Source organism: Streptomyces sp. NPDC003042, from assembly GCF_053591315.1.
Window position 1 is genome coordinate 1 of the sequence record NZ_JBSFTP010000054.1, and the last position, 53,477, is coordinate 53,477.

46 protein-coding genes and 4 tRNA genes are annotated in these 53,477 nt (G+C 70.8%); 7 read left to right on the forward strand and 43 right to left on the reverse strand.

Annotated elements, in window-relative coordinates:
• Positions 1-71 precede the first annotated feature (71 nt).
• From ACWDYJ_RS24240 to ACWDYJ_RS24275, 8 genes are all read right to left on the reverse strand, one after another.
• Positions 72-144 (reverse strand) — tRNA-Ala (locus ACWDYJ_RS24240).
• A 141-nt stretch (positions 145-285) separates the two neighbouring features.
• On the reverse strand, positions 286-519 hold the full coding sequence (locus ACWDYJ_RS24245; protein WP_399355663.1) for a hypothetical protein: 234 nt from the start codon (positions 517-519) through the stop codon (positions 286-288).
• A 143-nt stretch (positions 520-662) separates the two neighbouring features.
• Positions 663-735: transfer RNA gene (locus tag ACWDYJ_RS24250), tRNA-Ala, on the reverse strand.
• A gap of 132 nt (positions 736-867) precedes the next feature.
• Entirely contained in the window at positions 868-1,524 is a 657-nt protein-coding gene (locus tag ACWDYJ_RS24255) for a histidine phosphatase family protein (protein ID WP_451567732.1), read from the reverse strand.
• Positions 1,521-1,967 (reverse strand): ribosome silencing factor, encoded by a 447-nt coding sequence (gene rsfS, locus ACWDYJ_RS24260; protein WP_362396666.1) that lies wholly within the window; start codon positions 1,965-1,967, stop codon positions 1,521-1,523. The genes ACWDYJ_RS24255 and rsfS overlap by 4 nt, the downstream gene beginning before the upstream one ends.
• A gap of 129 nt (positions 1,968-2,096) precedes the next feature.
• Positions 2,097-3,746 (reverse strand): LCP family protein, encoded by a 1,650-nt coding sequence (locus ACWDYJ_RS24265; RefSeq protein ID WP_451567693.1) that lies wholly within the window; start codon positions 3,744-3,746, stop codon positions 2,097-2,099.
• Between the two features lie 26 nt (positions 3,747-3,772).
• A complete protein-coding gene (gene nadD / locus ACWDYJ_RS24270) occupies positions 3,773-4,390 on the reverse strand; it encodes a nicotinate-nucleotide adenylyltransferase (RefSeq protein ID WP_451567694.1) in 618 nt (205 codons plus the stop codon).
• Between the two features lie 56 nt (positions 4,391-4,446).
• Complete coding sequence (locus ACWDYJ_RS24275; RefSeq protein WP_451567695.1) at positions 4,447-4,614, reverse strand: hypothetical protein; 168 nt, start codon at positions 4,612-4,614, stop codon at positions 4,447-4,449.
• 140 nt (positions 4,615-4,754) lie between these two features.
• Here ACWDYJ_RS24275 and ACWDYJ_RS24280 point away from each other — a divergent pair, with 140 nt between their 5' ends.
• Positions 4,755-5,858, forward strand: coding sequence for a M48 family metallopeptidase (locus ACWDYJ_RS24280; RefSeq protein ID WP_451567696.1), 1,104 nt, complete (start codon positions 4,755-4,757; stop codon positions 5,856-5,858).
• Here ACWDYJ_RS24280 and ACWDYJ_RS24285 read toward each other — a convergent pair.
• The 7 genes from ACWDYJ_RS24285 to ACWDYJ_RS24315 form a co-directional block, all read right to left on the reverse strand.
• Positions 5,842-6,984 (reverse strand): SCO2583 family membrane protein, encoded by a 1,143-nt coding sequence (locus ACWDYJ_RS24285; RefSeq protein ID WP_451567697.1) that lies wholly within the window; start codon positions 6,982-6,984, stop codon positions 5,842-5,844. The two genes, ACWDYJ_RS24280 and ACWDYJ_RS24285, sit on opposite strands and share 17 nt — an antisense overlap.
• A gap of 67 nt (positions 6,985-7,051) precedes the next feature.
• Positions 7,052-7,606 carry an SCO2584 family spore wall biosynthesis protein gene (locus tag ACWDYJ_RS24290; protein WP_451567698.1) on the reverse strand — a complete coding sequence of 185 codons (555 nt, stop codon included), beginning with the start codon at positions 7,604-7,606 and terminating at the stop codon, positions 7,052-7,054.
• A gap of 77 nt (positions 7,607-7,683) precedes the next feature.
• On the reverse strand, positions 7,684-8,967 hold the full coding sequence (locus ACWDYJ_RS24295; protein ID WP_451567699.1) for a glutamate-5-semialdehyde dehydrogenase: 1,284 nt from the start codon (positions 8,965-8,967) through the stop codon (positions 7,684-7,686).
• A gap of 196 nt (positions 8,968-9,163) precedes the next feature.
• Entirely contained in the window at positions 9,164-9,574 is a 411-nt protein-coding gene (locus ACWDYJ_RS24300) for a hypothetical protein (RefSeq protein ID WP_451567733.1), read from the reverse strand.
• 99 nt (positions 9,575-9,673) lie between these two features.
• The gene (proB, locus tag ACWDYJ_RS24305; protein WP_451567700.1) at positions 9,674-10,801 is read right to left on the reverse strand and encodes a glutamate 5-kinase; all 1,128 of its coding nucleotides are present in this window, start codon (positions 10,799-10,801) and stop codon (positions 9,674-9,676) included.
• A 110-nt stretch (positions 10,802-10,911) separates the two neighbouring features.
• Positions 10,912-11,337, reverse strand: a complete 426-nt coding sequence (locus ACWDYJ_RS24310; RefSeq protein WP_451567701.1) for a GtrA family protein — start codon at positions 11,335-11,337, stop codon at positions 10,912-10,914.
• Complete coding sequence (locus ACWDYJ_RS24315) at positions 11,334-12,329, reverse strand: glycosyltransferase family 2 protein (RefSeq protein ID WP_451567702.1); 996 nt, start codon at positions 12,327-12,329, stop codon at positions 11,334-11,336. Before ACWDYJ_RS24315 ends, ACWDYJ_RS24310 begins: the two co-directional genes overlap by 4 nt.
• A gap of 182 nt (positions 12,330-12,511) precedes the next feature.
• On the opposite strand from ACWDYJ_RS24315, the gene ACWDYJ_RS24320 reads away from it, so the two are divergent.
• Together ACWDYJ_RS24320 and ACWDYJ_RS24325 are read left to right on the forward strand one after the other, a co-directional pair.
• Positions 12,512-15,382, forward strand: a complete 2,871-nt coding sequence (locus ACWDYJ_RS24320; RefSeq protein ID WP_451567703.1) for a bifunctional glycosyltransferase/CDP-glycerol:glycerophosphate glycerophosphotransferase — start codon at positions 12,512-12,514, stop codon at positions 15,380-15,382.
• On the forward strand, positions 15,379-16,551 hold the full coding sequence (locus tag ACWDYJ_RS24325; RefSeq protein WP_451567704.1) for a glycosyltransferase: 1,173 nt from the start codon (positions 15,379-15,381) through the stop codon (positions 16,549-16,551). The genes ACWDYJ_RS24320 and ACWDYJ_RS24325 overlap by 4 nt, the downstream gene beginning before the upstream one ends.
• Before the next feature lie 80 nt (positions 16,552-16,631).
• Here the strand turns inward: ACWDYJ_RS24325 and galE are convergent, their stop codons facing one another.
• The 8 genes from galE to ACWDYJ_RS24365 form a co-directional block, all read right to left on the reverse strand.
• Positions 16,632-17,612, reverse strand: a complete 981-nt coding sequence (galE, locus tag ACWDYJ_RS24330; RefSeq protein WP_451567705.1) for a UDP-glucose 4-epimerase GalE — start codon at positions 17,610-17,612, stop codon at positions 16,632-16,634.
• A gap of 17 nt (positions 17,613-17,629) precedes the next feature.
• Entirely contained in the window at positions 17,630-19,258 is a 1,629-nt protein-coding gene (locus tag ACWDYJ_RS24335; protein WP_451567706.1) for a glycosyltransferase family 2 protein, read from the reverse strand.
• Between the two features lie 47 nt (positions 19,259-19,305).
• Positions 19,306-20,748, reverse strand: coding sequence for a GTPase ObgE (gene obgE / locus ACWDYJ_RS24340; protein WP_451567707.1), 1,443 nt, complete (start codon positions 20,746-20,748; stop codon positions 19,306-19,308).
• 167 nt (positions 20,749-20,915) lie between these two features.
• Positions 20,916-21,170, reverse strand: coding sequence for a 50S ribosomal protein L27 (rpmA, locus tag ACWDYJ_RS24345; RefSeq protein ID WP_048480572.1), 255 nt, complete (start codon positions 21,168-21,170; stop codon positions 20,916-20,918).
• 13 nt (positions 21,171-21,183) lie between these two features.
• Positions 21,184-21,504 (reverse strand): 50S ribosomal protein L21, encoded by a 321-nt coding sequence (gene rplU / locus ACWDYJ_RS24350; RefSeq protein ID WP_451567708.1) that lies wholly within the window; start codon positions 21,502-21,504, stop codon positions 21,184-21,186.
• 285 nt (positions 21,505-21,789) lie between these two features.
• On the reverse strand, positions 21,790-25,806 hold the full coding sequence (locus tag ACWDYJ_RS24355; RefSeq protein ID WP_451567709.1) for an Rne/Rng family ribonuclease: 4,017 nt from the start codon (positions 25,804-25,806) through the stop codon (positions 21,790-21,792).
• Between the two features lie 234 nt (positions 25,807-26,040).
• The gene (locus tag ACWDYJ_RS24360; RefSeq protein WP_451567710.1) at positions 26,041-26,823 is read right to left on the reverse strand and encodes a TIGR03936 family radical SAM-associated protein; all 783 of its coding nucleotides are present in this window, start codon (positions 26,821-26,823) and stop codon (positions 26,041-26,043) included.
• Positions 26,824-26,949: 126 nt separating this feature from the next.
• Positions 26,950-27,930, reverse strand: a complete 981-nt coding sequence (locus ACWDYJ_RS24365; RefSeq protein WP_451567711.1) for a hypothetical protein — start codon at positions 27,928-27,930, stop codon at positions 26,950-26,952.
• A 200-nt stretch (positions 27,931-28,130) separates the two neighbouring features.
• Between ACWDYJ_RS24365 and ACWDYJ_RS24370 the strand changes: the two genes are divergently transcribed.
• Positions 28,131-28,571 carry a hypothetical protein gene (locus ACWDYJ_RS24370; RefSeq protein ID WP_451567712.1) on the forward strand — a complete coding sequence of 147 codons (441 nt, stop codon included), beginning with the start codon at positions 28,131-28,133 and terminating at the stop codon, positions 28,569-28,571.
• 74 nt (positions 28,572-28,645) lie between these two features.
• On the opposite strand, the gene ACWDYJ_RS24375 is transcribed toward ACWDYJ_RS24370, so the two are convergent.
• The 12 genes from ACWDYJ_RS24375 to ACWDYJ_RS24430 form a co-directional block, all read right to left on the reverse strand.
• Complete coding sequence (locus tag ACWDYJ_RS24375; RefSeq protein ID WP_451567713.1) at positions 28,646-30,568, reverse strand: TIGR03960 family B12-binding radical SAM protein; 1,923 nt, start codon at positions 30,566-30,568, stop codon at positions 28,646-28,648.
• Between the two features lie 100 nt (positions 30,569-30,668).
• The gene (locus ACWDYJ_RS24380; RefSeq protein ID WP_451567714.1) at positions 30,669-32,264 is read right to left on the reverse strand and encodes a CYTH and CHAD domain-containing protein; all 1,596 of its coding nucleotides are present in this window, start codon (positions 32,262-32,264) and stop codon (positions 30,669-30,671) included.
• 91 nt (positions 32,265-32,355) lie between these two features.
• The gene (rodA, locus tag ACWDYJ_RS24385) at positions 32,356-33,555 is read right to left on the reverse strand and encodes a rod shape-determining protein RodA (RefSeq protein WP_451567734.1); all 1,200 of its coding nucleotides are present in this window, start codon (positions 33,553-33,555) and stop codon (positions 32,356-32,358) included.
• 8 nt (positions 33,556-33,563) lie between these two features.
• Entirely contained in the window at positions 33,564-35,732 is a 2,169-nt protein-coding gene (mrdA, locus tag ACWDYJ_RS24390; protein ID WP_451567715.1) for a penicillin-binding protein 2, read from the reverse strand.
• Between the two features lie 13 nt (positions 35,733-35,745).
• Positions 35,746-36,441, reverse strand: a complete 696-nt coding sequence (gene mreD, locus ACWDYJ_RS24395; protein ID WP_451567716.1) for a rod shape-determining protein MreD — start codon at positions 36,439-36,441, stop codon at positions 35,746-35,748.
• A 3-nt stretch (positions 36,442-36,444) separates the two neighbouring features.
• On the reverse strand, positions 36,445-37,395 hold the full coding sequence (mreC, locus tag ACWDYJ_RS24400) for a rod shape-determining protein MreC (RefSeq protein WP_451567717.1): 951 nt from the start codon (positions 37,393-37,395) through the stop codon (positions 36,445-36,447).
• A gap of 167 nt (positions 37,396-37,562) precedes the next feature.
• Positions 37,563-38,582: a rod shape-determining protein gene (locus ACWDYJ_RS24405; protein WP_112453164.1), complete on the reverse strand. Its 1,020-nt coding sequence runs from the start codon at positions 38,580-38,582 to the stop codon at positions 37,563-37,565.
• Between the two features lie 296 nt (positions 38,583-38,878).
• Entirely contained in the window at positions 38,879-39,289 is a 411-nt protein-coding gene (gene ndk / locus ACWDYJ_RS24410) for a nucleoside-diphosphate kinase (RefSeq protein ID WP_451567718.1), read from the reverse strand.
• A gap of 99 nt (positions 39,290-39,388) precedes the next feature.
• Positions 39,389-39,733, reverse strand: a complete 345-nt coding sequence (locus ACWDYJ_RS24415; protein ID WP_451567719.1) for a DUF4233 domain-containing protein — start codon at positions 39,731-39,733, stop codon at positions 39,389-39,391.
• Between the two features lie 7 nt (positions 39,734-39,740).
• Entirely contained in the window at positions 39,741-41,279 is a 1,539-nt protein-coding gene (gene folC / locus ACWDYJ_RS24420; protein ID WP_451567720.1) for a bifunctional tetrahydrofolate synthase/dihydrofolate synthase, read from the reverse strand.
• 226 nt (positions 41,280-41,505) lie between these two features.
• Positions 41,506-42,654, reverse strand: a complete 1,149-nt coding sequence (locus ACWDYJ_RS24425; RefSeq protein WP_451567721.1) for a sensor histidine kinase — start codon at positions 42,652-42,654, stop codon at positions 41,506-41,508.
• Between the two features lie 150 nt (positions 42,655-42,804).
• Positions 42,805-45,426: a valine--tRNA ligase gene (locus ACWDYJ_RS24430; RefSeq protein WP_451567722.1), complete on the reverse strand. Its 2,622-nt coding sequence runs from the start codon at positions 45,424-45,426 to the stop codon at positions 42,805-42,807.
• Between the two features lie 99 nt (positions 45,427-45,525).
• Here ACWDYJ_RS24430 and ACWDYJ_RS24435 point away from each other — a divergent pair, with 99 nt between their 5' ends.
• Entirely contained in the window at positions 45,526-46,149 is a 624-nt protein-coding gene (locus ACWDYJ_RS24435; RefSeq protein WP_451567723.1) for a hypothetical protein, read from the forward strand.
• A gap of 93 nt (positions 46,150-46,242) precedes the next feature.
• Positions 46,243-47,178, forward strand: a complete 936-nt coding sequence (locus tag ACWDYJ_RS24440; RefSeq protein WP_451567724.1) for a hypothetical protein — start codon at positions 46,243-46,245, stop codon at positions 47,176-47,178.
• A gap of 77 nt (positions 47,179-47,255) precedes the next feature.
• Here ACWDYJ_RS24440 and clpX read toward each other — a convergent pair whose 3' ends face one another.
• From clpX to ACWDYJ_RS24465, 5 genes are all read right to left on the reverse strand, one after another.
• Entirely contained in the window at positions 47,256-48,542 is a 1,287-nt protein-coding gene (clpX, locus tag ACWDYJ_RS24445) for an ATP-dependent Clp protease ATP-binding subunit ClpX (RefSeq protein WP_451567725.1), read from the reverse strand.
• Positions 48,543-48,695: 153 nt separating this feature from the next.
• Positions 48,696-49,346 carry an ATP-dependent Clp protease proteolytic subunit gene (locus tag ACWDYJ_RS24450; protein WP_451567726.1) on the reverse strand — a complete coding sequence of 217 codons (651 nt, stop codon included), beginning with the start codon at positions 49,344-49,346 and terminating at the stop codon, positions 48,696-48,698.
• Positions 49,347-49,446: 100 nt separating this feature from the next.
• On the reverse strand, positions 49,447-50,064 hold the full coding sequence (locus tag ACWDYJ_RS24455) for an ATP-dependent Clp protease proteolytic subunit (RefSeq protein WP_451567727.1): 618 nt from the start codon (positions 50,062-50,064) through the stop codon (positions 49,447-49,449).
• Positions 50,065-50,338: 274 nt separating this feature from the next.
• Complete coding sequence (gene tig, locus ACWDYJ_RS24460; protein WP_451567728.1) at positions 50,339-51,742, reverse strand: trigger factor; 1,404 nt, start codon at positions 51,740-51,742, stop codon at positions 50,339-50,341.
• A gap of 164 nt (positions 51,743-51,906) precedes the next feature.
• A tRNA-Pro gene (locus tag ACWDYJ_RS24465) sits at positions 51,907-51,983 on the reverse strand.
• A gap of 179 nt (positions 51,984-52,162) precedes the next feature.
• On the opposite strand from ACWDYJ_RS24465, the gene ACWDYJ_RS24470 reads away from it, so the two are divergent.
• Positions 52,163-52,236 (forward strand) — tRNA-Gly (locus tag ACWDYJ_RS24470).
• Positions 52,237-52,318: 82 nt separating this feature from the next.
• Here the strand turns inward: ACWDYJ_RS24470 and ACWDYJ_RS24475 are convergent.
• From ACWDYJ_RS24475 to ACWDYJ_RS24485, 3 genes are all read right to left on the reverse strand, one after another.
• Complete coding sequence (locus tag ACWDYJ_RS24475; RefSeq protein WP_451567729.1) at positions 52,319-52,513, reverse strand: hypothetical protein; 195 nt, start codon at positions 52,511-52,513, stop codon at positions 52,319-52,321.
• Between the two features lie 93 nt (positions 52,514-52,606).
• A complete protein-coding gene (locus ACWDYJ_RS24480; protein WP_451567730.1) occupies positions 52,607-53,092 on the reverse strand; it encodes an HD domain-containing protein in 486 nt (161 codons plus the stop codon).
• Entirely contained in the window at positions 53,089-53,298 is a 210-nt protein-coding gene (locus tag ACWDYJ_RS24485; RefSeq protein WP_451567731.1) for a hypothetical protein, read from the reverse strand. Before ACWDYJ_RS24485 ends, ACWDYJ_RS24480 begins: the two co-directional genes overlap by 4 nt.
• Positions 53,299-53,477 lie beyond the last annotated feature (179 nt).

Below are 53,477 nucleotides of genomic sequence, written 5' to 3' on the forward strand. Positions count from 1 at the left end.
TTGGGGTAAATGGGGTGTGGGAAAAAAACTAGAGGGGCCCCACCTGTTGGGGGGCCCCCGCTTCTTCACTGTGGAGCTAAGGAGAATTGAACTCCTGACCTCCTGCATGCCATGCAGGCGCTCTACCAACTGAGCTATAGCCCCTCGCCCTGCCCGCCGCCTGGTTTCCCTTGTCCGGTTCCCCTTGGCGACGTCCCAAACATTACACGGTCATGGCCCTGGTCCAAAAATCGGTTTCCGCCGACCACGGGCCATGTCCGGTTTGCCTCTGTTGCTACCGTCTCGTCACGCTCGCGCGAACTGATAGAACCGCTTCAGCGTGCAGTGCTCGTCGAGCAACCGGCCGTAGATCGGCTCCCCCTCCAGCTCGCGGTACGTCTCGATCGGGTCGCCTTTTATGATCAGCGCCCGCGCACATTCCTCGCACCAGTACTGGTAGTCGAGGTTGACGGGGTCCATGTCCCGCACGATCGGCGTGCCGTTGTCGCACCAGTCGCACCGCCGCCGGTGTGCACCCATCCGTCAGCGACTCCCTCCCGCGTCAGGCCGTCGTGTCCCCCTCCGGCCGTCCGATTCTGCCATGCCGGTACCGGCCGGGTCAGCAAGCGCCAAAGGAACAAACGCAAGGATCCCGCCCCCTATTGGGGACGGGATCCTGATTGTGGAGCTAAGGAGAATTGAACTCCTGACCTCCTGCATGCCATGCAGGCGCTCTACCAACTGAGCTATAGCCCCGCTCTCCGCCGCGCTCCCCCCGTTTCCGGTGTTCCGCGCTGCGAACAAGAAGAACTCTAGCCTGCGACCAGCCGGAAAGTGAAATCCGGGTGCGAGCCCCCGTGAGGCGGGGCTCGTCGGGGCCGGTCGGGCTCAGTCGTCGTCGCCGAGCACCGGTTCCGGCAGCGTGCCGGCGTTGTGCTCCATCAGACGCCAGCCGCGCGCGCCCTCGCCGAGGACGGACCAGCAGCAGTTGGAGAGCCCGCCGAGACCCTCCCAGTTGTACGCGTCCAGACCCAGCAGGCGGCCTATCGTCGTACGGATGGTGCCGCCGTGGCTGACCACCACGAGCGTGCCGCCCGGCGGCAGCCCGTCGGCGTGGCGCAGGACCACCGGAGCGGCGCGGTCGGCGACCTCGGTCTCCAGTTCACCGCCGCCGCGTCGGACGGGCTCGCCGCGCTTCCACGCCGCGTACTGCTCGCCGTACTTCTCGAGGATCTCCTCGTGGGTGAGGCCCTGCCACTCGCCGGCGTACGTCTCGCGCAGCGCCTCGTCGTGCTCCACGGGCAGTCCGGTGACGGCGGCCAGCTCGGCGGCCGTGGCGGAGGCCCGCTGGAGGTCGGAGGCCACGATGACGTCCGGCTTCAGCGAGGCGAGGAGCCGGGCGGCGCGGCGCGCCTGCGCCACACCCGTCTCGGTCAGCGCGATGTCCGTGGAGCCCTGGAAGCGGCGCTCCAGGTTCCACGCGGTCTGGCCGTGCCGCCAGAGGACGATCTTCCTACTGGTCGTGCCCGTGCGGGTCGTGCTCAGAACAGATCACCGTCCAGTTCGTCGTCGCCCGCCGCCTCCCGCAGCTTGGCGTGCTCCTCGGCCTTGCCGATGGTGAGCTTGGCGTCCTCGGGGAGCTCGATCTCGGGGCAGTCCTTCCACAGGCGCTCCAGCGCGTAGAAGACCCGCTCCTCGCTGTGCTGGACGTGGACGACGATGTCGATGTAGTCGAGCAGGATCCAGCGGGCGTCGCGGTCGCCCTCGCGGCGGACCGGCTTGGCGCCCAGCTCCTTGAGCAGCCGCTCCTCGATCTCGTCGACGATCGACTTGACCTGGCGGTCGTTGGGCGCGGAGGCGAGCAGGAAGGCGTCGGTGATCGACAGCACATCGCTGACGTCGTACGCGATGATGTCGTGCGCGAGCCGGTCGGCCGCGGCCTGGGCGGCGGCGGTGATGAGCTCGATGGAGCGGTCCGTGGCGGTCACTGGCCATGCTTTCGGGTTGGCGGGCAGATCCTTACAAGGGTCTCATGTACCGCCGTCACCGCCCGCGCGGAACGTTCCGCGCGGGCGAAGGCCCTGTTCACAGCAGCCGCCGGAAGGCGTCAGGAGCCCTCAGGACGCCTTGTAGTCCCTGCCCAGGGTCACCACGACGTCCGCGTTCACCGCGTTCTCGGCCTTCTTCACGGCCGTCTCCGGCAGTCCCAACGTCTTGGCGACCTCGATCGCCCGGTCCCGCTGCGTGTCGTCCTGGTACGTGATCTGCGAGGTGGCGGCCGTTCTGTCGGCCTTGCCGCCGTCCACGAAGCCGTAGCCGCCGTTGAGCAGCGCCGCCTTCGCCGCGATCTGCGTCTTCTCGTCCCCCGTGGCGTCCCTGAGGCCGACCCGGGGTGCGACGCCGGGCAGCGCCGCCGTGAAGGAACCGCCGAGGATCTCCTTGACGATCTTCTTGTTGGCCTCGTCCGTGAGGCTGCCGTCCGCCTTCACCGCGAGGATCTCGGTGCGGTGCGCGCCGACCTTGGCGTGCTCGCCGATCCGCGACAGCAGCGCGCCGAGGTTCTTCGCGTCCAGGCCCGGGTCCAGGATCTGGCCCATGCTGTCCACGGTCGAGGCCGCCGCCTTCGGGTCGCCCGGGATCTTGCGCAGGACGGCGTGGAGCACCCGGCCCGTGCGCTCCAGCTGCTTGGTCTCCGGCTCGCCCTGGCCCCGGTGGGTGGCGTACGCGACGGCCATCGCGCCGTTGAGGCTCTGCTTGGGTCCCTGCCCCACGGCCGGGGTCCTGGCCTGGTCGTCGGCCGGTACCGCGGTGTCGGTGTCGGTCTCGATGCCGCCGAGGAGTTCGACGAGGCGCTCCAGGAAGGGCGTGTCCAGGCGCCAGGTGCCGCCGATGTGGGTACCGAGCACCGTGTCGAGGGAATCGCGGGTACCGATGCCGCCTTCCTCGACCGCCTTGCCGAGGGCCGCTCCGGTGCCGTCCGCCTTGGTGACGGCGAGGGTGTTCGGCAGCAGGACGGTGGCGCCCTGCTCGGTGGTGACGTTGTCCACGAGGAGGGCGGTGGTGGTGCCGCCCCGCTTGGTGTTGTGCAGATGGACGACGATCATGTCGCGCTTCTGGGCGCCGGAGGCGGCCGCGGCGTCCTTCTTCCGCTCCGGGCCGTCGAGGAAGGGCAGCTTGCCCGCGTACCAGAGGTAGCCCAGGCCGCCGACGACGAGCAGGGCCAGTACGACGATCAGCGCGACCACACGGTTGCGGCCGCGGCGGCGGGCCTCCTCGCGGCGCTCGGTGCGGCTCTCGGTGAAGGCGAGCCAGTCGATGACGTCCTCGGAGTCCTCGTCCGGCTGGTCGATGAACGCGAACTGCTCGGTGCGGTAGTCGGGAGCGGCCGGCCGGCGTGGTTCGGGGATCTGGGCCGTCTGCCGCGGTTCCGGCTGCGGTTGCGGTTGTGGTTCCGCTTCGGGGGCGGTCTGCTGCGGGATCCACTGCTGGGCCTGCTGGGTGCCGTACGCGTAGGCCGCGCCCTGGGTGTACTCCTGCTGCCCGTACTCCGGGACGGCCGGCTGCGGCGGGTAGTACTGCTGCTGCGGCTGGTACCCGTAGTCGTACTGCTGCTCGTACGGCTGCTCGTACTGCGGCGGGGCGGGCTGGGCGGGCTGGGCGGGCGCCTGGCCGTACACCGGCCTGCCGTACGGGTCATAGCCGATGAGCTGCTGCTCCTGGGCTGTGTGCGGATCGTACCGGCCGTACTGATCCTGTCGGTCGTTCACCGCGGGGCCCCTTCTCTTCCGGAAGCTCAGGCTCCCCGGTACAGCTCACGCTTGTCGATGTAGCGCACCACACCGTCCGGCACCAGATACCAGACAGGATCCCCCGCGGCCACCCGCTCGCGGCAGTCCGTGGAGGAAATCGCCAGCGCGGGCACCTCGACGAGGGAGACACCGCCCGCGGGCAGGCCGTCGTCGGTGAGCACATGGCCCGGCCGGGTCACTCCGATGAAGTGCGCGAGAGAGAAGAGCTCCTCGGCGTTCCGCCAGGTCAGGATCTGCGCGAGGGCATCGGCGCCGGTGATGAAGAACAGCTCGGAGTCCTCGTTGAGCGCGCTCAGATCCCGCAGGGTGTCGATGGTGTAGGTCGGCCCGCCGCGGTCGATGTCGATGCGGCTCACCGAGAACTGGGGGTTCGAGGCCGTCGCGATGACCGTCATGAGGTAGCGGTCCTCGGCGGGCGACACGGCCCGCTGGGACTTCTGCCACGGCTCGCCGGTCGGTACGAACACCACCTCGTCGAGGTGGAAAAGGGCGGCGACCTCACTGGCGGCCACCAGGTGTCCGTGGTGGATCGGGTCGAACGTCCCGCCCATCACGCCGAGCCGGCGCTTGACCGGGCCGGTAGGCACTTCCTGCTCTCCCATGAGGGCAGAGCCTACTGGCCCGGCGGCACGTCCACGGAGGGGCTTGGTGCCGGCGCTCAGCGGTCGCGGTTCAGGCGCGTGGTCACCCAGAGCATCAGCAGCAGGATGAACAGCGCAGCGCCACCGGTCAGGTACGGGTTCAGGCTGTCGTGGTTGCCGCCGTGCTTCTCGGCTCCCTCCGAAGCGAGAACGACCAGGTTGTGGGCGGTGGTGTGGAGGCTCATCAGGCAGATACCTATCGAGTCGGGGAGTGAGCGGAGACTTCGCTCACATCGTATGCGGGGGCCTGGGGCACGCTCACGCCGACTCAGGCGTTGGAGAGGATAGACGCAAGGCACCACAGGCCACTCAAGGGGGAGGCGCTATGACGGACACCGGATTCGAGAAGGCACCAGCGCGCAATCGCAGGAGGTTTCCGGGTATTTCCTCGCGGGCGTACGAACATCCCGCGGACCGTTCCGCACTGGTCGCGCTGCGCAAGCTGACCGGCTTCGACACGGTGTTCAAGGCCCTGAGCGGGCTGCTTCCGGAGCGCAGCCTGCGGCTGCTGTTCCTGTCGGACTCCGTGCGGGTGGGCGAGACCCAGTTCCAGCACCTGCACGAGATGCTGCGCGACGCCTGTTACATCCTGGACCTGGAGAAGGTCCCGCAGATGTACGTGCAGCAGGACCCGAAGCCGAATGCCATGTGCATCGGGCTCGACGAGCCGATCATCGTGGTGACGACGGGTCTGGTGGAGCTGCTCGACGAGGAGGAGATGCGGGCGGTGGTGGGCCACGAGGTGGGCCACGCGCTGTCCGGGCACTCCGTCTACCGCACGGTCCTGCTGTTCCTGACGAATCTGGCGCTGAAGGTGGCCTGGATCCCGCTGGGCAACGTGGCGATCATGGCGATCGTCACCGCGCTGCGGGAGTGGTTCCGCAAGTCGGAGCTGTCGGCGGACCGGGCCGGACTGCTGGTGGGGCAGGACGTGAACGCCTCGATGCGCGGGCTGATGAAGCTCGCCGGCGGCAACCACCTCCACGAGATGAACGTCGACGCCTTCCTGGCCCAGGCCGAGGAGTACGAGGAGAGCGGCGATCTGCGCGACTCCGTGCTGAAGATCCTCAACATCCTGCCGCGTACGCACCCCTTCGCCACGGTGCGGGCGGCCGAGCTGAAGAAGTGGTCCCAGAGCCGGGACCACCAGCGGATCATGGACGGCCACTACCCGAAGCGGGACGAGGACAAGGACACCTCGGTGAGCGACTCCTTCCGCGAGTCCGCCTCGCACTACGCGGATTCGGTGCGCACCAGCAAGGACCCGCTGATGAAGCTGGTGGGCGACATCGCCGGCGGCGCGGGGGACCTGGGCGGCAGGCTCCGCGACAAGTTCACCGGAGCCGGAGCCGGAGCCACGGGCAGCACGGGCACGGGCACGGACGGCGCCGAGGGGAAGGGCACCAAGGGCACTACGGCGCAGGACTGACGGGGGCGCCGCTCGGGGCCGGGGCCAGTACGCCGCACAGCCCGGCCGTGCGCCTCGGGTGGCCGCTGGCGTACGGGTCGCTCGCGGCCGGGCCCACCGTGGTGGGCCCGGCTCCGGCGAGCAGCGGGCGGAAGCCCGCCGAGGGCTCGCTCGCGCAGTCCTGCGGCCCGGCCATCACGTAGGCGGAGGCCAGCTCCGCCCGGCGGGCCATGAGGTCCTCGCCGTCGAAGCGCAGCCGCAGCTCGCGGCGGACGGTGAAGAGCGAGGCCGCGTCATCGGCGTTCGGCGGACCGGCTGCCGCACGGACGGCGTACACGAAGGTGTGGTCCGTGGTCACCTCCAGCAACCCCGGGGCCACCTCCTGGAAGGCGAGGGTGCCGCTGACCCGGACCCGGGAATCGGCCAGGACGGCGGTGCGGGAGTCGAAGCGGACCAGCCAGCCGGTGGCGGCGTGCCGGCCGTCGCCGGACGGCGAGGCCATGCTCTGGTCGAACTGCGCGAGCTGGCCCGGGTCGAGCAGGACCCGCACGGGCCGCGAGGCGGCGCCGGACAGCACGTCCGGGTCCAGGGAGGACTGCACCAGGTAGTCCTTGGCGATGGACAGCGCGGCGACGACCTGGCCCTCGGAGAAGTGGTCGGTGCGGTGTTCCGCCGGCAGGGTGATCCCGGCCGCGCCGACCCGGTACTCGGCCGCCGGGCTCTGCGCGTAGAGGTCGGCGGCCCGTCCGCCGGACACGACGGCGGTCGGCGCGAGGGGGACGACGGTGCTGCTGAGCGGCTCGGCGACGCCGCCGGACGGAGCGACGTACGGGTTGCGCACGCCCAGGTAGACGGCGAGCGCCAAGGCCGTGGCGATGAGCAGCACCACCAGCACGCCCTGCCGGGGGCCGCGCCCCGGGGAGTCGGCGCCGCGGCCGGAGGAGCCGGCGCCCGACCAGAGGGAGCGGCTGCGTACGGCACGGGCGTGCTCGCCCATGCGCTCCTGGGCGGAGAACTCCTGGATCCGGGCAGCGCGGACGAAGTCCTCGTCGAACACGACCGACCGGTACTCGTCCGCCCGCGATTCGTCGTCGCCACCGCCGATGCCGCCGGGGGTGCCGTTGGGTGGATCTCCTGGAACGCCCATCGCTTCTCCCGCTGTCCCCGCTTCAGAGAAGCCCCCAGCTCCAGCTCTGCGAGTGGGGTCGTTACCTTCAGGGTTGGCGGCCGACGGGGTACGTAAACGCGCCGACGCCGCCGACTTCCCTGAGCGGAGTACTGGCGGGCGCCGGTGCGGGCTCCGCGTCGCCGGACGCGCTGCGGTAGACGGCGCTGAAGGCGAGCGCGACCATGCCGAGCCCCATCACGACGGCGAGCACCCAGGCGACGGGGCGCAGCCAGGGGGACCGCCCGCGGTAGGGGCGCATGCGGCCGCCGTACGCCCCGTAGGGGCCTTCGGCGTACCCGTAGCCGTAGTGGCCGGGCTCCCAGCCGCCGTCGTCGAAGCCGTATCCGTCGGGTTGGCCGTAGCCGTGCCCGTCGTGGTCGTCGTCGCCCGTCCAGCCTCCGGCGACGCGGGCCGCCTCGGCTTCGGCGCGCGCCCGGTCGGCGGCTCGCTGGCGCTCCAGCGCGCTCGGTTCATGGATCTCGGCGTTCCGGACGAAGGCCTCGTCGAGCACCACGGAGGCGAAGTCCTGGTCCGCGCCTCCGCGGTCGTCGTCGGGCTCCCCGTCGTCCGGGAACGGCTTGCCCCCCACGTCGTCCGGCACGTGTCCAGCGTAGACCTGGGGGGCTGCTTTGGGCAGGGTGTGAGCCGAAATCCGGCCACACCGTGTCCATGCGGCGGTTACCGGATGTGACCGTCGCCCGTGACGATGTACTTGGTGGAGGTGAGTTCCGGAAGACCCATGGGGCCCCTGGCGTGCAGCTTCTGGGTGGAGATGCCGATCTCGGCACCGAATCCGAACTGGCCACCGTCCGTGAACCGGGTGGACGCGTTCACGGCGACGGTGGTCGAGTCCACCAGCTGGGTGAAGCGGCGGGCGGCGGCCTGCGAGGTGGTGACGATCGCCTCGGTGTGACCGGAGGTCCAGCGGCGGATGTGCGCGACGGCGTCGTCGAGGGAGTCCACGACGGCGGCGGCGATGTCGTAGGAGAGGTACTCGGCGGCCCAGTCCTCGTCGGTGGCGGGCAGGGCGGTGGCCTTCGTCCCCTCGGCGGCGGCCAGGACCTGCTCGTCGCCGTGGACGGTCACACCGGCGTCGGCGAGCGCGTCGAGGGCGCGCGGCAGGAAGGCGGCGGCGATGTCGCGGTGGACGAGGAGGGTCTCGGCGGCGTTGCAGACGGAGGGCCGCTGGGCCTTGGAGTTGATGAGGATGTCCACGGCCATGTCGAGGTCGGCTTGGGCGTCGACGTAGACGTGGCAGTTGCCGGTGCCGGTCTCGATGACCGGGACGATGGACTCCTCGACCACGGTCCTGATGAGGGAGGCCCCGCCGCGCGGGATGAGGACGTCGACGAGGCCGCGGGCGCGCATCAGCTCGCGGACGGAGTCGCGGGAGTCGCCCGGGACGAGCTGGATGGCGTCGGCGGGCAGGCCTGCGGACTCGATCGCGTCGCGCAGGGTGGCGACGAGAGCGGTGTTGGAGGCGTAGGCGGAGGAACTGCCGCGCAGCAGGACCGCGTTGCCGGACTTGAGGCAGAGGGCGGCGGCGTCGACGGTGACGTTGGGGCGGGCCTCGTAGATGATGCCGACGACGCCGAGCGGAACGCGGATCTGGCGCAGGTCGATCCCGTTGGGGAGGGTGGAGCCGCGGACGACCTCGCCGACGGGGTCGGGGAGCGCGGCGACGTCCCGTACGTCGGAGGCGATGGCGGCGACCCGCTCGGGCGTGAGGGTCAGGCGGTCGATGACCGTCTCGCTCGTGCCGGCCGCGCGGGCCTTGTCCGTGTCCACGGCGTTGGCGGCGACGATCTCGGCCGTACGGGCCTCCAGCGCGTCCGCGATGGCCAGCAGGGCCGTGTCCTTGGCGGACCGCGGGAGTGGGGCGATCGTGGCGGCGGCCGTACGGGCGGCTCGCGCCGAGGCGAGGACGGGGGAGGTGGCGGTGGCGTCGTCGAGCGAGGTCATGCCGCCCAGGGTAGTCCCCGGGCGTCGCCCCGCCGACGGGGTTCCACCCCGCGAGACGGCTGCCGCCGGGGCCTGACCGGGGACCGCTGCGCGGAGCCTCTCCCCGCCCCGCCCCTTCCCGAAACCGGGCGCTGCCCGGACCCGCGCCTCAAACGCCGGCGAGGCGCCCCCGACGCCGAGCGGTGCGAGGGCCGCGTCAATAAGGGTGCACGCCCACCGGGTGGGCCGGGGGTGGGCCGTAGCCTTCCGAGACGCGTTGGTGGTAGGTGGCGCGGTCGATGACCTCCAGGCCGACGATCTCCCACGGCGGCAGCTTCGCCGAGGAGCGGTGTTCGCCCCAGAGGCGCAGGGCGACGGCCGCCGCGTCGTGGAGGTCGCGGGCCTCCTCCCAGTAGCGGATCTCCGCGTGGTCGTCGGCATACCGGCTGGTCAGCAGGAAAGGGTGGTCGTGGGCGAGCTGTTCCAGCCCGCGCCGGACCTCGGACAGCGGCGCGGGCTTGCCGGAAACACTCAGGGTGATGTGCCACAGCCGGGAGGTGTCCCGCTCCTCGTGGCCGCCGTGCCCGTCCCGGTCCCCGCTCCCGCCTCCGGTGCCGACGCTGGTCAGCGCTCGTCTCACCAGCCGCCTCCTGTCTGCCCGCCTACGCCTGTGCGCCCCTCACAGTTGACCAGTCCCCGGGCCGCCGCGCGTCGGTTTTACCGAACCTCAGCCCTGGAGCAGCACCAGATCGTCACGGTGGACGACCTCCCGCTCGTACGCGGGTCCGAGCTCCCGCGCAAGCTCGCGGGTGGAGCGGCCGAGGAGCTGCGGGAGTTCCTTGGCGTCGAAGTTGACCAGTCCGCGGGCCACGGCGCGGCCGTCCGTGGAGCGCAGTTCCACCGGGTCGCCCGCGACGAAGTCCCCCTCGACGGCCGCGATTCCGGCGGCCAGCAGCGAGCTGCCGCGCTCGGTGACCGCGCGCACCGCGCCGTCGTCCAGGACCAGGTGTCCCTGCGGGGTCGACGCGTGCTGGAGCCAGAGCAGCCGGTCCGCGGAGCGGCGGCCGGTGGCGTGGAAGTGCGTACCGGTCCGGCGGCCGGCCAGCGCGTCGGCGGCCTGGCTGGCGGAGGTCAGGACGACGGGGATGCCCGCCGCCGCGGCGATCCGCGCCGCCTCGACCTTGGTGACCATGCCGCCGGTGCCGACGCCCGCCTTGCCCGCGCTGCCGATCGAGACGTGGGCGATGTCCTCGGGGCCGCGCACCTCGTCGATGCGGGTGGTGCCGGGCTGCGACGGGTCGCCGTCGTAGAGGCCGTCCACGTCCGAGAGGAGGACGAGGAGATCCGCGCGGACGAGGTGGGCGACGAGGGCGGCCAGGCGGTCGTTGTCGCCGAAGCGGATCTCGTCGGTGGCGACGGTGTCGTTCTCGTTGACGACGGGCAGCGCGCCCATGGCGAGCAGCTGGTCCAGGGTCCGGTAGGCGTTGCGGTAGTGCGCGCGCCGGCTGGTGTCGTCGGTGGTGAGCAGCACCTGGCCGACGCGGATGCCGTAGCGGGCGAAGGAGGCGGTGTACCGGGCGACGAGCAGGCCTTGGCCGACGCTGGCGGCGGCCTGCTGCCGGGCCAGGTCCTTGGGCCGGCGGCGCAGTCCGAGCGGGGAGAGCCCGGCCGCGATGGCTCCGGAGGAGACCAGGACGATCTCCTTCTCCCCGCCGCTGCGGGCCTTGGCCAATACGTCGACCAGCGCGTCCACCCGGTCGGCGTCGAGCCCGCCCTCCGCGGTGGTCAGGGAGGAGGAGCCGACCTTGACCACGATCCTGCGGGCGTCCACGACACCTTGCCTAGCCGTTGACACGTCTTTCCCCTTGCCCCTTGCCGGAATTGCTCCATGCCTGCCTACCTGCCTGCCACCTCAATCTACGGGGTGGCCCGGAGGGGCCGCTCAGGGGTTTCAGAGCGTGGGACTCACGCGGCCGGGGAGGTGGAGGCGGGCTCCGCTTCCGCGGCTCGCGCGCTCCCCGGGACCAGGATCCTGCGCGACAGCAGGAAGGTGAACGGGATCGCCACGACGGCCGCGACGAGCGGCGCGATCCGGGTGTCGAGTCCGGCCCAGGTCACCAGGGCGTAGAGGCCGGCCGACTGGATCACGTAGTTCGTGACGTTCGTCAGCGGGAAGAACAGGAATTTCTTCCAGGTCGGCCGGGTGCGGTAGGTGAAGTAGGTGTTCATGAAGAACGACCCGATCATCGACAGCACGAAGGCCAGGGTGTACGCGGCGAAGTAGGGCATCCACGGGTGCAGCAGCAGGTAGATGCCGAAGAAGGTGCCGGTGTTGACCCCGCCCACCAGGGCGAAGCGGAAGACCTGTCCGAGCTGGTCCCTGCGCGTCATCGGCGGCTGCGCTCCGCGGTCACGGGGCCGCGGGATGCGGGGGTGTCGGTGTTGTCGGTGGTCCGGGCCGCTCCGTGGGCCTCCTTGACCAGGAAGTGCGGGCGCCGCTTGGTCTCGTAGTAGATGCGGCCGATGTACTCGCCGATCAGACCCAGCATGATCATCTGAACGCCGCCGACTCCGGCGATCAGCGCGACCAGGGTGACGTAACCGGGCGAGTCGATGCCGTTGGTCATCGCCATGACGGCGATCCACAGGGCGTACAGGCCGGTCAGCCCGACCAGCGACACGCCGAGCCAGATGCCGATGCGCAGCGGCCGGTTGTTGAAGGAGATCAGCCCGTCCATGCCGTAGTTCAGCAGGGACCCCAGCTTCCACTTCGTCTCGCCGGCCTCGCGCTGGGCGTTCTGGTAGTCGAAGTGGACGGTGTCGAAGCCGATCCAGGAGAAGAGGCCCTTGGAGAAGCGGTTGTACTCGGGCAGCGCGAGCAGGGCGTCGACGGCGGGCCGCGACAGGAGCCGGAAGTCGCCGACGCCGTCGGCGAGCTCGACGTCCACCCAGCGGTTGACGCCCCGGTAGTAGACGCGGCTGAGTACCGAGCGGATCTTCTTGTCGCCCTCGCGCGTGCGCCGGGCGATGATCTGGTCGTGTCCCTGCCGGTAGTGGTCGAGCATGGTGGCGATCAGCTCCGGCGGGTGCTGGAGATCCGCGTCCATGATCACCACGGCGTCGCCGGTGGCCTCGCGCAGCCCGGCGAGCATGCCCGCCTCCTTGCCGAAGTTCCGGCTGAAGGAGACGTAACGGGTCCGGTCGCCGTACTCGGCGGCGATCTTGCGGAGCTTTCCGAGGGTGCCGTCACGGCTGCCGTCGTCGACGTAGCAGACCTCGTACTCGACCGGCAGGGCGTCCAGGACCCTTCGGATCTCCGCGTCGAAACTGTCGATCACGGCTTCTTCGTTGTAGCAGGGGACGACTACCGACAGCTTGGTCATGAGCACTTCCTGGGGGTCCGAACGGGTGATTGTCGGCGACCGGACCCGCCGCTCACCACTTCCTTAGAAGTATGCACGCCGGTGGTCGGCCTGCCTGAGTCGCGTGCGGCACACGGTAGCTTGGACGGGGCGGGGGTCCCCCCGGACGGAGTCCGGGGGCGGAATGGAACAAGGAATTCGAGGTGCACGTGCCTGACGTCTCCGTGGTCGTCATCGTCTACAACGACGCAGAGCGTCTGCCGACAGCCGTCCAGTCGGTTTTGGACCAGACCCTGCGCGGGGTCGAAGTCGTGATCGTGGACGACTGCAGCAAGGATGGGTCCTTCTCGGTCGCCAAGGAGCTCGAAGCGGCGCACCCCGGGAGAGTGCGCGCATTCCAATTGCCCGAGAACAGCGGCGGCTGTGGTGCGCCGCGCAACCACGGCATCAAGCAGGCCACCGGTACCTACGTCATGTTCCTGGACAGCGACGACGTGCTGGAGCGCAACGCCTGCCGCAACATGCTGGCCGCCGCCGAGCGGACCGGCTCCGACCTGGTCTCCGGCATGTGCGTACGCGTGCACCTCGACAACCGGTGGGGCAAGACCACCGAGTGGTACCCGTGGATCTACGCGCACACCCGCACGCTGGAGTCGATCACCGAGTACCCGGACCTGCTGGTCTACGACACCCTCTCCACGAACAAGTGCTACCGGCGCGCGTTCCTGCTGGAGCAGGGCCTGGAGTTCCCGGTGGGCATCCACTACGAGGACCTGCTGTTCTCCGCGCAGGCCTACGTCGCCGCCCGCCGCATCACGCTGATCCCGAACCACGTCTACTTCTGGAACGTGATCGAGAACGCCGCGGCGAAGTCGATCAGCAACCGGCGCCACGAGATCTCCAACTTCGTCCACCGGATGGAGATCCACCGCCGCGTCGACGAACTGCTGGCCGCCAAGGGCCACACCGAGATCAAGTCGGCGAAGGACGCCAAGTTCCTCAAGCACGACCTGGTCCTGCACCTGCGTGACCTGCCGCTCGTGAGTGACGCCTACCGCCAGGAGTTCGCCCGGCTCGCGAACGGCTACCTCGCCGGCATCGACCCGGCCGCGTACGAATGCGTCACCTACCTCCAGGCCATCTGCGCCTACCTGCTGGGCAAGGAGGACTGGGACAACCTCCTCCCGGCCGCCGACGCGATGACCAACAAGGGCCGGCTGTCCTCACCGCTCGCCGAGCGCGACGGGCGCGTCTACTGGTGCGCCGAGCATCTCGACGACGCCGAGGGCCGCCGGATACTGGATGTGACCGACCAGGCCTTCCACACGACACCGCTGCATTCGCTGACCCTGGGCAACCGCCTGACCTCGTACGAGGACGACGGGCGCGGCGTCATCACGCTGTCCGGCAGCGTCGTGAACCCCCTGGGCCGGATCGAGGACGGCACCAGCCTGAAGGCCTCGCTCGAATTCCGGGCCCGCCGCCAGATCGGAGTGCGTTCCTTCAGCTTCCCGGTGGCAACCCTGCGCCACACCGCTCACACGATCGAGTGGACCGTGACGGCCGACATCGGGAGCACCGTCCGCCCCCTCGGCATCATCGACGCCGTCTGGGACGTACGCCTGAAGTTGACGGCCGGCGCCGAACGGATCACCACCCGCGTCTCGGTCGGCGGAGTCGACCTGGAGTCGGCGGCCCGGCTGCACGTGCGCCCCCGGCTGACCCGGCTGGTCTCCGACCGCTTCGAGCCGGAGGTCACCAAGAAGGGCAACCTCTCCTACGTCCTGACCGCCGAGGGCCCCGCCGCCGTACGCACCCAGTCGCTGATCAACAGCGCGATGCACGGCAAGGCCGCCGGCGTGCTCAAGCGCAGCCTGCGCCGGGCGCTGAAGGCGCGCCGCGATCTCGGCTCGGGCGAACAGAAGGTGAAGGTCTACCACGAGGTCTTCTCGAAGCTGCCCGTCAAGAAGGGCACCGTCGTCTTCGAGAGCCACATGGGCAAGCAGTACAGCGACAGCCCCAAGGCCATCTACGAGGAGATGGTGCGCCAGGGCGTGCCCTTCGAGGCGTTCTGGTCGTACGCGGGCGGCAAGCCCACCGGCTTCCCCAAGGAGGCCACGCTCGTGCGGCGCTGGAGCTGGCCGTACCTGCGGGCGCTGGCCCAGGCCGAGTACTGGGTCGACAACCAGGGCTTCCCGCTGGCGCTCGCCAAGCGTGCGGGGACCACGTACATCCAGACCTGGCACGGTTCCGCGCTCAAGCGGATGGGCTTCCACGAGCCCCGCACCAAGGCGCAGGGCCGGGCCGGGCAGGACCGGTTCCAGGAGGCCGTCGACCGCTTCGACCACTTCCTGGTCCGCTCCGAGCACGACGTACGCACCCTCGCCAAGGGCTTCCGGCTGCGTGACGAGGTGCTGCTGCGCACGGGCTACCCGCGCAACGACGCCCTGGTCGAGGAGCAGCGCGCCGAGGCGCAGAGCGGTGAGCGGGTCCGCGGCCCGCTCGCGGCCGAGCTGGGCATCGACCCGCGCAAGAGGGTGCTGCTGTACGCGCCGACCTTCCGGGCCAACGCGGACGGCGCCGTCGAGGGCTTCGAGTTCCCCTTCGACATCGAGGAGTTCGCGGACCGGCTCGGCGACCGCTTCACGCTGCTGGTGCGCACGCACTACCTCAACAGCGTCTCGCTGCCGCCGTCGGTCGCGGGCCGCGTCATCGACGTGTCCCGGCACCACGACATCACGCCGCTGCTGGCGCTCGCCGACGGGCTGATCACCGACTACTCGTCCGTGATGTTCGACTACGCGGTGCTGGACCGGCCGATGCTGTTCTTCGCGTACGACTACGAGAAGTACGCCACCGACATCCGCGGCACGTACTTCGACCTGAAGGAGAAGGCACCGGGCCCGGTGGTGGCCACGGCGGACGAGCTGATGCAGGCCGTCGCCGCCTTCGACGAGGCCGACGCCAAGTACGCCGAGGCCCGCCAGCGTTTCCTCACCGAGTTCGGCGAGTACGACCGCGGGGACGCCGCCCGCCAGATCGTCGAGAAGTTCTTCACCAGGAGCGGCAAGTGAGCCAGGAGACCGCCACGTCCGGCGGCCGCGACATCTTCCTCGTCTCGAACAGCGTGGACGAGCTCGGCGGTGTGACCACCTGGTCGCACCAGATGGCCCGGCTGTTCACCGACCGCGGGCATCGCGTGCACATCGTCGGCATCGCGCCGGTCGCCGAGGAGATCCGGCAGAAGCTGCCCGACGACCTCCCCTACGACATGACGACGCTCTACGACACCCACCCGCCCAAGGCCCGCCGACTGCACGGCATCAAGGGCCGCCTCAACGCCCCCGAGCGGCGCCGCCAGTCGGCCCGGCGGGCGCAGATGCGGGCCAAGGCCGAGACGCTGAGCGCCCTGTTCCGCGCGGCCCGACCCGGCGGCGTCGTCATCGTCACCCAGGTCTGGGCGATGGAGTGGGTGGCCCTCGCCGACACCAAGGGGCTCTCGGTCATCGGCATGAGCCACGAGTCCTTCGAGGCCAGCCAGAAGTCCACCCGGGGCGAGCGGGTCCGCCGCTTCTACACCGAGGTCGACCGGATGCTGGTGCTGACCTCCGAGGACGCGGACCTGTGGATCCGGTCCGGCATGGAGAACGTCGCCGCCATGCCGAACCCGCTGCCCTTCATGCCCGACTCCCCCGCCCCGCGCACCGCGAAGGTGGTGGCCAGCGTCGGCCGCCTCGCCTTCGAGAAGGGCGTGGACCTGCTGCTCGACGCGTGGGCGGACTCCGCCCCGCGCCACCCCGAGTGGACCCTGCGCGTGTACGGCGCGGGCGTGGAGGAGCCGACCCTGCGGGCGCACTGCACCACGCTCGGGCTGGACGACTCCGTGGAGTGGATGGGCAGCACCGACGACGTGCTGGGCGCGCTGCGCGAAGCGTCGGTCTTCGCTCAGGCCTCCCGGGCCGAGGGCTTCCCGATCACCCTGCTGGAAGCGATGGCGGCGGGCCTTCCGGTGGCCGCCTTCGACTGCGCGCCGGGCGTACGGGAGATCGTCCGGCACGGGGAGGACGGGCTGCTGGCCCGCCTCGGCAACACGATGGAGCTGGCCGGGCACCTCGACGCGCTGATGTCGGACGGCGAGCTGCGCGACCGGCTCGGTGACACGGGCTTCCACCACGTGCGGCGCTACTCCAGCGCCGAGATCACCAACCGGTGGGAAGAGCTCTTCACCTTCCTGGAACGCTGAGACCTCTCGTAGCCCACGAAGCCGCCCGCCCCGGACCTGGTCCGGGGCGGGCGGTTTCGTAGCGGCGAAGCGGAGGCGTTTCAGGCCTTGCGGTTGGCGACCCAGCCCGCCCAGGCCGAGGTGATCATCTCGCGGACGTCGTGCCGCGCCTTCCAGCCCAGCTCCGCGGCGATCCGGTCGGCCGACGCCACGACCTTCGCCGGGTCACCGGCACGGCGCGGGGTGACCACCGGCGCGTACGTGTGCCCGGTGCCCTCGTTCAGCAGCTCGACCATCTCCCGCACGGAGACGCCCTCGCCGCGCCCGATGTTGACGGTGAGGTCCTTGTACTCCCCCGACGCACCCCACTCGGCCAGCCGGCGGGCGGCCACCACATGGGCCTCGGCGAGGTCCTCGACGTGGATGTAGTCGCGGATGCAGGTGCCGTCCGGGGTCGGGTAGTCGTCGCCGAAGATCCGGGCGCCCTGACCGGCGTCGTAGCGCTCGAAGACCATCGGGACGAGGTTGAAGACCCCGGTGTCCCCGAGCTCGGGGGTGGCCGCTCCGGCCACGTTGAAGTAGCGCAGGCAGGCGGTGGAGATCCCGTGCGCCTTCCCCGCGTCGCGGACCAGCCATTCGCCGGTCAGCTTGGTCTCGCCGTACGGGCTCAGCGGCCGGCACGGGGTCTCCTCGGTGACCAGGTCCACATCCGGCATCCCGTAGACGGAGGCGGAGGAGGAGAAGAGGAAATTGCGGATGCCCGCGGCGGCCACGGCCTGGAGCAGGACCGTGAGACCGTGCACGTTCTCGTGGTAGTAGTACAGCGGCTTCTCGACGGACTCGCCGACCTGCTTCTTGCCCGCCAGGTGCACCACGCCGGTGATGTGGTGCTGTGCGATCGTCTCGTCGAGCACCAGGCGGTCCAGGACCGAGCCGATCACCAGCGGGACGTCCTCCGGTACGCGGTCCTCCCGGCCCGTGGAGAGGTCGTCGAGGACGACGACCTTCTCTCCGGCGAGCCGCATCGCGCGGACGACGTGCGCGCCGATGTATCCGGCGCCACCGGTGATCAGAAAAGTCATGTGTAATCTCCCGAGCTCTAACGTGACCTGCGCGTGCGGGCGCGGTCGAGGCGGTTGCGTACGAAGGTCAGCGCGCCTCCGGCGCCGGGCGCAAGCCGCAGCGCCAGCGCTCCGGCAGCCGTGCGGTACGGCTGCGCCAGCAGAACACCGTACCGGCTGCTGGGCAGTGCCCGGCGTCGGAGCAGTCCCCCGAGGGGGCGCAGGGAGGTGACGAGGGAGCTTCCCTCGGCGCACCGCACCTCCGCCCGGACGTCCCAGGCCTGCATCCCGCGCAGCCCCCGGCGGCGTCCTTCGGCGGCCAGGGCGGCGAGCCGGAAGGGCACCTCGGCGCTCCAGCCGTCCCCGTCGGCGGCGGGCCGCAGCTCCACGGGCCGTACGAGGACGGGCTCGCCGCCGGCCCGGGGCAGGAAGCTGAGCCGGACGCTCCGCGGCGCGGCCGCCGCGAGGCGCCCGTAGAGCTCGCGCAGCCGGATCCGGACGGCGCCGCTCCCGGCGGGTTCGGCGTCGACGGTGACGGGGAGTTCGGCGACCGGCATCCCGGCGAGCCCGTCCAGCTCGACGGGCAGTTCCTCGCTCCACACCGCCGTCCCGCCCGGACCGGTGGCGTACGGGGGCAGCAGCCGCGGCGGTTCGGCGGCGAGTCGGGTCAGCCGCTCGATGTCGGTGGGCGGGGCCTCGGAGGCCGGCAGGACGCGCGCGATCCAGCGGGCGTGCGCGCTCGCGGCCTCGATCTCGGCCTCGCCGAAGCCCGCCAGGTACTCCCGGGTCAGGGTCCACCAGGCGCTCTGGTATTCGGGGTCCTTGCCGATCTCGCGCAGGTACATGCGCAGGTCGTACTCCAGGAACTTCACCTGGCAGGCGCGGCCCAGCTCGGGGGAGGCGGCGGCGAGCGTCCGGGCGGCGGTGCGGTGGGCCTCGACGCGGGAGCGCCAGTTGCCGACGTCCTTGCGGTCCAGGGAGATCGACACCCGGGCGGCGCGGCGGCGCACGTGCCACACGTAGACGAGGTCCCCGACCACCGCGATGCGCGGGGCGGCGGCCAGGACGCGGGCGGTGAAGACGAAGTCCTCGTAGACGAACCGGCCGTCGGGGAAGCGGATGCCGTGCTTCTCCAGGAAGGCGCGGTCGTAGAGCTTGTTGACGCAGAGGGTGTCGCGGACCAGCTCGGGCCGGTCGGCGGGCCGCTCGATCACCTCGCCGGGGGTGTGGAGCCCCGGCATCCACGGCACGTCGCGGCCCTCGGGCAGCTCCCGCCGTACGCACGCGCCGACGGTGACCGGCGCGCGGTGCTCCTCGGCCGCCCGGACCAGGGCCTCGGCCGCCCCCGGAGGCAGGATGTCGTCGCTGTCCAGGAAGAGGACGTAGGGGGAGAGAGCGGCCGCGATCCCGTCGTTGCGCGGGGTACCGCAGCCGCCGCTGTTCTCCGCGCGGTGCACGACCTTCAGCCGGGGATGGGCCGCGGCCAGCTCGTCCAGCACCCGCGCCGTCCCGTCCGAGGAGGCGTCGTCCACCGCGATGACCTCGGCGACCACCGGGCCCTGGGCGAGGGCCGAGGAAACGGCCTCGCCCACGAGCCCGGCGTCGTTGTACGCGATCACCACGACGGAGACCGCGGGTGTGTTCGTGCTGGAATTGCTGCTGCTCACCCGCAGGATCCTAGGCGACCGGTGTAAAGGCCTCGTTCACCCGTGGATCAGAACGGGCGGAACTCGTCGTACTCCTGCTGGGCGGAGTCGCGCGTGGCGTCCTTCTCCTTGCGGCGCGTGGTGGCCGGGCGCGGAGCCTCCAGGCGGTGGTCCTCGCCTCGGCGGCCCAGCATCTCGGCGCCGGCCATCATGGTCGGCTCCCAGTCGAAGACGACGGAGTTCTCGTCGGAGCCGATCGCGACGCCGTCACCGGCGCGGGCGCCGGCCTTCTTCAGCGCTTCCTCGACACCGAGGCGGCTGAGCCGGTCCGCGAGGTAGCCGACGGCCTCGTCGTTGTTGAAGTCGGTCTGGCGGACCCAGCGCTCCGGCTTCTCGCCGCGCACCTTGTAGACGTCCTCGACCTCGTCGTAGGTGACGGTGAAGCCGGAGTCGTCCACGGCCTTCGGGCGGATGACGACACGGGTCGCCTCCTCCTTCGGCTTGCGGGCGCGCGCCTTGGCGATGACCTCGGCGAGGAAGTAGGAGAGCTCCTTGAGGCCCGTACGGGAGACCGCGGAGACCTCGAAGACCTTGTAGCCGCGCGCCTCCAGGTCCGGGCGGACCATGTCGGCGAGCTCCTGGCCGTCCGGGATGTCGACCTTGTTCAGGACGACCAGGCGCGGACGCTTCTCCAGGCCGCCGCCGTAGATCTTCAGCTCCTCCTCGATGACGTCGAGGTCGGCCACCGGGTCACGGTCGGACTCCAGGGTGGCGGTGTCCAGGACGTGCACGAGGATCGAGCAGCGCTCGACGTGGCGCAGGAACTCCAGGCCGAGGCCCTTGCCCTGGCTGGCGCCGGGGATCAGGCCCGGGACGTCGGCGATCGTGTAGACGGTCGAGCCGGCGGTGACGACGCCCAGGTTCGGGACGAGGGTGGTGAAGGGGTAGTCCGCGATCTTGGGCTTGGCGGCGGAGAGCACCGAGATCAGCGAGGACTTGCCCGCGCTCGGGAAGCCCACCAGCGCCACGTCGGCGACGGTCTTGAGCTCCAGGGTGATGTCGCCGGTGGTACCGGGGACACCGAGGAGCGCGAAGCCGGGCGCCTTGCGGCGGGCGGAGGACAGCGCGGCGTTGCCGAGGCCGCCACGGCCGCCCTCGGCGGCGACGTAGGTGGTGCCCTGGCCGACGAGGTCGGCGAGGACGTTGCCCTCCTTGTCGAGCACGACGGTGCCGTCCGGCACGGGCAGGATCAGATCCTGGCCGTCCTTGCCGGAGCGGTTGTCGCCGGCGCCGGGCTGGCCGTTGGTGGCCTTGCGGTGCGGGCTGTGGTGGTAGTCCAGCAGGGTGGTGATCGCCTGCTCCACTACGAGGATGACGTCACCGCCACGGCCGCCGTTGCCGCCATCGGGGCCGCCGAGCGGCTTGAACTTCTCCCGGTGAACGGAGGCGCAGCCGTGGCCCCCGTTACCCGCGGCGACATGCAGCTCGACGCGGTCCACGAAGGTGGTCATGGTTGTTCCTCCAGATACATGCGGGAATGTCCCGGGCAGGCCTTGCCGCCCATTAAACGTGTCTATGTGACAACGCGCCGAGGGCGGACCTCTCTTCCCGGTTCGCACCGGAAAGAGTTGAGATCCGCCCTCGGAAAGCTACGAACGCTTGATCAGCAGAAGCTGGATCAGGCGGCCGGAACGATGTTGACGACCTTGCGGCCACGGTGCGTGCCGAACTCGACGGCACCCGCCTGCAGCGCGAACAGCGTGTCGTCGCCACCACGGCCCACACCCGAACCCGGGTGGAAGTGGGTGCCACGCTGGCGGACGAGGATCTCACCAGCGGAAACGACCTGACCGCCGAAGCGCTTCACGCCGAGCCGCTGGGCATTGGAGTCGCGCCCGTTCCGGGTGGACGATGCGCCCTTCTTGTGTGCCATGTCTCAGTCCCTCTTACTTCGCAGCCGTGGGGATACCGGTGACCTTGATCGCCGTGTACTGCTGGCGGTGACCCTGGCGACGGCGGTAGCCGGTCTTGTTCTTGTAGCGCAGGATGTCGATCTTGGCGCCCTTGTGGTGGTCCACGATCTCGGCCTCGACCTTGATCCCGGCCAGAACCCACGGGTCGCTGGTCACGGCGTCGCCGTCGACAACGAGCAGGGTCGAGAGCTCGACCGTGTCGCCAACCTTGGCAGTGGGAATCTTGTCAACCTCAACGATGTCACCAACAGCAACCTTGTGCTGGCGACCACCGCTGCGCACGATGGCGTACACGCGGATCTCTCTCTCACTCGGGACGGATGCTCCTGAAGCCAGCCACTCACGCGGGCCGGGGCCCACGGTGATCCGGGATTGGACGAGCGGCCTCTCCCGCACGTGGTGCTCAGCGGGAGGAAGGTGCTCAGGAGCGCGGCGCGCGTTAGACGTATTCGCCTAAGACATGCCGACGGTCTAGGTTACGGGCCCGGTACCAGGGGGTCAAACCGGGTCCCGCAGGGCTGTGGGGCCCGCCGTGCGGCGGGGTCCCACAGCCGTGCTGTTTCTTCTTCAGTGCGTGGATCAGGCTTCGGTCGGAGCCGAGACGGACGGGAGCGTCTGCTGCTCCGCCGCCGCGGTCTTCTTCGTCGCCCGCTTCGCCACGGTCTTCTTGGCCGTCGCCTTCTTCGCGACGGTCGTCTTGGCGGCCGCCGCCTTCTTGGCCGGGGCCTTCTTCGCCGTGGTGGTCGCCTTCTTGGCCGGAGCCTTCTTGGCGGCCGTCTTGCGGACCGCCTTCTTGGCCGGGACCTCGGCCTCGGGCTCTTCCTCGGCCTCGGACTCGACCTCGGCCGGGGCCGGCTCGGCCTCCGCCGCCGGGGTCTCGACGACCACGACGGCCGCCTCCGCCGCGCCTGCCGGTCCGGCGGGTGCGGTGGCCTTGCGGGTGGCACGGCGACGCGGGCGGGCCGGGGCGGCCTCCGCGACGGGCTCGGCCGGGGTCTCGGCGACGACCGGCTCGGGCTCGGGCTCCACGACGGCCGCCTCCGGCTCCGGCACGACGACCGGCTCCGGGGTGACCTCGGTGGCCGGGGCGCCCGCCGGAGCGGTCGCCTTACGGGTCGCACGGCGACGCGTACGGCCCTTCGGCGCGGCCTCCTCCACCGGGGCGACCGGAGCCGCCTCGACCGTCTCGGCGGCGTCCACGGCCTCGGCGACGACCTCGGCGGACGGCTCCAGCACCGTGTCGGCCGGCTCCAGCACCGGCTCGGCCTCGACCTCGACCTGCGGGGCCGGCGCCGGGGTGACCGGGCGTACCGCACCGCGCGGGGCGCCCGCCGGAGCGGTCGCCTTACGGGTGGCGCGGCGGCGGTTGCGACGGCCGCTGATGCCGGCCGCGGCCTCGGCCTCGGCCGGGCTGCTGTACAGGTCCTCGTCCGGAACGAACTCCGGCTCCGGCAGGGCCCGCGGCGCGGCGGCCTCGGCAGCCACCTCGGCTTCGGTCTCGGCCTCGAAGACGTCGGAGTCGACCGTCTCGATGGCCTCCATCGCCTCGACATCGTGCTCGTGTTCGAGGGCGCGGCCACCGCGGCGCTTGGAGCGCTTGCCGTTGCCGCCACCGCCGACCACGGTCGGGGTCTCCATGTGCACGATGACACCGCGGCCGTTGCAGTGGACGCAGGTCTCGGAGAAGGACTCCAGCAGACCCTGGCCCACCCGCTTGCGGGTCATCTGCACCAGGCCCAGCGAGGTGACCTCGGCCACCTGGTGCTTGGTGCGGTCGCGGCCCAGGCACTCCAGCATGCGCCGCAGGACCAGGTCGCGGTTGGACTCCAGGACCATGTCGATGAAGTCGATGACGACGATGCCGCCCAGGTCGCGCAGCCGCAGCTGGCGCACGATCTCCTCGGCCGCCTCCAGGTTGTTCCTGGTGACGGTCTCCTCGAGGTTGCCGCCCTGACCGGTGAACTTGCCGGTGTTGACGTCGATGACGATCATCGCCTCGGTCTTGTCGATCACGAGGGAGCCGCCCGAGGGCAGCCACACCTTGCGGTCGAGCGCCTTGGCGAGCTGCTCGTCGATCCGGTACGTCGCGAAGACGTCGACCTCGGAGGTCCAGCGCGACAGCCGGCCGGCCAGGTCCGGAGCCACGTGGTTCACGTAGCCGTGGATGGTCTCCCAGGCGCTGTCACCACTGACGATGACCTTCGAGAAGTCCTCGTTGAAGATGTCGCGCACGACGCGGACGGTCATGTCCGGCTCGCCGTAGAGCAGGCTCGGCGAAGAGGTCGACAGCTGCTTCGACTTCTTCTGGATGTCCTCCCACTGGCCCTGCAGACGCTCGACGTCGCGGCGCAGCTCGTCCTCGCTCGCGCCCTCGGCGGCGGTGCGCACGATGACGCCCGCGTCCTCGGGGACGATCTTCTTGAGGATCGTCTTCAGGCGGGCGCGCTCGGTGTCGGGCAGCTTGCGGCTGATGCCGGTCATCGAGCCCTCGGGCACGTAGACCAGGTAGCGGCCGGGCAGCGAGACCTGACTCGTCAGACGGGCGCCCTTGTGTCCGATCGGGTCCTTGGTGACCTGCACCAGGACCGACTGGCCGGACTTGAGGGCGGACTCGATGCGGCGCGGCCCGTTGGCCATGCCGAGCGCCTCGAAGTTGACCTCACCGGCGTACAGCACCGCGTTGCGGCCCTTGCCGATGTCGATGAAGGCGGCCTCCATCGACGGCAGCACGTTCTGGACCTTGCCCAGGTAGACGTTGCCGACGTACGAGGTGGCCTCTTCCTTGTTGACGTAGTGCTCGACGAGCACGTTGTCCTCGAGGACGCCGATCTGGGTGCGCTCGCCGGCCTGGCGGACGACCATCACGCGCTCGACGGCCTCACGGCGGGCCAGGAACTCGGCCTCCGTGATGATCGGGACGCGGCGGCGGCCCTGCTCGCGGCCCTCGCGGCGGCGCTGCTTCTTCGCCTCCAGGCGGGTCGAGCCCTTGATGGACTGGACCTCGTCGGAGGAGATGGAGTCGATGCGCTCACGGGCCGTGCGCGGCTCGCGGACCTTGACGACGGTGCGTACGCCGTCCTCGTCGCCCGCTGCTTCGGCGTCGGTGCCGTTGTCACCGCTGCGACGGCGACGGCGGCGACGGCGACGGCTGGAGCTGGAACCGAGGGCCTCTTCGGTCTCGTCCTCCTCTTCCTCGTCGGCCTCCTGCTCCGCGGCCTCGGCCTCTTCGGCCTCCTCGGCGGACTCGTCGAGGTCGGTGGCCTCACCACGGCGGCGGCGACGGCCACCGCGACGGCGACGGCGCGACGGGCGCTCGCCCGACTCGTCGCCCTCTTCGAACTCGGCGGTCTCTTCCTCGAACTCGGCCTCCGGCTCCTCCTCGGCCAGCACCTCGGGGAGGGACACCGGCGCGGGCTCGGCGACCGGCGCGGGCGCGGGCTCGGCGGCGCCGCGGCCACGGCGACGGCGACGGCCGGCCGGCTGCGCGGCCGGGGCGGGGGCCTGGACGGCCTCGGCCAGGGCCTCCGGCTCCTCCTCCTCGACCTCTTCGGCCGGGGCGGCGGCGCGGGCGGCCGCGGCGGCCATGGCGGCGGTCTCCGGGGTCTGGAACATCGGCTCGGCGAAGACCGGGGCCTGGAAGACGGCCACGGCGGGACGCCCGGCTCGGCGGCCACGACCCGGGGCGGCGGGCGCCTCGGGCTCGGCGGCAGCGGCGGGGGCGGCGGGCTGCGCGGGGGCGGCCGGGGCGGTGGACCGGGTGACGCGGCGGCGGCCACCGCGCTTCGGAGAGTCCACGGCGTCGGCGACGGTGACGGACTTGCTCGGGGCGGGGGCCGGGGCCTCCTCCGCCACGGGGGCGGCGGCCGGGGCGGCGTCCGGAGCGGTCACGGCGCGGGTGGCGCGGCGACGGGCACGCGGAGCGGCAGCGGCAGCGGCAGCCGGGGGAGCCTCCTCCTCGACGACCGGGGCGGGGGTCTCCACGACAGCCTCGGCGGCCGGGGCGGCCTCGGCGGCAACCGGGGCGGTCACGGCGCGGGTGGCACGGCGACGGGCACGCGGAGCGGCAGCGGCGGGAGCCTCCTCCTCGACCACGGGCACGGGAGTCTCCACGACGGCCTCGGCGGCAGGCGCCTCAGGAGCCGCGACAGCGCGGGTGGCACGGCGACGTGCACGCGGAGCGGGAGCGGCGGGAGCCTCCTCCTCGACCACGGGCACGGGAGTCTCGACGACGGCCTCGGCGGCAGGCGCCTCAGCGGCGGCCACGGCGCGGGTGGCACGACGGCGAGCACGCGGAGCGGCAGCGGCCGGAGCCTCTTCCGCCGGTGGCGGGGTCTCCACGACGGCCTCGGCGGCCTCGGCGGCGACCGGAGCGGTCACCGCCCGGGTGGCACGACGACGGGCACGCGGGGCCGGAGTGGCCACGGGCTCCTCGACCACGGGCGGGGCCTCGGCGACGGTCGTCTCCGGGGCGACTGCGGCGCCGCCGGGCGGGCCGGCGGGCCGGGAAGCGGCGCGGCGACGCCTGCGCGGAGGCAGGTTGTCGCTGGGGCCGTCGCCGGCGGCGGTGGGGTTCTGGTTTTCGGTGTTGTCGAGCATGCGGGGTGTTCTCCCGTCACGCTCCCGGGCGCCGCGGCTGACATCCGGTCCGGCACGGCTTCGCGTAATGAGCGCGGAGCCGGCCTCCGGGGCGCGTTCGCCACACGGGAGCTGTAGTCCATGGCCGCCGGTTCCGTACGTGTTGTCCGTACGGCCTGGCGGAAGTCTTCAGGTCTGTGCGCTGCCCGACCCAGGTGGCTCCCGAGTACCAGGGCGGCGCGACAACGACGATCCCTACGCGGCGGGACCTTCCGGCGCCTTCGCGTCGGCGGCTACGGCGGCCGTGGGTGTGGCGGCCGTGTCAGCCTCGCGGTCGGGCGCGAGCGGGTCGGTCACCGTGCCGGACTCCTCGTCGAAGAGCCCCTGCGCCAGCCTGGTCACCGCTGCGGGGACCGGCGGCGCCAGGTCGGCCACAGCTCGGAGACCGGACAGGACGTCGTCGGGTCGCACGGCAGGTGTCAGATGCCGAACAACCAGCCGCAGTATCGCACAGGCATTGTCCAGAGGCCTATCGGCCGCGGGAGCGGCCTGCGCTTCGAGGCTGACCACGGCCGCGCGGGTGTCGAAGGTGCGCATGCCGTTCTTGGTGCGGCGCTGGACTTCCACCGCCTCGGCGGCGAGGAAGGCCGACACGGCCCGTTCGGCGTCGGCGAGCTCCACGCCCTCCAGGCGCAGCTCCCAGACGGAGGCGGTCAGCCGGTCCGCGAGGCCCGAGGTGTGGGCCTCGACGGCGTCGATGATGTCGAGCCCGGTGGGCATCGACTCGTCGAGCAGCTCGCGCAGCTTGTCCGGGTCGCGGGGCTCCGCGAGGGCGATCTCCAGGTACTCGGCCTCACTGCCGGTGCCGGTGGGCGCGGCGTTCGCGTACGAGACCCGGGGGTGGGGGGTGAAGCCGGCCGAGTACGCCATGGGCACCTCGGCGCGGCGCAGGGCCCGCTCGAACGCGCGCTGGAAGTCTCGGTGGCTGGTGAACCGGAGGCGGCCGCGCTTGGTGTAACGCAGTCTGATGCGCTGCACCACCGGTGCGGGAGGCGGGCCTTCGGGCTGTCGCTTGCCCAGTGGTTCTTCTCCTTGTGCGGGGCTCCGCGGCTCGCGCGTCGCCCTGAGGTCCGTGGGCCTGCGGGCCACGCCCTGCCGGCCGGCTCACCCCTGCCGTTGGTGCAGGGAGATCTCGGGGGCGGGCGTGTTGCCTGCGGGTGTCTTACTACCCAGAGTACGCGCCCGTGACCTCGCCGGTTCCCCGGCGGGCCCGCCGAACAGCATCCGCCGCACCTCGGCCCCCGCCTCCCGCACCGCGCCGCGGACCGTCCGCCACACCTCCCGCGTGAATCGCCCGGCCGGCGCGAGCACATACCGGTACACCTGGGCGAGGGGCCAACCGACGAGGACCCGGGCGGCCCACTTGAACCCCCGCCACAGGGCGCCGGTGATCCGCGCGGCCACGTGCCAGGCCCAGGCGATGGCCTGTCCGACGGGGGTGAGCACGTACCGGTACAGCCCGACGGCCAGCCAGGCGACGCCCTGCCCGACGGGCCGCAGCAGGTACCGGTAGACGGCGGCGGCGACCCACGCGAGACCGTGCCCGACGGGCACGAGCACATAACGCCAGGTCACAGCGGCGAGCCAGGCGAGTCCCAGGCCGACGGGCCGCAGTACGTACCGCCACAGGCCCACCCACGGCCAGACGAAGAGGGTCATGGCCAGCGCCCACCCGAGGGGGCGCAGTACGAACATGGCGCCGCGTGCCAGGGGGTCCAGCAGGTACCGGTACAGCGCCCGGCCGACCGGGGCGAGGACGTACGTGTACAGGCCCGAGGCCAGCCACCCGATCCCCCGCCCGACCGGCGCCAGCACGTACCGCCACAGCCCGACCCAAGGCCACACGAAGACCAGCTTGAACAGCGTCACCGCCACCCACCCGAGGGCACGGAGCACCGGTCCGACGACGTGCGCGTACAGCGGCCCCAGCACGTGCCGGTGCGCGGCCCGCGCGCCTGCGACGAGCAGGTCCCAGACCACTCGTACGGGCAGTACGACGAGCACCGCCACGATCTTCACGGGGATCCGGACGACCCCCACCAGACACCCGTCGCCGTGGGCGGGCTGCGGCTTCTCGTTCTTCATGCCCTGAAGGACACCCGGACGGCCCCGCCCGTTGCAGGACGCCGCTGACGATTCGGTCACGCCGGGGGCGGCAACCGTTCGCTACCCGGGGCCCTTCGGTCCGTCAAGCCACGTGATTGCGGGGCGTGACCCGACGCGCGGGCCGGGGCTTACTGGAAACACCCCTTTCCGCCCATCTCACTCACCAGAGGAGAACCGCCATGACCCACCCCTTCCGGACCCGACGTCTCGCTCTGTTCGCCGCCTCGACCGCCATCGCCGCGGGCGGCGTGCTGGTGCCCACGACCGCCTTCGCCGCCACCCCCGGGACGCCGCACACGGTCGTGGCGGACGGCGAGGGCGGCGACTCCGGCACCAAGTCCACCCTTCTGCTGTTCCCCGACGGCCCCGGCAACCGCGTCATCGTCATCCCCGACGAGGATGGGTCGAACAAGGACCGTCCCGGCAAGTGGGGCGACTGGAAGTGGGGCGACAAGCGTCCCGGCAAGGGCGGGTCGCCGGACGTGGTGGCCCCGGGGCCCGGCTCCCCGTGGCAGTGCGTCACCGCCCCGTGTGGTCCCCCCGGCACCGACGAGTCCACGACGCTGCCGGGCCATGCGCCTCCGGGCGCCCCGGACGCAAACAGCATCCGTCAGACCTGAGGACGGCCGTCCTCATGACTGTGCCCCCCACCGTGGACGGTGGGGGGCACAACCGGTGCGGGCTCAGCCCGGCGTCACTTCACGACCGACAGCGGGAGCAGCTTCTGGCCGGTCGGGCCGATCTGGATCTGGGTGTCGAGCTGAGGACACACGCCGCAGTCGAAGCACGGTGTCCAGCGGCAGTCCTCGACCTCGGTTTCGTCGAGGGCGTCCTGCCAGTCCTCCCACAGCCAGTCCTTGTCCAGGCCCGAGTCCAGGTGGTCCCAGGGCAGGACTTCCTCGTACGTGCGCTCGCGCGTCGTGTACCAGGCGACGTCCACGCCGTAGGCGGGCAGCGTCTTCTCCGCCGCCTGCATCCAGCGGTCGTACGAGAAGTGCTCGCGCCAGCCGTCGAAGCGGCCGCCCGACTCGTAGACGGCGCGGATGACGTCGCCGATGCGGCGGTCGCCGCGCGAGAGCAGGCCCTCGACGATGCCCGGCTTGCCGTCGTGGTAGCGGAAACCGATGGAGCGGCCGTACTTCTTGTCGCCGCGGATCTTGTCGCGGAGCTTGCCCAGGCGGGCGTCCGTCTCCTCGGCCGACAGCTGCGGCGCCCACTGGAACGGGGTGTGGGGCTTCGGCACGAAGCCGCCGATCGACACCGTGCAGCGGATGTCGTTCTGGCCGGAGACCTCGCGGCCCTTGGCGATGACGTTGACCGCCATGTCGCCGATCTGGAGGACGTCCTCGTCGGTCTCGGTCGGCAGGCCGCACATGAAGTACAGCTTCACCTGGCGCCAGCCGTTGCCGTAGGCGGTGGCGACGGTGCGGATCAGGTCCTCTTCCGAGACCATCTTGTTGATGACCTTGCGCATGCGCTCGGAGCCGCCCTCGGGGGCGAAGGTGAGGCCGGACCGACGGCCGTTGCGGGTCAGCTCGTTGGCCAGGTCGACGTTGAAGGCGTCCACCCGGGTCGACGGCAGGGACAGGCCCACCTTGTCGTCCGAGTAGCGGTCCGCGAGGCCCTTGGCGATGTCGGCGATCTCGGTGTGGTCCGCCGAGGAGAGCGAGAGGAGGCCGACCTCCTCGAAGCCCGTGGCCTTCAGCCCGCGCTCCACCATCTCGCCGATGCCGGTGATGCTTCGCTCCCGCACGGGTCGCGTGATCATGCCGGCCTGGCAGAAACGGCAGCCGCGGGTGCAGCCGCGGAAGATCTCGACGGACATCCGCTCGTGGACGGTCTCGGCGAGCGGGACCAGCGGCTGCTTGGGGTAGGGCCACTCGTCGAGGTCCATGACGGTGTGCTTGGACACGCGCCACGGCACGCCGGAGCGGTTCGGGACGACGCGGCCGATGCGGCCGTCCGGCAGGTACTCGACGTCGTAGAAGCCGGGCACGTAGACGTTGCCGGTCTTGGCGAGGCGCAGAAGGACTTCCTCGCGCCCGCCCGGGCGGCCCTCCGCCTTCCACGCGCGGATGATCTCGGTCATGTCGAGGACGGCCTGCTCGCCGTCGCCGATGATCGCGCAGTCGATGAATTCCGCGATCGGCTCGGGGTTGAAGGCCGCGTGGCCGCCGGCGAGGACGATGGGGTGGTCGACCGTACGGTTGCGGGCCTCCAGCGGGATGCCCGCGAGGTCCAGCGCCGTCAGCATGTTGGTGTAGCCGAGCTCGGTGGAGAAGGAGAGCCCGAAGACGTCGAAGGCGCTGACCGGCCGGTGCGAGTCCACGGTGAACTGCGGGACCTTGTGCTCGCGCATCAGCGCTTCGAGGTCCGGCCACACCGAGTACGTGCGCTCCGCGAGCACGCCCTCGCGCTCGTTCAGCACTTCGTAGAGGATCATGACGCCCTGGTTGGGCAGCCCCACCTCGTACGCGTCCGGGTACATCAGCGCCCAGCGGACGTCGGTGCTGTCCCAGTCCTTGACGGTGGAGTTCAGCTCACCACCGACGTACTGGATGGGCTTCTGCACATGCGGGAGCAGAGCTTCGAGCTGTGGGAAGACCGACTCGGACATTCACGCGACTTTCGTGAAGTGGGCAGGGGGCGACTCTCAAGCGTACCCCGGGGCACGGCCGCCGCCGCCACGTGATCATTCCGGGGATCGCTGCCGGACATCACTTCAGCCCGGCCCGCAGGCGCGGCTTCGAAGCCTTGGCCCAGACCTCCGGGAACTCCCGTTCGTGCCGGTCGGCGAGGGCTTCCTCGCGGCCGTACAGGATCCCCCAGGTGAAGGCCGACTCCCCCGCGGCCGCCGCCTGGACGGCGATGTCGCGCAGGGTCAGCCGGGCGAGGACGCCGTCGCGGTGGTCGCCGAGCAGGCGCTGCACCTTCTTCGCGGCCTTGGCCGGGCGCCGCGCGGGTTTGCCGAGGGCCGCGGTCGCCGCCTCGGCCGCGTAGCGGGCGCGTTTCGCCGCCCTGCGGGCGGCGTGCAGGGCCTGGTCCCGCTCCGGCCCCGGCTCCAGGGCCAGCGCCGCGGCGACCCGGCGGGCCAGGCGGTCCCAGTCGTCCAGCACCTCCTTCGGCAGGACGCGTTCGGCGGGGCGCGCGGCGGCTTTGAGGAGCGGTGGCTCGGCCAGCAGGGCGTCGAGCGAGTCCAGCAGGGTCAGGTACCGCTGTTTGTCGAGGACGGCGAGGACCTGGCGCCGGGTGCCGGTGCGGCGCGTGGCGTTCCAGATGCGCAGCCGGTCGCGGACCGGGCCCAGGAGGAGGCTGGGCGGGAGTTCGCCGAGCCGGCCGCGCAGCCGCTCCCGCAGCACTTCGCGGTCGCGGTCGGCGCCGAGTTCGGTGGCGAGCCAGCGCAGTTCGTCGCGGAGCGGATCGGTGGCGGCCCGGTCCAGCACCCTGCGGTACGTGGCCAGGGCGCTGCGCAGCCTTCGGGTGGCGACCCGCATCTGGTGGACGGAGTCGGGCAGGTCGCGGCGTACGGCGGGGTCCTTGGCGATCAGGGCGTCGCGCTGTTCGCGCAGGTACGACAGGACGTACGCGCCCGCCGTGCCCTCTGGGGACTCCTGCGGCCTGGCCGGCGGCGGGAGCCCGGTCTCGGAGAGGGCCCTGGCGACTTTGGACGGGGCGTCGCTGACCCGGAGTCCGGCCTTGCGGAACCTCTTCTCGACGGCGTCGAGCAGCGCGGGGTCGGTCCCGTCTGCGAGTTCCACCTCGACCTCGGTCCAGGCGGTGACGGCCTCGCCGCGCTCGGCGCGCACGGCGTCGGTGGCGAGTTCCGCGAGGAGGGTTCCGTCGCCGTCCAGCAGGTGGCTGACGTGGCGCTCGGAGCGGAGCCGGACCTGCGGCTCCAGCGGGGCGCCGCGTACGCGCGAGCGGAGGAGCGCGGTGAGGGCGCGGGGGACGGTGTCGGCGAGGGGGGCGTGGATCTCGTCGCGGACGCCCGGGGAGACGGGCAGTTTCAGGTGCCAGCCGGCGTCGGCGCCGCCGGTCCTGCGCCGCAGGGTGAGGCCGTCGGCGGCGAGCCGCTGGTCGGGGGTGTCGTAGTAGACGGCGTCGAGGTGGGTGGCGCCCTTGTCGCGTACGGCGGCGATGGCGGCCGTACCGGTCAGGTCCGGCAGCCGTTTGCGCACGGCCTTTCGGGACGCCGCGGCCTTTCCGGACGCCGCGGCCCTTGACCTGGCAGCCTTCTTCGACCGCGCCGACGGCTTCGCGTCGGTCCGCGTGAACTCGAATTTCCGCTCGATCTCGCGCTTCGTCTCCGCCATGGATCGAATCTAGTCCCGATCGGGCCGGATCGCGGTGGGAGCGCGGGCGGGAGCGCCGCTCCCGCCCGCTCACCCCGTCTCGGAGGGCGTCTCAGGCCGACATCGGCCGCTGCACCCGGATGGATTGCAGCAGCCCGACCGCCACCCACACGGCGAACATCGACGATCCTCCGTAGGACACGAAGGGCAGCGGCAGACCCGCCACCGGCATGATGCCCAGGTTCATCCCGATGTTCTCGAAAGCCTGGAAGGCGAACCAGGCGATGATCCCGGCGGCCACGATGGTCCCGTACAGCTCGGTGGTCTCGCGGGCGATCACGCAGGCCCGCCACAGCACCACCCCGAGCAGGGCGAGGATCACGATGCCGCCGACGAAGCCGAGCTCCTCACCCGCCACCGTGAACACGAAGTCGGTCTGCTGCTCCGGCACGAACTGTCCGGTGGTCTGGGGGCCCTTGAACAGGCCCGCGCCCAGGAGTCCGCCGCCGCCGATCGCGATCCGCGCCTGGTTGGTGTTGTAGCCGGCGCCCGAGGGGTCGAGCTCGGGGTTGGCGAAGGCGGCGAAGCGGTTGATCTGGTACTGGTCGAGCACGCCCAGCTGCCATATCAGGATCGCGCCGACCGTCCCGGCGCCGATCAGCCCGAGCACCCAGCGGTTGGAGGCGCCGGAGGCCAGCAGCACCCCCAGCGTGATCACGACCATCACCATGACCGACCCCAGGTCGGGCATCAGCATCACGATGCCCATGGGCGCGGCGGCCAGGCACAGCGCCTTGACCACGGTCCGGTGCTCGGGATGCTCCAGGTCGCCCGCGTCCACGCGGGCGGCCAGCAGCATCGCCATCCCCAGGATGATCGTGACCTTCACGAACTCGGACGGCTGGAGCGAGAAGCCGCCGCCGACGACGATCCAGGCGTGGGCGCCGTTGATGGTGGCGCCGAGCGGGGTGAGCACGGCCGCGACCAGCACCAGCGAGAGCCCGTACAGGACCGGCACCGCACCGCGCAGGGTGCGGTGGCCGAGCAGGACCGTCCCGATCATCAGGACCAGGCCGATGCCGGTGTTGAGCAGGTGGCGCCAGAGGAAGTACTGCGGGTCGCCCTGGTTGAGGGTGTCCCGGTGGCGGGTCGCGGACCACACCAGCAGGGCGCCGATCAGCGACAGCGCGAGCGCGGACAGCAGTATCGGCCAGTCGAGCCGGCGCAGGACCGAGTCACGGGCCGTCAGCCGGGCGAGCGGGCCCTTCTTGGGTTCGTACCGGGATACGGAAAACTTGTTGGCGGTCTGCATCATTCGTCTCAGTCATGCAGCAGGGGAGGCGGACCGGCGAGCGCGGGCGGCGCGAGCTCCTCCGGGGACGGGGGCACGTACGGCCTGATCTCGGGAGCCTCGATGGTGCCGTCGGGCTGGACGGCGGGCAGCGCCGCCTGCGGCTTGGGCAGCAGGGCCTTGCCGAGGTCCTGCTTGCCGTCCATGGTGAGGCCGTACATCGCGTTATAGATGTTGCGCACGGCGGGACCCGAGGCGCCGGATCCGGTGCCACCCTGGGAGATCGTCATCACGATCGTGAAGTCGTCGGTGTAGGTCGCCAGCCACGAGGTGGTCTGCTTGCCGTAGACCTGGGCGGTGCCGGTCTTGGCCCGCATCGGGATCTTGTCCTGCGGCCAGCCGCCGAACCGCCAGGCGGCCGTGCCGCCGGGCTCGACGACGGTGCGCAGGGCCTTGTCGAGGTCGCTGACGGTCTTGGCGTCGACCGGCAGCTTTCCGTGGGACGTGGGCTTGATCTCCTGGATCTTGCCGTCGGGGCTGATCACGGCCTTGCCGACGGTGGGGTTGTTGAGGGTGCCGCCGTTGCTGATGGCGGCGTAGGCGGTGGCCATCTGGATGGGGGTGACGAGGACGTCGCCCTGGCCGATGGCGAAGTTGATGCTGTCGAAAGCCTTCAGCTGGTTGCCTTCGAGGCAGTTCTCGTAGGCGATCTGCTCGACGTAAGTGCCGCCCTTCTTGCCCTGCTTGCACCAGGAGGCCTTGTTGGCCTCCCAGAAGCTCTTCTTCCACTGGCGGTCGGGGATCCGGCCGGTGACCTCGTTCGGCAGGTCGATCCCGGTCTCGGAGCCGAGTCCGAATTCCCGGGCGGTCTTGTAGAACCAGTCGTGGGTGTCCTTGTTGGGGCTCAGGCCGCCGTCGCGGTTCCACTCCTTGTGCCCGAGGGCGTAGAAGACGGTGTTGCAGGAGAACTTGAGGGCCTCGCCGAGGGAGATGGGGCCGTGGCCCTTGGACTCGAAGTTCGCGAAGCTCCGGCCGCCCATGTTGTACGAGGCGCTGCAGTTGTAGCTGCCGTCGAAGGGGTAGCCGGCCCGCACGGCCGCGCTCGCCGACACCACCTTGAAGATGGAGCCCGCGGGGGCCTGGCCCTGGATGGCCCGGTTGAGCAGCGGGTAGTTGGAATTCTCGCTGGTGAGCTTGGCGTAGTCCTGGCCGGAGATGCCGCCGACCCAGACGTTGGGGTCGTAGTCGGGCTGCGAGGCCATCGCGACGACGCGGCCGGTCTTCGTCTCCATCACGACCACGGCGCCCGCGTCGGCCTCGTACTTGCGGCCGGTGATCTTGTCGGTCTCCTGGCGGACGGTCTTCATCGCCTGGTGCAGCTCGTACTCGGCGACGGACTGGACCCTGGCATCGATGCTGGTGACAAGGGTGGACCCGGCCACGCCCGGGTCGGACTTCGTCTGGCCCATGACCCGGCCGAGGTTGTCGACCTCGTACGAGGTGACCGCCGCCTTGCCGCGCAACTCCTTGTCGAACGTGCGCTCGATCCCGGAGCGGCCGACCTGGTCCGAGCGCAGATGCGGCGAGTCGGTGTCCTTGGCCTTCTGGATCTCGTCGTCGGTGACCGGGGAGAGGTAGCCGAGCACCTGCGAGGTGCGGGCCGCGCCGGGCGCCGGGTAGCGGCGTACGGCGGTGGGCTCGGCGGTGATGCCGGGGAAGTCCTCGGGGCGTTCGCGGATCTGGAGGGCCTGCTGGGTGGTGGCCTCCAGCGTGACCGGGATCGGCTGGTACGGGGAGCCGTTCCAGCAGGGCTTGGGGGTCTGGGAGTCGCAGAGCCGCACCTTGTCCATGACGTCCTGCGGCTTCATGTCCAGGACTTCGGCGAGGCGGGTCAGAACGGCCTTGCCCCTGTCCTTTATCCTCATCAGCTCGGTGCGGGACGCGGAGACCACCAGGCGGGTCTCGTTGTCCGCGAGCGGGACGCCGCGGGCGTCCAGGATGGAGCCGCGCACGGCGGGCTGCACCACGCGCTGGACGTGGTTGCTCCTGGCCTCGTCGGCGTACTCGTGGCCGTTGCGGATCTGCAGGTACCACAGGCGCCCGCCGAGCGTGAACAGCAGCGAGAAGACGAGCACCTGAATGATGACGAGCCGGATCTGCACCCTGGGGGTGCGGCCGGTCTCGGGAATGTTGGTCACGAATGTTCCCCCGTCACAGCTTCCTGACGCTCTTCACGCCTTTGACGCCCTTTATCCGGCCGGCCTTGTTGGCCAGGCTGCGCGAGCTCCTGAGCCGCAGTCCGCCGCGCTGGCTGCCGATGCGCAGGCCGGTTCCGCCGGCCAGCCAGCCGGAGGAGACGTCGGTCCCCTGCGGCTGTCCCCCGTTCGCCGCCACCGCCATCGGGTCGTTCTCGGCGCGGCGGGCCAGGGCCATGACGAACGGCACCGTGAACGGAGCGAGCAGCAGGTCGTAGAGAATGGCGGTGAACAGCAGACCGCCTAGGCCGACGTGGCGTTCCGCGGTGTCGCCGACCAGGGCGCCCAGGGCGACGTAGAGCAGGATCGAGCCGAACGCGGCGGCGACCACGGTGAGCATCGGGCCCCAGGCCGAGCGGAAGCGCCCGCTGTCCGGGCGGGCGAGGCCGACGAGGTAGCCGATGACGCAGAGCACGAGGGCGTAGCGGCCGGCGGCGTGGTCGGCGGGCGGGGCCAGGTCGGCGAGCAGTCCGGCGCTGAAGCCGAGCAGGGCGCCGGAGGTCGACCCGTACACCAGGGACAGGGCGACGACGGTGAGCAGCAGCAGATCGGGGACGGCGCCGGGGAGTTGGAGCCGGCCCAGGATGGTGACCTGGACGACGAGGGCGACCACGACGAGGGCGGAGGAGAGCAGGATCCGGTTGAAGCGCATGGCTCAGCTCTCCTCCTCGTCGGCGGGCCGGCCGGAGACGCTCGGGGAGGGCGTGACCGTGACGGTGACCGTCGGCATGGGCTTCGGGGGCTCGGGCTTGGGCGGCAGGACGGCGTCGCGCGGGTCCTCGCGGGGCGGCATCACGACCACGGCGACGATGTCGAGGCGGGAGAAGCCGACGAACGGGCGCACGTGCACGGTGCGGGTGAGGCCGCCGCCGGACGGGTCGACGCGGACCACCTCACCGAGCGGGACGCCGGGGACGAAGGGCTTGTTGGCCCGGGAGCCGAAGGTGACCAGGCGGTCGCCGGGGCTGACCTTGGCCTTGCCGTTGAGCATCTGGACGGACAGGGCGCGGTCGCCCTGGCCGGTGGCGAAGCCGAGTTCGCCGGTCTTCTCCAGGCGGGTGCCGACGGTGAAGTCGGGGTCGTTGGCGAGCAGCACGGTGGCGGTGTCGGGGCCGACGGTGGTGACCCGGCCGACCAGTCCGTCGCCGTTGAGGACGGTCATGTCGCGCTCGATGCCGTCCTTGCTGCCCGCGTCGATGGTGACGGTCCAGGAGAAGCCCTGGGCCGCTCCTATCGCGATGACTTCGGCGCCCTTGATGCCGTACTGTCCGGCGCCGGCCCGCTTGAGCATCTCGTCGAGCTCGTGGATCCGGCTGCGGGTCTGCTCGTCGCTGCCCAGCTTGGCCTTGAGCGCGGCGTTCTCGCGTTCGAGCGTCGCGATCCGGTTGTGGCGCTCACCGGAGTCGCGTACGGCCCCTATGGCGTTGGCGACCGGGTCCACCGCGGTCGCCACGCCCTTCTCGACCGGCCCGAAGACCGCGGCGGCGGCCTGTCGGGCACCGTCGACCGGCGACTCCTCGCCCGCTCTGATGTCCACCGTGATCAATGCGAACGCGATGGCGATCAGAAGCACCAGGAGCAGCCGGCTCTCTCGTGTGTCCCTCACGTGCGGCGGCCGTGCCTTCCTCGTAGATCCCTCGTGCGGTGAAGCCACTCCGGCGGAGCCGGGGCTTGACCGGACCGTGCCTGTATATCAACGATCCGCCGCACGGGCGCGGTAGCACCCGTACGGCGGATCCTTGTGTTCCGCATGCCCCATTACCAGGGGTTTGGTCAACGCCGGGGCTGGGCGTCCAGAACCTGCTGCAGCGCCTCGAACTCCTCTACGCACTTGCCGGAGCCGAGCGCGACCGAGTCGAGGGGGTCCTCCGCGATGTGGATCGGCATGCCGGTCTCCCGGCGCAGCCGCTCGTCGAGGCCGCGCAGCAGCGCTCCGCCGCCGGTCAGGACGATGCCCCGGTCCATGATGTCGCCGGAGAGCTCCGGCGGGCACTTGTCGAGGGTGGTCTTGACCGCGTCGACGATGGCGTTGACGGGTTCCTCGATGGCCTTGCGCACCTCGGCGGCCGAGATGACGACGGTCTTCGGCAGGCCGGAGACGAGGTCGCGGCCGCGGATCTCGGTGTGCTCGTCCTTGTCGAGGTCGTACGCCGACCCGATGGTGATCTTGATCTGCTCGGCGGTGCGCTCGCCGAGGAGGAGCGAGTACTCCTTCTTGATGTGCTGGATGATCGCGTTGTCCAGCTCGTCACCGGCCACCCGGATGGACTGTGCCGTGACGATTCCGCCGAGGGAGATGACGGCGACCTCGGTGGTGCCGCCGCCGATGTCCACGACCATGTTGCCGGTGGCCTCGTGGACGGGCAGGCCCGCACCGATGGCGGCGGCCATCGGCTCCTCGATGATGTGCACCTGACGGGCACCGGCCTGCGTGGACGCCTCGATGACGGCGCGGCGCTCCACTCCGGTGATGCCGGAGGGCACGCAGACCACCACGCGGGGGCGGGCCAGGTAGCGGCGCTTGTGGATCTTGAGGATGAAGTACCGGAGCATCCGCTCGGTGATCTCGAAGTCGGCGATCACGCCGTCCTTGAGGGGCCGTACGGCGACGATGTTGCCGGGCGTCCGGCCGATCATCTTCTTCGCCTCGGTGCCGACCGCCAGGATGCCGCCGGTGTTCGTGTTGATGGCGACCACGGACGGCTCGTTCAGGACGATTCCCCGGCCCCTCACGTACACCAGCGTGTTGGCGGTCCCGAGGTCGATCGCCATGTCACGGCCGATGAACGACATGTTGTTCCCCTTGTTCCCCATGAGGAGCGTCTGGCCTTCCACTTGATAGCGGCTGCTGTCAGGTCGGCGAGGTGGGTGTGTGGGTGGAGGCCCCATCGTAGTGCCGCACGTACGGACATCGCGCGACGGGACTCCGGCAATCGCGCCGGAACGGATACCCGCCCCCTCAGTGGTGACGTCGTGTTCTGTCCAGACGTTCCCGCTCGCGGCCGGATATACCGAAGGGCGACCGAAATTACTTCGGTCGCCCCAGGTCATGAGCGCTATTTGGCTGATGTCACGTCAGGAAGGAGTGCTCACAGCGCGGGGAAGAACAGCTTCAGCTCGCGCTCCGCGGACTCCTCGGAGTCCGAGGCGTGGATCAGGTTCTCCCGGGTGATGGTGCCGAAGTCACCGCGGATGGAGCCCGGCGCCGCGGCGATCGGGTCGGTCGGTCCGGCCAGCTGGCGGACCCCCTCGATCACGCGTTCCCCTTCGACCACCAGGGCGACGACCGGACCGCTCGACATGAAGCCCATGAGCGGCTCGTAGAACGGGCGCCCCACGTGCTCGGCGTAGTGCTGCTCCAGGATGTTCCGCTCGAGCGTGCGCAGCTCCAGCGCGGGGATGGTCCAGCCGGCCTTGCGCTCGAACCGGCCGATGATCTCGCCCACCAGGCCACGCCTGACCGCGTCCGGCTTGAGCAGGACGAGCGTGCGCTGGGTCATGTTGTAACTCCTTGCGGCATACGGGTGCGGTTACCCGAGGCTACAGGGGCCCGGTGACGCCGTCGCGCGGGCCCCGGACCCCTGTGGAACTCGTGGGGCTCAGGCCTGCGCCTCGCTCTGCGCGGCCCACCGGGCCTTCACCGTGTCGATCTTCCGGCCGTAGTGCACCGAGCACCACCACAGGGCGGCGAAGAGCGCGCCCAGGACGAACATCATGGGGACCACGAACCCGCTCGCGATCAGCCCGATCTGCAGCGCCCAGCCGAGCTGCACCGCGCCGGGGCGCGACAGCATCCCGCACAGCAGCACCGACAGCAGCATCGTCACACCGCAGACCGTCCACACCTGGGCCTGCGTCAGGTCCGGGTTCTTCATGGCCACCAGGCCCGCGAAGCCGACGATGAAGAATTCACCGATCAGCGTGCTCGCGCAGAGCGTGCGCATCGATTCCTCAGCCCCTCTTGAACAGCAGGCGGGCCTCGCCCACCGTGATCACGGAACCGGTCACCAGGACTCCGGCCCCTCCGTACTCCGCCTCTTCCTCCGCCAGGGTGACGGCGGCCTCCAGCGCGTCGTCCAGCCGCGGCTCCACCCGCACCCGGTCGGGGCCGAAGACCTCGACCGCGACGGCCGCCAGTTCGTCGGCGCCCATCGCCCGGTGGCTGGAGTTCTCCGTGACGACGACCTCGGCGAAGATCGGCTCGAAGGCCTCCAGGACCCCCCTGACGTCCTTGCCCTCGCTCGCGGCCACGACCCCGATCAGGCGGCTGAAGCCGAACGCCTCGGTGACCGCCTCCGCGGTGACCCGCGCGCCCGCCGGGTTGTGCGCCGCGTCCAGGACCACGGTGGGGCTGCGGCGTACGACCTCCATGCGGCCCGGCGAGGTCACCGAGGCGAAGGCCTTGCGTACGGTGTCCGCGTCCAGCTCGCGCGCGTGCTCCGCGCCGACGCCGAAGAAGGCCTCGACGGCGGCCAGCGCGACCGCCGCGTTGTGCGCCATGTGGGCGCCGTACAGCGGCAGGAAGATGCCGTCGTACTCGCCGCCCACCCCGCGCAGCGTCAGCATCTGGCCGCCGACCGCCACTTCGCGGGAGACGACGCCGAACTCCATGCCCTCCCGGGCCACGGTCGCGTCGACCTCCACGGCCTTCTTCAGCAGCACCTGCGCCGCGTCCACCGGCTGCTGCGCCAGGATCACGGTGGCGCCCTGCTTGATGATGCCGCCCTTCTCCTGGGCGATCTCGCCGGGCGTGGAGCCGAGCCGGTCGGTGTGGTCGAGGCTGATCGGGGTGACCACCGCGACCGAGCCGTCGATCACGTTGGTGGCGTCCCAGCTGCCGCCCATGCCGACCTCGACCACGGCCACGTCGACGGGCGTGTCCGCGAAGGCCGCGTACGCCATGCCGGTGAGCACCTCGAAGAACGACAGCCGGTACTCCTCGGCGGCGTCGACCATCTCCACGTACGGCTTGATGTCGTGGTACGCCTCGACGAAGCGCTCGGCGCTGATCGGCGCCCCGTCCAGGCTGATCCGCTCGGTGACCGACTGCACGTGCGGGCTGGTGTAGCGGCCGGTGCGCAGTTCGAAGGCGTTCAGCAGGGATTCGATCATGCGGGCGGTGCTGGTCTTGCCGTTGGTGCCGGTGACGTGGATCGAGGGGTACGCGCGCTGCGGCTCCCCCAGTACGTCCATCAGCGCGGCGATGCGGCTGACCGACGGCTCCAGCTTGGTCTCACCCCAGCGGGTGGCCAGCTCCTGCTCCACCTCCAGCAGTGCCTTCGCCACCTCCGGGTCCTCCGGGCGGGACGGCACCGGGTCGCCGCCCTGGGGCGGTCCGGCCTGGGCGCGCAGGGTGCGGCTCCCGGCCTCGATCACCGCCAGGTCGGGGTCGCGGTCGGATTCTTCCGCCACTATCTGGTCGAACTCGTCGAAGGAGTCGTCGGGGTCGACGTCAGGGCGGTCGTGGCTCTCGGGCTGCTGCTCACTCACGCACCCAGTCTACGGACGAGGGACCGCTGGACTTTCGGCCCGGCTGTTTCGGGACGTTCGGCACCGAATGCGTCCGTATCGCCATCGGGGACCGAATGCCGCAGGCCGGCACCGGCGTGGGGATGAATCCAGGCACCGCCGACACCCTCGTCTGCGCACGGGACACGCGATCGTCCTCGTTGAGCCGTCCGTGGTCCCGGTCAGGGCGGGCCCCTCCGGACAGGGCCTAGGCGCGCGGGAGGGTGGCCAGGACCTCGTACGAGTCCTCAGTGCGCGTCGCCGTCAGGGTGCCGCCCAGGCTGCGGACGCGCTCGGACATGCTCGCCGTACCGGTTCCCGCCGAGACGGGGGCGCGGCCCGCGGCGCGGTCCGGGAGGGCGTTGCTGACGACGATCCGCAGCTGCGGGCCGTCCGTGGCGATCGACACCTCGATCGTCTCACCGTGGGCGTGCTTGGCCGCGTTCGTCAGGCACTCCTGCACCACCCGGTAGACCGCCGCCTGCCGCAGCGGCGACAGGGCGCGTGCCCGGGGATCCATCGACAGCCGCACCGGCGAACCGGCCCGCCCGCTCTCCCGCGCCAGCGCTCCCAGCCCGTCCACGCCGGGGGTCGAAGCCCGCTCCCCGCGCTGCACGATGATCTCGTTCAGCACCAGGTGCGCCCGTCGCGCGGTGTCGGCCAGCTCCTCGAAGTCCTTCGCGTACGCCGTCTCGCGCGCCCGCGTCGACAGCACCTCGGAGCGCACCGTCAGCAGGGTCAGCTCCCGCCCGACGAAGTCGTGGACGTCGCGGGCGACCGAAGTGCGCTCCTGCTGGACGGCGTTCAGCACGGCCGACTCGGCCCGCCGGGCCCCGAGCTCGCGCACCAGGTCGTGCCGGCAGGCGGCGATCCCGACGGCCGAGGCGAGCACCCCGATCGGCACCACCAGGCTGAGGAAGGCGCTGAGGGACTCGGCCTTCGGCCCGGGCCAGCCCGGCACGCTGAACACGGCGAGCGCGAAGGCGACGTAGCCGAGGGTGGCCAGGATCCCGGCCCGGCGCCCCCGGTAGCGGCCGACGGAGTACAGCGCGAACTGGATCAGCGTGAGCTCGTGCAGCCAGCCGACGAACAGCAGGGCCGTGACGTACGCCACCCACGGCATCCGGCGCCGCACCAGCAGCGTGGCGCACCCCGCGGCGAGCACGAGGGCGGCGAGCCATCCGTCCAGGGAGTTGTCGGCGGCGGCGAGGCCGGGCAGGTCCAGTGCCACCAGGGCCAGGCAGCTCAGCGCCGTGAGGACGTCCAGCCCCCGGGGTGAGGACGTCCAGGCCCCGGCGAGCCGGCGGCCGAAGGCCACGACCCGGTGCGGCGCCGAGGCGGCCGACTTGACGTACATGTCCTCCATCATCCGTGGTCGCGACCCGCATCGGATCAGGGGACGGGAGATGTGGAGGGAAATACGGCACGAATTCGGGAGCCCATCCCCATGCGAGAGGCCCCCGCCCCGTCGCGGAACGACGGTACGGGGGCCTCTCGTACGCGGTGGCTAGGCGGGCGGGAGCGCGTCCAGCTGGGCCTGGATCCGGGCGATGTCCGCCCCGGCCTTGGCCAGCCGGCCCTTGATCTTGTCCACGACGTTGTCCGGAGCCTTGGCCAGGAAGGCCTCGTTCCCGAGCTTCGCCTCGGCCTGCTGCTTCTCCTTCTCGGCGGCGCCGAGGTCCTTGGAGAGCCGCTTGCGCTCGGCGGCCACGTCGATGGTGCCGGACAGGTCCAGCGCGACCGTGGCGCCCGCGACCGGCAGGGTGGCGGTGGCGCTGAAGTCCTCGCCCTCCGGCTGGAGGCGCAGCAGCTGGCGGATGGCCCCCTCGTGCGCGGCCAGCGCGGTCCCCGCGAGGTCCAGGCGGGCCGGGACCTTCTGGCCGGGCTGCAGACCCTGGTCGGCGCGGAAGCGGCGGACCTCGGTGACGACGGCCTGGAGGTTCTCGATCTCGGCCTCGGCGGCCTCGTCGCGGAAACCGCTGTCCTTGGGCCACTCGGCGATGACGAGGGACTCGCCGCCGGTCAGGGTGGTCCACAGGGTGTCCGTGACGAAGGGGACGATCGGGTGCAGCAGGCGCAGCGTGGTGTCCAGGACCTCGCCCAGGACCCGGCCCGAGACCTTGGCGCCCTCGCCGCCCGCGAAGAACGTCGTCTTCGACAGCTCGACGTACCAGTCGAAGACCTCGTCCCACGCGAAGTGGTAGAGGGCCTCGCTGAGCTTCGAGAACTGGTAGTCCTCGTAGAACGCGTCGACCTCCGCCACGGTCTTGTTGAGCCGCGACAGGATCCACCGGTCGGTCGCCGACATCTGCTCCGGGGCCGGCAGCTCGCCCTCGATCGTGGCGCCGTTCATCAGCGCGAAGCGCGTGGCGTTCCAGATCTTGTTGGCGAAGTTGCGGGAAGCCTGGACCCAGTCCTCGCCGATCGGGACGTCGACACCCGGGTTGGCGCCCTTGGCCAGGGTGAAGCGGACGGCGTCCGAGCCGTACTTGTCCATCCAGTCCAGCGGGTTGACGGCGTTGCCGAAGGACTTCGACATCTTCTTGCCGCGCTCGTCGCGGACCATGCCGTGGAGGGCGATGGTGTGGAACGGCGGGGTGCCGTCCATCGCGTAGAGGCCGAACATCATCATCCGGGCGACCCAGAAGAAGAGGATGTCGTAGCCGGTGACCAGGACGGAGTTCGGGTAGAACTTCGCCAGGCTGTCGGTGCGCTCGGGCCAGCCGAGCGTGGAGAAGGGCCACAGGCCGGAGGAGAACCAGGTGTCCAGGACGTCGGAGTCCTGGTGCCAACCCTCGCCCGTGGGAGGCTGCTCGTCCGGGCCGACGCAGACGATCTCGCCGTTCGGGCCGTACCAGACCGGGATGCGGTGACCCCACCACAGCTGGCGCGAGATGCACCAGTCGTGGAGGTTGTCGACCCAGTCGAAGTAGCGCTTCTCCATCTCCTGCGGGTGGATCTTGACCCGGCCGTCGCGGACCGCGTCACCCGCGGCCTTGGCGAGCGGGCCGACCTTGACCCACCACTGGAGGGACAGGCGGGGCTCGATGGTGGTCTTGCAGCGCGAGCAGTGCCCGACCGAGTGCGTGTACGGGCGCTTCTCGGCGACGATCCGGCCGTCGGCGCGCAGGGCGGCGACGATGGCGGAACGGGCCTCCAGCCGGTCCAGGCCCTGGAAGGGTCCGTGCGCCGTGATGACGGCGCGCTCGTCCATGACGGCGAGGTTCGGCAGACCGTGGCGCTGGCCGATCTCGAAGTCGTTCGGATCGTGCGCCGGGGTCACCTTGACGGCGCCCGTGCCGAATTCGGGATCGACGTGCTCATCGGCGACGACCGGGATGCGGCGGCCGGTGAGCGGCAGCTCGATCTCGGTGCCGACGAGGTGCTTGTAGCGCTCGTCCTCGGGGTGGACGGCGACGGCGGTGTCACCGAGCATCGTCTCGGCGCGGGTGGTCGCGACAACGATCGAGGCGTCGCCCTCGCCGTAGCGGATCGAGACGAGCTCGCCCTCGTCGTCCTGGTACTCGACCTCGATGTCGGAGATCGCGGTGAGGCAGCGCGGGCACCAGTTGATGATGCGCTCGGCGCGGTAGATGAGCTCGTCGTCGTAGAGCTTCTTGAAGATGGTCTGGACGGCCTGCGAGAGGCCCTCGTCCATGGTGAAGCGCTCACGGGACCAGTCGACGCCGTCACCGAGGCGGCGCATCTGCCCGGAGATCTGACCGCCGGACTCGGCCTTCCACTGCCAGACGCGCTCGACGAAGGCCTCGCGACCCAGGTCGTGGCGGGACTTGCCCTCCTTGGCCAGCTCGCGCTCGACGACGTTCTGGGTGGCGATGCCGGCGTGGTCCATACCGGGCTGCCACAGCGTCTCGTAGCCCTGCATGCGCTTGCGGCGGGTGAGGGCGTCGATCAGGGTGTGCTCGAAAGCGTGCCCCAGGTGGAGGGAGCCCGTGACGTTCGGCGGCGGGATGACGACGGTGTACGGCGGCTTCTCGCTGGACGCGTCGGCCGTGAAGTACCCACGCTCCACCCAGCGCTCGTAGAGCTTCCCCTCTACCTCGGCCGGCGCGTACTGGGTCGGCAGTTCGGAGTTGGGGGCGCTGGGTGTCTGCGTGTTCTCTGTCACGGGGCCCAGGATACGGGCGGCTCCGCCTCCGTTACGAATCGATACCGCGCTGCGGCCTGCTGTTGACCTCGGCCGCTCCGACCCCGTCTGATGCCGACCATGAACGAGATCACCCCGTACGCCGTCCAGAGCCCGCCCGCACCGTCCAGGACCAAGCGCACCCTCAAGATCGCGGGCGCGGTGCTGGTCACCGCCGCGGCGGTGGCCATCGGCAGGCTGGCCATGGGCGCGGTACTGGGCGACGACGTCCCCGACGACGCCGGCCGGTACCGGCTCGTCCCGCCCGCCTCCTTCCAGTCGCTGACCCTGCAGGACTCCGGGCCGCGCGTGGACGCCATCAAGAAGGGGCAGGGGGCGTTGGACGGCAACGAGCGGGTGGCCGTGGTGTACGCCGACCAGGCGGGCACCGCGCAGCTGGTCGTCAGCGGCGCGTCCGGCACCTTCGGCGACAAGGACCCGGGCGCCGAACTCACCGGCGCGCTCAAGGGCATGGGGGTCAAGGAGGCGGAGATCACGGAACACGAGGCCGGGAAGCCGGAAGGCGGCGCGATGCGCTGCGGGCCGCTCGCCATCGGCGGCGGGTCCCTGCCGCTGTGCATGTGGGCCGACCACAGCTCCCTGGTGACGGTCACCGTCCCGATCGAGAACCCGCCGGTCACGATGGAGTCGCTGGCGGAGCGGGCCCGTGCGCTGCGGGCCGTCATGGAGGTCCCGGCGTCGTAGTTCCGTAACGCCTGGGACCCCGGCGCCCCGGCACGGCCGCCCCTCCGACAGGATGTGAGGAACAGATAAAGCAACCTCATGGGGGGACGCGGGATGAGTTACAACCAGCCGGGGCCGTACGGACAGCAGCCGCAACAGCCCGGACCGTACGGGCAGCAGCCCCCGCCGCCGCCGCCGTACGGCCAGCCCGCCCCGCAGCCCGGCTACGGCTACCCGCAGCAGCCCCCGCCGCCCGGCCTCCCGCCGCAGGGCTACGCCCAGCAGCCGCCGCCCCAGCAGCAGTACGGCTACCAGCAGCCCCCGTACGGCGGCATGCCCCCGCAGCCCCCGAAGAAGTCGAAGGCCGGCGCCGTCATCGCGGTGGTCCTGGTCGTGGCCGTGATCGCGGGCGGCGGCTGGTACTTCCTGAAGGACGGCGGCCCGGGCGGCGGCTCGGCGGCGGCCGACACCAAGGGCTACAAACTGGCCTTCCCCGAGTCGGTGGACAGCTACCAGGGGAGGCCGCAGGATCCCGGTGCGCCCGACCCCAACGCCCCGCTCAAGCCGGAGGAGAAGGCCAACTTCGAGGCGCTGGGCGTGAAGAACCCGACCGCCACCGGCGCCCAGTACCAGTTCGGTGGGGACAAGAAGGGCAAGGTGCTCACCGCCAAGGGGTACTGGGGCGAGATCGCCGACCCCGAGAAGACGGTCGACGCCTGGTTCGCCGCCTTCAGCCAGCCCAACAAGGCGACCCAGGCCTCGGGCTTCAAGTCCGAGCTGGTCGGCGCCCCCAAGCCCATCACCCCGGCCGGCTTCAAGGGCAACGTGCTGAAGTGCGCCACCATCAAGATGACGCCTCTCAAGCCCCCGACGGGCAAGACGCCCACGGGCATGGAGGTCCCGACCTGCGTCTGGGCCGATCAGTCGACGCTGGCCCCGATCAACGTCCTGGACCCGGCCTCGATGCTGACCGGCGGGCCCGGCGCCACCCTCGACGAGGTCGCGGCTCTGGCCGCGAAGCTCTACGACACCTCGCGCACCAAGGCCTGACCGGGCCCGCGGCACGAGAAAGGGGGCGCCCCGGCCGACCGGCCGGGGCGCCCCCTACGCGTACAACCTGGCGTCGGTTACGCCGACTTCTCGTGCGGGCCCTGGTCCTTCGGGACGATCCGGGGGACCAGCGTCGGGTTGACGTTGGAGCGGACCACGTCCGAGGTGATGACCACGCGGGCCACGTCCTTGCGGGACGGGACCTCGTACATCACCGACATCAGGACCTCTTCCATGATGGCGCGCAAGCCCCGCGCGCCCGTCTGGCGCAGGATCGCCTGGTCCGCGATGGCTTCCAGCGCCTCGCGCTCGAAGTCCAGCTCGACACCGTCGAGTTCGAACAGCCGCTGGTACTGCTTGACCAGCGCGTTGCGCGGCTCGATGAGGATCTGGAGCAGGGCCTCGCGGTCCAGGTTGTGCACGGAGGTGATGACGGGCAGACGACCGATGAACTCGGGGATCATCCCGAACTTCACCAGGTCCTCCGGCATGACCTCCTGGAACTGGTTGCTCGCCTCGATCTCCCGCTTCGAGCGGATGGTCGCCGCGAAGCCGATGCCCTTGGCCCCCGCACGCGACTCGATGATCTTCTCGAGGCCGGAGAAGGCTCCGCCCACGATGAAGAGCACGTTCGTCGTGTCGATCTGGATGAACTCCTGGTGCGGGTGCTTGCGGCCGCCCTGCGGCGGGACCGAGGCGGTCGTGCCTTCCAGGATCTTCAGGAGGGCCTGCTGGACGCCCTCACCGCTCACGTCGCGCGTGATCGACGGGTTCTCGCTCTTGCGGGCGACCTTGTCGATCTCGTCGATGTAGATGATCCCGGTTTCGGCCTTCTTGACGTCGTAGTCGGCGGCCTGGATCAGCTTGAGCAGGATGTTCTCGACGTCCTCGCCGACATAGCCGGCCTCCGTCAGCGCCGTCGCGTCGGCGATGGCGAACGGGACGTTCAGCATGCGGGCGAGCGTCTGCGCGAGGAGCGTCTTGCCGGAGCCAGTGGGGCCCAGCAGCAGGATGTTGGACTTCGCGAGCTCGATCGCGTCGTCCCGGCTCTGGGCGCCGCCGTTCTCGCCGGCCTGGACGCGCTTGTAGTGGTTGTACACCGCTACCGAGAGCGCCTTCTTCGCCGGCTCCTGGCCGACGACGTAGCTCTCCAGGAACTCGTAGATCTCACGGGGCTTGGGGAGTTCCTCCCACCGGACCTCGGAGGTCTCCGCGAGTTCCTCTTCGATGATCTCGTTGCAGAGGTCGATGCACTCGTCGCAGATGTACACACCGGGTCCTGCGATGAGCTTCTTCACCTGCTTCTGGCTCTTTCCGCAGAACGAGCACTTGAGCAGATCGCCGCCGTCACCGATGCGTGCCACGAGGTGCTTCCCCTTCGCCTGGGAGACGCCTGGTTCAGCGCTCCTGGTGCCTCATATCCGACGGTACCTTGCCGGGGGCCCCGAACGGGGCCCCCTTGACGTGGTTCACATCGCCGGATGCGGCAGCGTGACCACGCCAACTGGCGGCAAGGATCAGTGCGAGCTCTTGCGCGTGGCGACGACCTGGTCGATCAGGCCGTACGCCAGCGCGTCCTCGGCAGTGAGGATCTTGTCGCGCTCGATGTCGTCGCGGATCTTCTCGATCGGCGTCGTGGAGTGCTTGGCCAGCATGGTCTCCAGCTGGTCACGCATCCGGAGGATCTCGTTGGCCGCGATCTCCAGGTCGGAGAGCTGCTCACGGCCGGTGCCGCCGGAGGGCTGGTGGATCAGCACACGGGCGTTCGGCAGGGCCATGCGCTTGCCGGGGGTGCCGGCGGCGAGCAGGACCGCGGCGGCGGAGGCCGCCTGGCCCATGCAGACCGTCGAGACGTCAGGCTTCACGAACTGCATCGTGTCGTAGATCGCCGTCAGCGCGGTGAAGGAGCCGCCGGGGCTGTTGATGTAGATGGAGATGTCGCGGTCCGGGTCCATCGACTCCAGGCACAGCAGCTGCGCCATGACGTCGTTGGCCGAGGCGTCGTCGATCTGCACGCCGAGGAAGATGATGCGCTCCTCGAAGAGCTTCGCGTACGGGTCGTACTCGCGCACGCCCTGCGAGGTGCGCTCGACGAAGCGCGGGATGACGTAGCGGTTGTCCACCGACGCGCCGGTGTGGAGGCCGCTCGCGGGAGAGAGGTTGTTCATGTACATCTGGGTGTTCACCGTCCTGGTGGCGTTCTGCGGGCTGAGGCTTGCCTGGTACGGGCGGGCGGGCGTACGGGAAGTCGCGCGCCGGGGGCCGGGATCAGGCCCCGGTGCCACCGCCGCCCGGGACCAGGGACGCGGCGGAGATGATCTCGTCGATCAGGCCGTACGCCTTGGCCTCTTCCGCCGTGAACCAGCGGTCGCGGTCGCCGTCGCGGATGATCGCCTCGACCGTCTGGCCCGAGTGGAGGGCGGTGATCTCAGCCATGCGCTGCTTCGTGCGCAGCAGGTACTGGGCCTGGATCTTGATGTCCGTGGCGGTGCCGCCGATGCCGGCGGAGCCCTGGTGCATCAGGATGTCGGTGTTCGGCAGCGCGAAGCGCTTGCCCGCCGTACCGCCGGTGAGCAGGAACTGGCCCATGGAGGCCGCCATGCCCATACCGATGGTGACCACGTCGTTCTTGATGTACTGCATGGTGTCGTACACGGCCATGCCCGCCGTCACGGAGCCACCCGGACTGTTGATGTACAGGTAGATGTCCTTGTCCGGCTCGGCGGCCAGGAGCAGGAGCTGCGCCGTGATCTTGTTCGCGATCTCGTCGTCGACCTGCTGCCCGAGGAAGATGATCCGCTCGCTGAGCAGCCGGTTGTAGACATGGTCACCGAGGCCGCCACCGATGGACGGCTCACCCGCGGCGTAAGGCATCAGATTCGTCACGTATCCACCTGCTCGTCTCCGACGGCCACTTGCCGTCTCAGCGTCTGTTCTGGGGCGCGGACCTACCGGGCGGGCGATGCCCGCCGGCGTCGGGTACTCCCGTGCCCTCGTATTCATGGACCCTAACGCGCAGGTAGGACAACGCCATCCCGCTTCCCGAACTGTTCGCTCGGAGCGCAAGGTCGCGGGGCCTTCCGGCGGCCATGCCGAAGGGCCCGGACGCGACCGCGTCCGGGCCCTTCGGAGCACTGCTCAGTGGGCTTCGCCCGGGGTGTTACTTGGCCTCGTCGGCCGCCACCTCGGTGTCACCGTCGACGACGGACTCGACGACCTCGGCGGCGGTCTCGGCCACCTCGGCCTCGTCCTCGTCGTCGGAGAGGTCCACGACCTCACCGTTGGTGTCGGTGACCTTGGCCTTCTCGACGACGACCGCGAGGGCCTTGCCGCGAGCGACCTCGCCGACCAGCATCGGGACCTGGCCGCCTTCGACGACCGCCTGGGCGAACTGGTCGGGGGACATGCCGGAGGACTGCGCACGCCGCATGAGGTGCTCGGTGAGCTCCTCCTGGTTGACGCCCAGCTTCTCCTTGTTGACCAGCGCGTCGAGGACGAACTGGGTCTTGATGCCCTTGACCGCCTGCTCGGAGGTCTCGGCGTCGAACTCCTCGACCGTCTTGCCCTGGAACTCCAGGTACTTCTCGATGGTCAGACCCATCTGGCCGAGCTGGTGGTGCTCCAGGTTGTGCTTGCGGGTCTGGACCTCGTCCGCGAGGAGCTTCTCGGGGATCGGGACCTCGACCAGCTCCAGGAGCTTCTCCAGGACGCGCTCCTGGGCCTGCGTGGCCTGGTCGTACTGCTTCATGTTCTCAAGGCGCTTGCGGCTGTCCGCCTTGAGCTCGTCCAGGGTGTCGAACTCGCTCGCCATCTGCGCGAACTCGTCGTCCAGCTCCGGCAGCTCACGGGCGGAGACCTTGGTGACCTTGACGGTGACCTCGGCGTCCTTGCCCTCGGCGGAGCCGCCCTTCAGCTGGGAGGTGAAGGTGGTCTCGCCACCGGCCTCCAGGCCCTTGACGGCCTCGTCGATGCCCTCGAGGAGCTCGCCCGAGCCGATGGTGTAGGACACGTCGGAGGCGACGCCGTCCGGCAGCACCTCGCCGTCGACCTTGGCCTCGAGGTCGATCGTGACGACGTCGCCGTCCTGGGCGGCGCGCTCGACGTCCTTGGTGGACGCGAAGCGGCCGCGCAGCTGCTCGACCGACTCCTCCACGTCCTCGTCGGTGACGACGACGGCGTCGACCTCGACCTCGATGCCGGAGTAGTCCGGGATCTCGATCTCGGGGCGGACGTCCACCTCGGCGGTGAAGGACAGCAGCTCGCCGTCCTTCAGCTCCTTGATGTCGACCTCAGGCTGGCCCAGCGGGTTCAGGTCGGCTTCGTTGACCGCCTCGGTGTAGAACTTCGGGAGGGCGTCGTTGACGGCCTCCTCCAGCACCGCACCGCGGCCGAAGCGCTGGTCGATGACGCGGGCCGGGATCTTGCCCTTGCGGAAGCCCTTCACCGTGACCTGCTGGTTGATCTTCTTGTACGCCGCGTCGAGGCTGTCCTTGAGCTCCTCGAAGGGCACCTCAACAGTGAGCCGAACCCGAGTCGGGTTCAGGGTCTCCACGGCGCTCTTCACGGTTCGGTCTCCTTGTGGCTGACTGCTTGGGGTTCTGCCGGAACGCTGCGATTCAGCGTTTCAGCGGATGGGGCCCGGTCCATCAGACACACGGGCACGCAGTTTGCATAGTAACCGCAAGCGGCAATCAGCCCACAACGCGATCTTCGTGAGGGCCGTACTGGTGGTCGGGGTGGCCGGATTCGAACCGACGACCTTCCGCTCCCAAAGCGGACGCGCTACCAAGCTGCGCCACACCCCGTCGGTGCGACACGTAGGGTACATGCCCGGAGACCCTCCGACACGCGCGTTTCCCCGGCGAGCGCGCACACGCGCGAGCACAGGGCCTCGCACCGCCCGCGAAAGCGGTGTGCACTCCCCCTGCGCGACCCGCTAGGATGCTGTCCGTGCCACGGTCCCCGGATCGGCGGCGCATCGTGTGCGGGTGTAGCTCAATGGTAGAGCACTAGTCTTCCAAACTAGCTACGCGGGTTCGATTCCCGTCACCCGCTCCACAGCACTAAGGGCCAGGTCAGAGGACGTTTCCTCGACCTGGCCCTCAGTCGTTTCCGGGGGCAGGACGACCGCAGGACATCCCTAGAGCTTGATGCCCGCGATGGTGTCCGCCAGGGAGTTCAGGAAGCGGTTCACGTCCGGCGCGATGGAGCTGGAGGCGAGGAAGAAGCCGAAGAGGACCGCGATGATCGCGGGGCCGGCCTTGAGGTGGTTGCCGCGGATCAGCACCACCAGGATGACCGCCAACAGAACCACCACTGACAGCGAAATGGCCACTACTGATCACACCTTCGGTCGTCCCCTGGTCGGCCCGGGGTGTTCAGCCGTGCGCACCCCCACAGGAACCATCCTCCCACCAACGGGCCCCGCCTACCCGTCTCGTGACGAATCGCCACGCTCCTTTGCCTCGCCGATGCCGAGGAGGGAACGGACATACGCGTACTTCGCGGACAGGCGGTCGCGGGTGGGCTCGTCGAGTACGGAGAGCCGTACGGGGTCGGCGTTGTGCGCGAGGTCGGCCTCCTTCACCAGAGCGGCGCCCGGGGTGGCGAGGATGCGGGCGGTGTACTCCGCGAGAGGTTCCCCGGGGCGTTTGGTGAGGGCCAGGACCATCTCCTTGACCGGGTCGGGGAGAGCGGCGGAGGCGAGTTGGTCGTGGGTGAGAGCGTCGTCCTCGACGGCGTCGTGGAGCCAGGCGGCGGCCTGCTGGTCGGCGCTGCCGCCGCGCAGGCGGACGCCTTCGGCCACGGCCGCGAGGTGCTCGGCGTAGGGCCGGCCGGCCTTGTCGGTCTGGCCCTCGTGCGCCGCGCGGGCGAAGGCCTCGACCTCCGGGAGGGTCAGGGGTCGGGCGGTCATGGGAGCTCCCTCGCTGGCGTACGAAGGGCCTGCGCGGCCCGGCGTACGTCCGCCTGCGTGGTACGCCAGTTGGAGAACGCGGCGCGCGGGGCGGGGGTTCCCCCGTAGACGGTGGGGGTGACGAAGACCTCGGCGGCCGCGGCGTCGCGGAGGGCGGCGAGGAGGTCGGGGAGCCGGGCGAGGTCGGCGGCGAGCGTACGGTCCATGGCGGCACGGCATGCGGCCCCCTGGCCGGGGGGACCGGCCAGGGGGCGGTGAGTGGCCCGGTCGTAGGCTCCGGGGGTGATCGTGAAGCGGTGGGTGCGGGGGGTTGCCGGCGGGGTGGTCCTCGTGGGGGTCGTGGCCGGATGCGGTGCGCGGGCCGGGTCGCAGGCGGCGCCGCCTG

Excerpts from the sequence above, each read along its gene's own strand:
- ACWDYJ_RS24245 (WP_399355663.1), bottom strand. The coding sequence starts at position 519 with ATGGGTGCACACCGGCGGCGGTGCGACTGGTGCGACAACGGCACGCCG.
- nadD (WP_451567694.1), bottom strand. The coding sequence starts at position 4,390 with ATGGGAGAGCAGGAAGTGCCTACCGGCCCGGTCAAGCGCCGGCTCGGC.
- ACWDYJ_RS24275 (WP_451567695.1), bottom strand. The coding sequence starts at position 4,614 with ATGAGCCTCCACACCACCGCCCACAACCTGGTCGTTCTCGCTTCGGAG.
- ACWDYJ_RS24280 (WP_451567696.1), top strand. The coding sequence starts at position 4,755 with ATGACGGACACCGGATTCGAGAAGGCACCAGCGCGCAATCGCAGGAGG.
- ACWDYJ_RS24285 (WP_451567697.1), bottom strand. The coding sequence starts at position 6,984 with ATGGGCGTTCCAGGAGATCCACCCAACGGCACCCCCGGCGGCATCGGC.
- ACWDYJ_RS24295 (WP_451567699.1), bottom strand. The coding sequence starts at position 8,967 with ATGACCTCGCTCGACGACGCCACCGCCACCTCCCCCGTCCTCGCCTCG.
- ACWDYJ_RS24310 (WP_451567701.1), bottom strand. The coding sequence starts at position 11,337 with ATGACGCGCAGGGACCAGCTCGGACAGGTCTTCCGCTTCGCCCTGGTG.
- ACWDYJ_RS24315 (WP_451567702.1), bottom strand. The coding sequence starts at position 12,329 with ATGACCAAGCTGTCGGTAGTCGTCCCCTGCTACAACGAAGAAGCCGTG.
- galE (WP_451567705.1), bottom strand. The coding sequence starts at position 17,612 with ATGACTTTTCTGATCACCGGTGGCGCCGGATACATCGGCGCGCACGTC.
- obgE (WP_451567707.1), bottom strand. The coding sequence starts at position 20,748 with ATGACCACCTTCGTGGACCGCGTCGAGCTGCATGTCGCCGCGGGTAAC.
- rpmA (WP_048480572.1), bottom strand. The coding sequence starts at position 21,170 with ATGGCACACAAGAAGGGCGCATCGTCCACCCGGAACGGGCGCGACTCC.
- ACWDYJ_RS24355 (WP_451567709.1), bottom strand. The coding sequence starts at position 25,806 with ATGCTCGACAACACCGAAAACCAGAACCCCACCGCCGCCGGCGACGGC.
- ACWDYJ_RS24365 (WP_451567711.1), bottom strand. The coding sequence starts at position 27,930 with ATGAAGAACGAGAAGCCGCAGCCCGCCCACGGCGACGGGTGTCTGGTG.
- ACWDYJ_RS24370 (WP_451567712.1), top strand. The coding sequence starts at position 28,131 with ATGACCCACCCCTTCCGGACCCGACGTCTCGCTCTGTTCGCCGCCTCG.
- ACWDYJ_RS24375 (WP_451567713.1), bottom strand. The coding sequence starts at position 30,568 with ATGTCCGAGTCGGTCTTCCCACAGCTCGAAGCTCTGCTCCCGCATGTG.
- ACWDYJ_RS24380 (WP_451567714.1), bottom strand. The coding sequence starts at position 32,264 with ATGGCGGAGACGAAGCGCGAGATCGAGCGGAAATTCGAGTTCACGCGG.
- rodA (WP_451567734.1), bottom strand. The coding sequence starts at position 33,555 with ATGCAGACCGCCAACAAGTTTTCCGTATCCCGGTACGAACCCAAGAAG.
- mreD (WP_451567716.1), bottom strand. The coding sequence starts at position 36,441 with ATGCGCTTCAACCGGATCCTGCTCTCCTCCGCCCTCGTCGTGGTCGCC.
- ACWDYJ_RS24405 (WP_112453164.1), bottom strand. The coding sequence starts at position 38,582 with ATGTCGTTCATCGGCCGTGACATGGCGATCGACCTCGGGACCGCCAAC.
- ndk (WP_451567718.1), bottom strand. The coding sequence starts at position 39,289 with ATGACCCAGCGCACGCTCGTCCTGCTCAAGCCGGACGCGGTCAGGCGT.
- ACWDYJ_RS24415 (WP_451567719.1), bottom strand. The coding sequence starts at position 39,733 with ATGCGCACGCTCTGCGCGAGCACGCTGATCGGTGAATTCTTCATCGTC.
- ACWDYJ_RS24425 (WP_451567721.1), bottom strand. The coding sequence starts at position 42,654 with ATGTACGTCAAGTCGGCCGCCTCGGCGCCGCACCGGGTCGTGGCCTTC.
- ACWDYJ_RS24435 (WP_451567723.1), top strand. The coding sequence starts at position 45,526 with ATGAACGAGATCACCCCGTACGCCGTCCAGAGCCCGCCCGCACCGTCC.
- ACWDYJ_RS24440 (WP_451567724.1), top strand. The coding sequence starts at position 46,243 with ATGAGTTACAACCAGCCGGGGCCGTACGGACAGCAGCCGCAACAGCCC.
- ACWDYJ_RS24450 (WP_451567726.1), bottom strand. The coding sequence starts at position 49,346 with ATGAACAACCTCTCTCCCGCGAGCGGCCTCCACACCGGCGCGTCGGTG.
- ACWDYJ_RS24480 (WP_451567730.1), bottom strand. The coding sequence starts at position 53,092 with ATGACCGCCCGACCCCTGACCCTCCCGGAGGTCGAGGCCTTCGCCCGC.
- ACWDYJ_RS24485 (WP_451567731.1), bottom strand. The coding sequence starts at position 53,298 with ATGGACCGTACGCTCGCCGCCGACCTCGCCCGGCTCCCCGACCTCCTC.